Below are 57,671 nucleotides of genomic sequence, written 5' to 3'. Positions count from 1 at the left end.
TGGTGCTCGTCGGCATTGGCAGCCTGCGCGATCGCGGCCTCGGGGTCGACCATGCCGTTCTTCCACAGCGAGATCGTGCTCTGCACGCCGCGGATCAGCTTCTTGTCGGTGGTGCCCAGTTGCTCCTGGATCAGGCCGAAGCAGTCGTCCGAATCCATGATCGAGAACTGCGGCTTCAGGCCCACGTGCTCGGCTTCCATGCGCAGGATCTGCACGCCCAGCGAGTGGAAGGTGCAGACCGTCAGCTGCTTGAGCGGAATGCGCTTGCCCTCGCGCGTGGTCTTGCCCTCCATCAGCTTGGCGATGCGCTCCTGCATCTCCTTGGCCGCCTTGTTGGTAAATGTGACGGCGGCGATATGGCGCGGCTCGAAGCCCTTGTCCTCGATCAGATGCGCGATCTTCTGCGTGATCACCCGGGTCTTGCCGGAGCCCGCGCCGGCCAGCACCAGGCAAGGCCCGTCCAGGTAGCGGACGGCTTCGGATTGGGCGGGGTTCAGGCCATGGGTCATGCGGGCAGGTGTCGGGGGCGGCAGCGGAATCGCGGGAAAGAGCGGATTTGCCGGCATCCCGTCACCCGGGCCTGCGGCAAAGCTGCCGATGTTAACACGCTCGCCGCGGCGGGTCAGTCAGCGCAAGCCGCGAGGGTGGGCCAGGCCGTGTCACTGGCGTAACACTTCGTAAAGACCGGAGCCAATGACATAACGCGACACTCTAATCAGTGTGTCCCCCGGTCCGCCGGATCGCTCGGGCATGCACGAATCATCACATCGGAGCCAACAATGAAAACCCTGCAAACTTTGACCAAGGTGACCCTGATCGGCATGACGGTCGCGGCTTTTGCCGGTTGCGCGGACATGACCCCGAAACAACGTAACACCGCCATCGGCGCCGGTGCCGGCGCGGTCGGCGGCGCCGTCCTGACCGACGGCAGCGCGCTGGGTACGCTGGGCGGCGCGGCCGTGGGCGGCGTCATCGGCAACGTTGTCACCGACGACAAGAAGAAGTAAGCAGCCCCGGCGCGCAGCGGCGGGTACGGGCCCTTGCCGTGGTTTGACAAAGGCCGGGGCCTCCCGTACATTGCGCGCATCCAACCGGGAGAGCGCGCATCGCCTGCGCCGCCGAAGGGGTATCACCCGAAAACTCTCAGGCACCACGGACCGGTCGGATCGGCATGCAACATGCACACGATGCATGCCGCACTCTGGAGAGCGGCACCCGTCATTCGTGGCGAGCGTGCCCACCGAAGGGGCGCGCGAGGATTGGGTCCACGGGATCCGCCTCGTAATCTCTCAGGTATCGAGGACAGAGGGGTCATCCGCCGCAGCGGATTGCTCGCCATATTGGCGTAGCGATCGTTGCGGCGGATGGCCCTTTTTTGTTTTCGCCAACCGAGACTGCCCCCGAGGATTCCATGACGCTCCAGGCCACGCCCCTCAACGCTATCCACCGCGCCCTCGGCGCCCGCATGGTCGACTTCGGCGGCTGGGACATGCCGGTCAACTACGGCTCGCAGATCGAGGAGCACCATGCCGTGCGCAACGATGCCGGCATGTTCGACGTCTCGCACATGTGCGTGGTCGATCTCGCCGGCGCCAATACCCGCAGCTTCCTGCGCGGCCTGCTGGCCAACAACGTCGACAAGCTGCAGTCCCCCGGCAAGGCGCTCTATTCCTGCATGCTGGACGAGAACGGCGGCGTCATCGACGACCTGATCGTCTATTTCTTCGCCGAGGACCGTTTCCGCCTGGTGGTCAACGCCGGCACCGCGGTCGGCGATATCGACTGGATCCGCGCCCGCAACGACGCCACCGGCAGCGGCGTGACCATCACCCCGCGCCGCACGGACGTCGCGCCCGAGGGCGTGCAGCCGCTGGCGATCGTCGCGGTGCAGGGACCCAACGCCCGCGCCAAGGTGTGGAGCACCTTCCCGTCGACCCAGCCTTCCGACGCACTCAAGCCGTTCAATGCCGTGGTCGTGCAGGATCCCGCCCTCGGCGAAGTGATGGTGGCGCGCACCGGCTACACCGGCGTGGACGGCTTCGAGCTGGTGGTGCCGGCCGCAAGCGTCGCCGGCCTGTGGGAAAAACTGAATGCCGCGGGCGTGCGCCCGGCCGGCCTGGGCACACGCGACACGCTGCGCCTGGAAGCCGGCATGAATTTGTACGGCCAGGACATGGACATCAAGGTCTCGCCGCTGGACGCGGGCCTGGCGTGGACCGTCGACCTGCAGAGCGAGCGCGATTTCACCGGCAAGGCGGCACTGACCGCGGCGGGTTCGCGCCAGCAGTTCCTCGGCCTGATCCTGCGGGACAAGGGCGGCGTGCTGCGCGCCCACCAGAAAGTCATCACCCCCGCCGGTGACGGTGAAATCACCAGCGGCACCTTCAGCCCCTCGCTGTCGCAATCGATCGCCTTCGCGCGACTACCGCAGGGCGTGAACGTGGGCGACACCGTGCAGGTGGAGATCCGCGACCGCAAACTCAACGCGACTGTGGTTAAACTGCCGTTTGTGCGTCATGGCAAGGCACTCGTGAGCTAAGGGGACAGCCCCGCTCACCCAACGGTCGCCCTCGCCTGCCGGCAGCGTTGCCGGGCAGGCATCACCCAACAAGAAACAGATCTGAATCCGGAGAACCTTCATGAATTTCCCCGCTGACCTCAAGTACACCGAGTCGCATGAGTGGGTGCGCGTCGAAGCCGACGGCACGCTCACCATCGGCATTACCGACCACGCACAGGACGCGCTGGGCGACATCGTCTTCCTGGAGCTGCCCGAAGTGGGCAAGTCGGTCGGTGCCGGCGACGCGCTGGCCGTGGTCGAGTCGGTGAAGGCCGCTTCCGACATCTACGCGCCCGTGGCCGGCGAAGTGATCGCCGTCAACGAGGCCGCCACCGCGGCGCCGGAAAGCGTCAACGCCAACGCCTTCGACGCGTGGCTGTTCAAGCTCAAGCCGGCCAATGGCGACGACGTCAACGGCCTGATGTCGGCCGACGCCTACAAGGCCAGCGTCGGCGCCTGATCGCCCGCCGGTCCCCCTCCGGGACCGGCACACCGCATTCGCGGCGCCGCGGCACGGCTGACCACCTGCCGCCGCGCCCTCCACGAGGTTCTTGCCCATGAACGCCCCGCTGCCCATGAACGCCGCCCAAGCAAACCGGCCCACGCTGGCCGAACTGGAGGCGCGCGACGCCTTCGCCGCCCGCCATATCGGCCCCGATAGCCCCGAACAGCACCACATGCTGAAGGTGCTCGGCTACGAGAGCCGCGCCGCGCTGATCGACGCCGTCATCCCCGCCGCCATCCGCCGACGCGACGGCATGCCGATGGGCGAGTTCACCGAGCCGCTGAGCGAAGAGGCCGCGCTGGCGAAGCTGCGCGCGCTGGCGGGCAAGAACAAGGTGCTGAAGAGCTTCATCGGCCAGGGCTACTTCAACACCATCACACCCGGCGTCATCCTGCGCAATATCTTCGAAAACCCCGCCTGGTACACCGCCTACACGCCCTACCAGCCGGAAATCTCGCAAGGCCGCCTGGAAGCGATGCTGAACTTCCAGCAGATGGTGACCGACCTGACCGGGCTGGACATCGCCAACGCGTCGATGCTGGACGAAGGCACCGCCGCCGCCGAAGCGATGACGCTGCTGCAGCGCGTGAACAAGCACGACTCCAATATCTTCTTCGTCGCCGACGACGTGCTGCCGCAGACGCTGGAAGTGGTACGCACGCGCGCGCTGCCGCTGGGCATCGAAGTCAAGGTCGGCCCCGCCGCCGACGCCGCTGCCGCGAGCGCGTTCGGCGTGCTGCTGCAGTACCCGGGCGTGAACGGCGACATCAATGACTATCGCGCCATCGCCGACGCGGTGCACGCCGCCGGCGGCCTGGTGGTGGCCGCCGCCGATCTGCTGGCGCTGACGCTGATTGCCGCGCCGGGCGAATGGGGTGCCGACGTGGCCGTGGGCAACTCGCAGCGCTTCGGCGTGCCGCTGGGCTTTGGCGGCCCGCACGCCGGCTACATGGCGGTGAAGGATGCGTTCAAGCGCTCGATGCCGGGCCGCCTGGTGGGCGTGACCGTCGACGCGCAGGGCAACAAGGCGTATCGCCTGGCGCTGCAGACGCGCGAGCAGCATATCCGCCGCGAGAAGGCCACCTCCAACATCTGTACCGCGCAGGTGCTGCTGGCGGTGATGGCATCGATGTACGCCGTGTATCACGGCCCGCAGGGCCTGAAGCGCATCGCGCAGCGCGTGCATCGCCTGGCCGCGACGCTTGCCGCCGGCCTGGAGCAGCTTGGCTTTGTCCGCACCAACGCGACCTTCTTCGACACGCTGACGCTGGAAACCGGCTTCAACACCGAGGCGATCCATGCCGCCGCCACCGCGCGCGGCATCAACCTGCGCCATGCCGGCGCCACGCGCGTCGGTATCTCGCTGGACGAGACCGCCACGCGCGACGACGTGGTGGCGCTGTGGGAAATCTTCACGCAGGGCAAGCCGCTGCCGGCGGGCCTCGATTTCGACAAGCTCGAAGCCGCCACCCATGACGCCTTCCCGGCCGAACTGGCGCGCGCCAGCGAGTACCTGACCCACCCGGTGTTCAACACGCACCACGCCGAGCACGAGATGCTGCGCTACCTGCGCATGCTTGCCGACAAGGACCTGGCGCTGGACCGCACCATGATCCCGCTGGGCTCGTGCACGATGAAGCTGAACGCCACCAGCGAGATGATCCCGGTGACCTGGCCCGAGTTCAGCCAGATCCACCCGTTCGCGCCGCTGGACCAGACCGTGGGCTACCGCGAGATGATCGACCAGCTCGAGGCCATGCTATGCGCCGCCACCGGCTACGCCGCGGTCAGCCTGCAGCCCAACGCCGGCTCGCAAGGCGAGTACGCGGGCCTGCTGATCATCCATGCGTATCACGCCAGCCGCGGCGAAAGCCATCGCGACATCTGCCTGATCCCGTCGTCGGCGCACGGCACCAACCCGGCGTCGGCGCAGATGGCCGGCATGAAGGTGGTGGTGGTAGCCTGCGACGAGAACGGCAACGTCGACCTGGAAGACCTGGCGAAGAAGGCCGAGCAGCACAGCAAGAACCTGGCTGCGATCATGATCACCTACCCGTCCACGCACGGCGTGTTCGAGCAGGGCGTGCAGCAGATCTGCGAGATCGTGCACCAGCACGGCGGCCAGGTCTATGTCGACGGCGCCAACATGAACGCGATGGTCGGCACCGCCGCGCCGGGCCAGTTCGGCGGCGACGTGTCGCACCTGAACCTGCACAAAACTTTCTGCATCCCGCATGGCGGCGGTGGCCCGGGCGTTGGCCCGGTTGCGGTCGGCGCGCATCTGGCGGATTTCCTGCCCAACCAGGACAGCGTCGGCTACCGCCGCGACGACCGCGGCATCGGCGGCGTGTCGGCGGCACCGTTCGGCTCGGCCAGCATCCTGCCGATCTCGTGGATGTATATCGCGATGATGGGTTCGGCCGGCCTGACCGCCGCCACCGAGAACGCCATCCTGGCGGCTAACTACGTGGCCAAGCGCCTGGCACCCTACTACCCGGTGCTGTACACCGGCCAGCACGACCTGGTCGCGCACGAGTGCATCCTGGACGTGCGTCCGCTGCAGAAGGAAACCGGCATCAGCAACGAAGACGTGGCCAAGCGCCTGATGGACTACGGCTTCCACGCGCCGACCATGAGCTTCCCGGTGCCGGGCACGCTGATGATCGAGCCGACCGAATCCGAAGCGCTGCATGAGCTGGACCGCTTCATCGACGCGATGATCGCGATCCGCCAGGAAATCGGCCGCGTCGCCGACGGTACGTTCGACCGCGAGGACAACCCGCTCAAGCACGCGCCGCACACTGCCGCGGTGGTGACCGCCAACGAGTGGACCCACAAGTACACGCGCGAGGAAGCCGCCTATCCGGTGGCGTCGCTGCGCACGCAGAAGTACTGGCCGCCGGTCGGCCGTGCCGACAACGTGTATGGCGACCGCAACCTGTTCTGCAGCTGCGTGCCGGTCAGCGACTACGTGGTCGACTGACGCACCCCCGGGCCGTGCCATCGCCTCGGCGGTGGCACGGCCGTCGCACTATGCTCAAGATGAAGGGCCCGCCGGCGGCGGTGTCCGTTGCCGTACTTCGACCGCCTGAAAAAGAGCCTCTGCAAGACCATCCCGTTGCTGGAGACATTCCGTGGCAGTCAGCGTCTTCGATCTGTTCAAGGTGGGCATCGGCCCGTCGAGCTCGCATACCGTGGGCCCGATGCGCGCGGCCCTGATGTTCGCGCAGGGGCTTGAGCGCGACGGCCTGCTGCCGCAGGTGGCCAGCGTGCGGGTCGAGCTGTACGGCTCGCTCGGCGCCACCGGCAAGGGGCACGGCACCGACAAGGGCGTGATCCTCGGCCTGATGGGCGAGTCGCCCGACACCATCGATCCCGATTCCATCGACACCCGACTCGCCGCGTTGCGCAAGTCGCGCGAGCTGTCGCTGCTGGGCCGCCATATCGTGCCCTTTGTCGAGAAGGAGCACATCGCGTTCTACCGCCGCGAGGCCCTGGCCGAGCATCCCAACGGCATGAAGTTCCATGCCTTCGACAGCGGCGGCGCGAGCCTGCGCGAAGCGCGCTACCTGTCGGTGGGCGGCGGCTTCGTGGTCACCGCGGGTGCGCCCAACACCCAGGTGCTCAACGCCGCGCAGCAGCTGCCGCACCCGTTCCGCAGCGGCAAGGACATGCTGCAGATGGCGCGGGACAGCGGCAAGAGCATTGCGCGGCTGATGCTGGAAAACGAACTGACTTGGCGCAGCGAGCAGGAAGTCGTCGACGGCCTGCTGCATATCTGGGACGTGATGCAGGCCTGCGTCGCGCGCGGCTGCCGCACCGATGGCGAACTGCCGGGGCCGTTCAAGGTCAAGCGGCGCGCGCCCGAGTTGTTCCGCAGCCTGACCGAGCGCGCCGAACGCACGCTGTCGGATCCGCTCTCGGTGATGGACTGGGTCAACCTGTACGCCATCGCGGTCAATGAAGAAAACGCGGCGGGCGGTCGCGTGGTGACCGCGCCGACCAACGGCGCGGCCGGCATCATTCCTGCCGTGCTGCACTACTACGACCGCTTCGTGCCGGGCGCGAACCAGCAGGGCGTGGTCGACTTCCTGCTGACTGCGGGCGCGATCGGTCTGCTGTACAAGCTCAACGCATCGATCTCCGGTGCCGAAGTCGGCTGCCAGGGCGAGGTCGGCGTGGCCTGCTCGATGGCGGCCGGCGCGCTTGCCGCGGTACTCGGCGGCAGCCCGGCGCAGGTGGAGAACGCGGCCGAGATCGGCATGGAGCACAACCTCGGCCTGACCTGCGACCCGGTCGGCGGGCTGGTGCAGATTCCGTGCATCGAGCGCAATGCGATGGCGTCGGTCAAGGCGGTCAACGCGGCGCGCATGGCGCTGCGCGGCGACGGCACGCACTATGTATCGCTCGATTCGGTGATCAAGACCATGCGCGAGACCGGCGCCGACATGAAGACGAAATACAAGGAGACGGCGCGCGGCGGGCTGGCGGTGAATATCGTGGAGTGCTAGCGCCGGTGCGGCGTATCATGGCGGCGTTCCCCGGCCAAACAACAAGAGGACGGCCATGCAGACCTTCCACCAGCTGTTCGACGAGACCTCGTCCACCTTCACCTACCTGCTGATCGACGCCGCTACCGGGGACGCGCTGCTGATCGATCCGGTCGACCACCAGTTCGAGCGCGACCTGAAGCTGCTGCAGGAAACCGGCGCGCGCCTGGCTTGGGTGATCGAGACCCACGCCCATGCCGACCACATCACCTCGGCCGGCCACCTGGCCCTGCAGACCGGCGCGCATACCGCGGCGCCGTCCGGCTGCGACATCAAGCCCGCGCACAAGCAGCTGATCGACGGCGACACCGTCGCCTTCGGCAAGCAGGTGCTGCGCGCCATCCATACGCCCGGGCACACCGCCGGCAGCATGAGCTACCTGTGGGAAGAGGCCGGCGCCGACGGCATCGTGCGCCGCATCTTCACCGGCGACGCGCTGCTGATCGACGGCTGCGGCCGCACCGATTTCCAGTCCGGCGACGCCGGCACGCTGTACGACAGCCTGACCCGCAAGCTGTTCGCGCTGCCCGACGACACGCTGGTCTATCCGGCCCACGACTACAAGGGCCGCACCGTGTCCACCATCGGCCATGAACGCGCGCACAACAGCCGCGTCGCCGGCCGCACGCGCGAGCAGTTCATCGAGATGATGCGCAACCTGAACCTGCCGCGCCCCAGGCTGATCGATGTCGCGGTGCCGGCCAACCAGCGCCTGGGCCTGCGCGACGGCGAAAGCGTGCCGCACGGCGCCTGAATTCCCTCCCCAACCTCAGGAGTCCCTGCATGTCCACCTATACCGCTGAAGTCCTGTGGCAACGCGACGGACAGGATTTCGCCGGCAACCGCTACAGCCGCCGGCACGTGCTGCGCTTCGACGGCGGCGCCGAAGTCCCGGGCTCGTCGTCGCCGCATGTGGTGCCGCTGCCGATGTCCGACGCCAGCGCGGTCGACCCGGAAGAGATGTTCATCGCCTCGCTGTCGAGCTGCCACATGCTGTGGTTCCTGTCGCTCGCAGCCAGGCAGCGCCTGGTGGTCGACCGCTACCTGGACGCGGCCACCGGTGTGATGGAAAAGAACGCCGACGGACGCATGGCGATGACCGTGGTGACGCTGCGCCCGCAAGTCACGTTTGGCGGCGAGGCCGAGCCCACGCGCGACCAGCTCGACGCCCTGCACCACGCCGCGCACGAGGCCTGCTTTATCGCCAACTCGGTCAGGACCGAGGTGCGCTGCGAGCCGGTGTACGCCGGCGCCTGACCGCCCCAGGCACACGGCCATGCCTGCCAGCGTGCTGCCCGGCGCAACCGCACCGTCGGCGCTGCCACGGACGGCGCGGGCGCGCCTGTGGCGCTGGCTGGCCGCGGCGCTGGCGGGGCTAGGCGCGATCGCCATGCTGCAGGATCACTTCCTTTATTTCCCCGAACGCGCTTCGGTCGACGACATGGTTTCGCCCGGGCTGCGCGCGTGGCCGGGTCCGGACGACTTCCGCGGACTGGTGGCCGAGCCGCGCGGGCCGGTGCGCGCCACCGCGATGGTGTTCCACGGCAACGCCGGACATGCCGGGCATCGCGACTACTACGCCAGCGCGCTGGCGCCGCTGGGCGTGCGCGTGATCCTGGCCGAGTACCCGGGATACGGGCCGCGCCCGGGCACCCTGGGCGAACGCAGCTTCGTCGCCGACGCGGAACAGTCGATTGCGCTGGCGCGGCGCCAGTTCGACGGCCCTCTGCTGCTGATCGGCGAATCGCTGGGAGCTGGCGTAGCGGCGGCGGCGGCCGCGCGCCAGCGCGACAGCGTTGCCGGCGTGCTGCTGATCACGCCGTGGGACAAGCTGGCGCACCTGGCCTCGCATCACTATCCCTGGCTGCCGGCCAGCTGGGTGCTGCGCGACCGCTACGACAGCGTCGCCAGCCTGGCCGGCTTTGGCCGCCCGGTGATGGTGGCGGTGGCGCAACGCGACACCATCGTGCCGGCGCGTTTCGGCGAGGCGCTCTATGCGTCGCTGGGCGAACCCCGGCGGCTGGCGGTGATCGACGGCGCCGGCCACAACGACTGGACCGGGCATGTCGACCTGGCCTGGTGGCAGCAGGCCACCGCGTTCCTGCTGGCGCCGCCACCCACCACAAACAAATAACATCGCGCCGCCAAAACACTGATTTGACTTAGCCCTGCTGGCCGCAAATACTGGCCTTCAGAGAACACGGAACGGCTTGCCGCGCGCGCACCGGGCGGCGCGTGCAGCATTGCGTGGCCGACAACTGCGGGGGAACACGATCATGAAGCAACGCCAGCATCGCAAGCCGTATCTCGCCCTCGGCGCGCTGGCCGCGGCCCTCGCGCTGGCGCCGTTCCAGGCCACGGCGCAGAGCAAGCCCGTCGCCTATCCGGCCAAGGGCCAGAGCCAGCAGCAGCAGGCCAGCGACGACGGCGCGTGCTACAGCTGGGCCAAGCAGCAGACCGGCGTTGATCCTGCCCAGGCCGCCAACGCGCCGCCGCCGGCCCAGGCGCAAAGCGGCCAGCGCGTGCGGGGTGCGGCAGGCGGCGCTGCTGCCGGGGCCGTGGCTGGCGCGATTGCGGGCGACGCCGGCAAGGGTGCGGCAATCGGCGCTGCAACGGGTACGGTCGCCGGCGGCATGGCGCACCGCCAGTCACGCCGCCAGGCGAATGCCGCCAACCAGCAGGCGGCGGCCAATACCAGCCAGGCGATGGGCTCGTACTACCAGGCCTGGGGCGCCTGCATGCAGGGACGAGGCTACAGCGTCCAGTAAGGCAGCGGCGCGTTCAACGGGCGCGCCCACTCAGGCAGCCCACTGGTCACACGCCTTGCGCACCGTCTCGCGCTGGCTGCGCGCCTCCGCGTCGACCTGGCGCAGCCACTCGGCATCACCGTCGCGGCGCGCGGCCAGGGCGCGGATATTGGCCAGCGCCTCGAGCGAGCCGAGCGCCTCGGCATGCGGCACCAGCGCGTCGCAGATCGACAGGATATGGTCCGCGATCGGCATGCGGGTCAGTTCGTTGGGGTGCACGTATTCGCCTTCCAGCCCGAAGCGGCAGGCCTGGAAGCGGTTGAAGGTGTACACCAGGTAGTCGTCTTCCTGCGGCATGAACGGGCGCGACAGCAACAGGTAGCGCGCCAGCATCTGGATATAGGCGGCGATATCGCAGGCGCGCTGCACCGTCAGCGGCGTGTCCATCACGCGGACCTCGATGGTGCCGAATTCCGGCTTAGGCCGGATATCCCAGTAGAAGTCCTTCATGCTCTCGATCACGCCGGTATTGCGCATCTTCTCGAAGTACGCGGTGAAGGCATCCCACGTCAGCAGGAACGGCGCGCGCCCGCTCATCGGAAAGGCCGCGACCGAATTCAGCCGTGCCGAGGCAAAGCCGGTATCGACACCCTGCACATACGGCGACGACGCCGCCAGCGCGACGAAGTGCGGCACATAGCGGCCGATGGCGTGCAGCAGGAACAGCGATTCGTCGGCGCTGGGGCAGCCGATATGCACGTGCTGGCCGAACACGGTGAACTGCTTGGCCAGGTAGCCGTAGAGCTCGGAGATGTACTGGTAGCGCGGCGAATCGGAGATGGTGCGGTCGGACCATTGCTGGAACGGATGCGTGCCGCCGCCGGCAATGCCCAGGTTCAGCGAGTGCGACGCCGCCACCATCAGGTCGCGCATCACGGTCAGTTCTTCCAGCGCCTGCTGGTAGCTGTGGCAGATGCCCGTGCTGATCTCGATCATCGACGGGCTGATCTCGGGCTTGATGTCGCCGGCATGCTGGGCGCCCTTGAGCGCGCGCAGCAGGTCGGGCGCGAACGGCGCCAGGTCATAGTCGTGCCGGTTGACCAGTTGCAGCTCCAGCTCGACGCCGAACGTCAGCGCCTCGGATTGCTTGAACGGCTCGAGCGACATCAGCGCCCTCCTCCATTGGCCCGGATATCGACGCGGACTTCGCCTGCGTAGCGCAGCGCCCACGCCGCGATCACCGGGCCGAAAAGTTGTTCGATGGCCAGCGCGCACAGGATGATCGCCGCCAGCGGCTGCCCGGTGCCCGGGTAGAGGCGCGCGACGTCATGCATCAGCAGGTATGCCAGGCCCGACATCGGCGCCAGCGCCATTCCCAGCGCCATGCACTGGCGCAGGCTCAGTCCCGAGAACGACCCCAGCGACACCACGCCGGCGAGCTTGGCGACGTGGCGCAGCACCACCAGCGCGATGGCGTAGACGCCGCCCACGGCCCAGTCCTGCGCCGTCAGCGGCAGGCCCAGCGACACCACCATGACGATGATCAGCAGGCTGCCGGCGCTGCCGAAATGCGGCGGCCACACGTGCGGCTGGTTGTCCTGGTGCTTGAATACCACGCCGGCCAGCATCAGCGTCAGCGGCATCGACAATTTTAGTACCCGGGTCAGCGCCAGCGTGAACAGCACCAGGCCCACCAGCACCAGGAAGCTGTAGTGATCGTCGGCCGACATGCGGTCGTAGATGGCATGGCCGAGCTTTCCCACCACCCAGGCCAGCAGGCACGAACCCACCAGCAGGTACAGCGGATGCAGCAGCGCCGCGCCCAGGTTGCCGTATTCCGAATGCAGCCAGCCGGTGGCGACCTGCACGATGGCGGCGGCATAGATGCTGTTGAGCGCGGCCATGGCCAGCAGACGCTCGGTGACCTGCCCGTCGGCGCGCAGCTCGTTCTTGAGCTGCAGCACGATGGTGGGCGAGGTGCTGACCGCGATGCCCCCGGCAAGTATGGCCACGCCGGGCGAGGCGCCGATCCACTGCAGCACTGCCGCCACCAGGCCCCAGGTCAGCAGGCTTTCAAAGGCACTGGTCAGCAGCAGCCAGCGGTTGGCGCGCAGCCAGGTCAGCGAAAGCCGGTGGCCGAGTTCGAACAAGGCCAGTGCCAGCGCCATATCGATCAGGATACGGGTCTGGTTGATCATGTTCTCGTCGACGATGCTGCGGCCCAGCATGCCTGCGCACAACCCCGCCGCGGCATAGCCGACGATGCGCGGGCAGCGCAGCCAGCGCCGGCTCAGCTCGCCCGCCAGGCCAGCGCCGACCAGGGCCAGTCCGACCCAGAAGAGGCCGCCGGGCGCGAGCGGGAGGCTAGGAAAAAGTTGGCTCAGTCCATTCATGGCGACATGGTAATGTAAGCACTTCACAATCCATGTCAGTGATTGTCCGACACCGCACCAAACGCGCGTCTTATTTCGGTCATCTTCACGTAAAAAACGCCATCTACGGATGGCGTTTTTTACATACCTTACATCTTCAGCCGATTCGCGGGCCGCGAGAGACGTTTCAGACGCCCCACATCTTCCACACCGGGCGGGTGGCCTTCAACGCCGCCTCGACCTGGCCGTGCAGCGTGCGCGTTGTGCCCTGCGCCGCACCCCGGGCACGCGCCTGGTCGAAGTAGCCCAGCGCGGCTTCACGCTGGCCCTGTCCGAGTGCGGACTGCACCGCGCGCAGGTACACCTCGGCATCCCAGTCGTCACGCGCGGCGAAGGCCGCGACGAAGTCCGCCAGCGCGGCGTCGTGGCGGCCCGCGGCGTTGTGCACCAGGCCGCGCTGCACGCGCGGGCCGGCCTGGTCCTGCGGATCGCCCTCGGTCAGCGCCACCGCCTGCTCGAACAGCGGCAGCGCGCGCTCGGGCTCGCCCAGGTCGCGCCAGACCTGGCCGAAACGGTTGTACAGCCAGGCGTCTTCCACCAGCAGCGCGCGGCGCTGCTGCGCCTCGATCTCGGCCAGCGCGTCGGTGCGGTCGTGCTCGTCCATGCCGGCCATGCGGGCCTGCAGCAGCGCGGCATAGTAGGCACGCGCATGCGCCATCGGATGCGCGGCCTCGCTGCGGGCTTCAACCGGCAGCGCGTCCAGGCGCGCATCCATGTGCGCCATCGCGGCGCGCGCGGCCTCGGTCGGCTCGGCGCCGCCGAGCGCCTTCCAGGCGGCGATCATGCGGCTGAAGGCCCAGGTCACGTCGGCCGGGTTGCGCTCGAGCGGATAGCGGTTGAGCACCTCGCCCGCCAGTTCCGCCACCTTCTGGTGCTGGCCCGCGTCGGCGTGGCAATCGAGCAGGTCGATCCAGTGCTCGATGAACTCGCTCGCGGCCATGCCCTGGCGGTGCAGCGCGATGCGCTCGTCGGCATGCGCGGCGTCGGCCGGCAGGCTGCGCGCCAGCAGCCGGCACAGCAGCGAATAGAGATGGGGGTCGGCATTGCCGCCATGGCCGGCGGCGTCGCCCTGGCCCGTGGCAAAGTACTGGTCGAAGCGCGCCACGCCCGCGCGCCCGGCCTGCACCAGCAGCGGTCGCAGCGCGGCCTCGGCGGCGGGCACGTCGTCGATGAATTCGCCCAGCGCCATCGCGGCGCGGTAGTAGCCGGCGCCGTCGTCGGACTGGTCGGTCAGCGTGAAGCGCAGCCACGGCTCGGGTTCGGCGGAGGCGGAGGGAGTGCCGTCGCCGCGCTGCGCCAGCTGGTGGCGCCAGGCCAGCTCGCGTACCTGGCTCTGCGGGTCGGGCACCTGGCGCAGGTAGACGCCGAGGTCTTCGAGCGCGCCTTGCAGGTCACCGACGCCATGGCGCAGCGGCGCGCGCAGCCGGCGCGCCTCGGGGTGGTCGGCGTGCTCGGCCAGCACGCGCGCGGCCTGGTCGGCGGCGACGGCATCGCCGGCCGCGGCATCGAGCTCCAGCAGATGCGGGTTGTCCAGCGCGATCCGGCCCAGGCAGACGCGCATCAACGGCTCCGCCGGCACGCCGGCAGCCTCGGTGCGGGCGATGTAGTCCGTTACCAGCGGCGCGATATCGTCGGCACCCAGGTCGGGGTTGCGCACCATCAGGTCGTACCAGTAGCGCGCGGCGCCGGCCATGTCGCCCAGCCGCAGCGCCGCCAGGCCGGCGTGAAAATGCGCGGCCCATTCGCCGGTCAGCAGGCCGCTGCGCTGCGCGGCCTCGTGCAGCCAGGGGCGGGCCTCGGCATCGCGGCCCAGGCTCATCAGCATGGCGCCGTAGCGGTGCGCGATCACCCCGCGCGAGACCCAGCGGTGCGGCGGCTGCAGCGGCAGCGTGTCGAGCCGCGCCAGCGCCTCGTCCAGCACCGCCAGCGCGGCGCCGGCATCGCCGTTGTCAAAGTGCAGCCGCGCCCGCAGCGTGACGAAATCCACCACCTCGGGGCGCGCCAGCGACAGCTGGTCGGCGATCTGCAGCGCTTCGGCGAAGCGCCCCTGGTTGGCTAGCCCGATGGCGTGGTCGTAGCTGGCTTCCTGCTCGGACACGTACTGCTCCTATGGATGAAAAAAGTGCGAGTGCGGGATTATGCGCCAATGGCGGGATAGGGACCTTGTCTCGCCCGTCGCCGGCACCCGGGAAAAGAAAAACGCCGCCCGCAGGCAGCGCTCTTCCCATGCGCCAGATGTGGCGGCAGCTTACTTGCCGCCAACCGTCTCCAGCACCGTCCACTTGCCGCCCACCACCTTGTAGACCGTGATACCGCCGTCCTTCAGGTCGCCGCGCGCGTCATACGCCAGCGTCTTGGTGGTCACGCCCTGCATATTGGTTGCAGCCAGCACCGGCAGATAGCGCGCCGGGTCGGTCGAGCCTGCCTTGACCATGGCCGTCATCATCGCGGTAGCGCCGTCGTAGGCGTACGGCGAATAGGTCTGGACCTTGGAGCCGAAGCGCTTCTCGTACTTCTTCTCGTACGCGGCGCCGCCGGGCATCTGGTCCAGCGGCAGGCCGGCCAGCGACACCACGGTGCCTTCGGCAGCGGGGCCGGCCAGCTTCAGGAAGTTGTCGGTCTTGGACATTTCGCCCGACACCAGCGGGGCCTTCATGCCCAGTTCCTTGACCTGCTTGGCCATCGGCGCGGACTGCGTCTCGGCGCCGCCGTAGAAGATGATGTCCGGGTTGCTGCGCTTGATGTTGGTCAGCACCGCCTTGAAGTCCACCGCCTTGTCGTTGGTGAACTCGCGGCGCACGATCTTGCCGCCGGCGGCCTTGGCGGCCTTCTCGAACTCGTCGGCCAGGCCCTGGCCGTAGGCGGTGCGGTCATCGACGATGGCGATGTTCTTCGCGCCCAGCTTCTTCACCACGAACGCGCCGATCACCGAACCCTGCTGGGTGTCGGAGGTCATCATGCGGAAGGTGGTCTTGAAGCCCTGCTTGGTGTATTCCGGCGCGGTCGCCATGGCGATCTGCGGAATGCCGGCGCGGTTGTAGACCATCGACGCCGGGATCGTGGTGCCGGAGTTGAAGTGGCCCAGCATGCCCTGGATGCCGTTATCCACCAGCTTCTGCGCGACCACCGAGCCGGTCTTGGGATCGGCCTGGTCGTCTTCGGAAACCAGCACGAACTTGACTTCCTTGCCGCCGATCTTGGGCTTGGTGGCGTTCATGTCCTCGATCGCGAGGACGATGCCGTTCTGCATGTCCTTGCCGTACTGCGCCTGGCCGCCGGTCATCGGGCCGGCGTAGCCCAGCTTGATTTCCTGCGCCTGCGCGAACGCGGCGGAGGCGGCGGTCAGGCCAGCCAGGGTCAGGGCAACGGTCATTGCCGTCTTGTGGAAAGTCGAGCTCATCAGATCTCCTTGGGTCCCAAATGGTGCCGATGTGGTGCCGATGTGGTGTCGTTACCGGCAGTTGTATTGCGGCGCGGCCTGGCAGTGCCGCGCCGTGCTTTCTCTGCGCGGCGGGGCGGGATCGCCGCCATCGCCGCGCGCTTCGACATGACGCCGTCCGAGGGTTGCCTCAGCCGATCGTCATCAAACTGGCATTGCCGCCCGCGGCCGCGGTGTTGACCGAGAGCGAGCGCTCGATCAGCAGGCGGTCGAGCGCAATGTTCCGTTCACCCTGCGCCAGGCCCTGCACGCCGATGATCGGACCAGGACGCGCCGCGACCTGCTCGCACACCGTGCGCAGCTGGTCCGAATCGCCATGGTGCAGCACCGCATCGATTGCCGTGTCCGCCGCGGTCCAGTCGGCCACCATGCGGACGCGCGATTGTACGCCCTTAGGCAGGCGCGCAAACAGCCCCCGGGCGACAGGGTTTTCCGGCCATACCGCCTCGGCGCCCACCGTCAGCACGGCGCCCAGCTGCAGGGCCAGGTCGGCCTCTTGCGCGGCCAGGCAGAGCACCCGCTCGCGCGCCAGCAGCGTGTAGGTGTTGCGCTCGCCAGTGGGCCCGGCCAGCGTCACCGCGAGGCCCGAGGCCGAGGCCTCGGCGAAGCGCTCGCACGCGGCCGCCACCTCGGGCTGCTCGCGGCGCGCCCACTCGCGGAAGGCCTCGGTGGCGCGCACGGCTTCGTCGTCCGGCCCCACGGTCTGGGCGCCGCCGGCGCCGGCATTGACGTCGGCCGCGCGCACGCTACGCGCCACCGCGTCCTGCGGACAGACCGACAGCAGCCGGTGCAGGTAGAGCGGGCCGCCGGCCTTGGGACCGGTGCCCGACAGCGCCTCGCCGCCGAACGGCTGCACCCCCACCACCGCGCCGACGATATTGCGGTTCACATACAGGTTGCCCACCTGCGCCCGGCTGACGATGAACGAGATGGTCTCGTCGATGCGGGTATGGATGCCCAGCGTCAGGCCATAGCCGGTGCCGTTGATCTGGCTGACCATGGTATCCAGCGCCGCGCGCGGGAAGCGCACCACGTGCAGCACCGGGCCGAAGACCTCGCGCTTGAGTTCCTCGATGCTGTCCAGCTCGATCAGCGTCGGCGGCACGAAGGTGCCATGGCGGCAGCTGGGGCCCTGCGGCGCGTTGGGATCGGCCTGGTGGACGCGGCGGCCCTTGGCGCGCATCGCATCGATATGGCGCACGATGCCGGCGCGCGCCTCTTCGTCGATCACCGGGCCGACGTCGGTCGACAGGCGATCCGGGTTGGCCATGGTCAGTTCCTGCATCGCGCCCTTGAGCATTTCCAGCACGCGCTCGGCCACGTCCTCCTGCAGGCACAGCACGCGCAGCGCCGAACAGCGCTGGCCGGCCGAGTCGAAGGCGGAGTTGACCACGTCGCCGACCACCTGCTCGGCCAGCGCCGAGGAGTCGACGATCATCGCGTTCTGGCCGCCGGTTTCGGCAATCAGCGGAATCGGGCGGCCGGCGGCGTCCAGGCGCCCGGCGACATTGCGCTGCAGGATGCGCGCGACCTCGGTCGAGCCGGTGAACATCACGCCCTTGACGCGGGCATCGCCCACCAGCGCGGCGCCGACGGTCTCGCCGCGGCCCGGCAGCAGCTGCACCGCGCCGGCCGGCACGCCGGCCTCGCGCAGCAGCCTCACCGCGGCGGCGGCGATCAGCGGGGTCTGCTCGGCCGGTTTGGCCAGCACCGGGTTGCCCGCCGCCAGCGCGGCAGCCACCTGGCCGGTGAAGATCGCCAGCGGGAAGTTCCACGGGCTGATGCAGACCACCGGGCCGAGCGGGCGATGGGTCTCGTTGTCGAAGCCGCGGCGCACCTCGGCGGCGTAGTAGCGCAGGAAGTCCACCGCCTCGCGCACTTCGGCGATGGCATTGGAGAAGGTCTTGCCGGCCTCGCGCATGATGATGCCCATCAGCGACTGCATCTGGGCTTCCATCAGGTCGGCGGCGCGCTCCAGCGCGGCGGCGCGCACGTCCGGCGGCGTCGCCTGCCAGATCGGCGCGGCATTGACCGCGGCCTGCAGCGCGGCGTCGACCTCGGCCTTGCCGGCTTCGATGACATGGCCGACCACGTCGCGGTGATCGGCCGGATTCAGTACCGGCGTGGTGATGGCATCGGCGGCGCGCGCCACTTCGGCGCCCAGCATCGGCTCGGCCACCAGACGCTCGCCGGTGCCGGCCAGCAGCGCCGACGACAGCGACGCCAGCCGATGCTCGTTGGCCAGGTCGATGCCGGCCGAGTTGGGCCGGCTCTTGCCATACAGCGTGCGCGGCGACGGAATGCGCGGGTGCGGCAGGCCGAGCACGCCTTCGTCGCGATGCATGGCCTCGACCACGGCCACCGGATCGGCAACCAGTTCATCCAGCGAGATGGTGTCGTCGGCAATGCGGTTGACGAACGAGGTGTTGGCGCCGTTCTCCAGCAGCCGGCGCACCAGGTAGGCCAGCAGCGTTTCATGCGTGCCGACCGGCGCGTAGATGCGGCAGGGCCGGTTGTACTTGCCGTCGGCGGTGGGGCCCACCACCTGGTCGTAGAGCGGCTCGCCCATGCCGTGCAGGCACTGGAACTCATACTGGCCGGGGTAGTAGCTGTGCCCGGCGATCTGGTAGATGGCCGACAGCGTGTGCGCGTTGTGGGTGGCGAACTGCGGGTAGATCGCGTCCGGCACCGACAGCAGCTTGCGCGCGCAGGCGATGTACGACACATCGGTGTAGACCTTGCGCGTATAGACCGGATAGCCTTCCAGCCCTTCCACCTGGGCACGCTTGATCTCGCTGTCCCAATAGGCGCCCTTGACCAGGCGGATCATCAGGCGGTGGCGGCTGCGGCGAGCCAGGTCGATCAGGTAGTCGATCACGAACGGGCAGCGCTTCTGGTAGCCCTGCACCACGAAGCCGATGCCGTTCCAGCCGGCCAGCTCGGGCTCGAAGCACAGGCGCTCGAGCAGGTCCAGCGAGATCTCGAGGCGGTCGGCCTCCTCGGCGTCGATATTGATGCCGATGTCGTACTGGCGCGCCAGCAGCGTCAGCGACTTCAGGCGCTCGTACAGTTCGCCCACCACGCGCTCGTGCTGCGCGCGGCTGTAGCGGGGGTGCAGCGCCGACAGCTTGATCGAGATGCCCGGGCCTTCATAAATGCCGCGGCCGCGCGAGGCCTGGCCGATGGCGTGGATGGCCTGCTCGTACGAGGCCAGGTAGCGCGCGGCATCGGCCTCGGTCATGGCCGCTTCGCCCAGCATGTCGTAGGAATAGCGGAAGCCCTCGGCCTCGTAGCGGCGCGCATTGGCGAGCGCCTCGGAAATGGTCTCGCCGGTGACGAACTGCTCGCCCATCAGGCGCATCGCCATGTCCACGCCCTTGCGGATCAGCGGCTCGCCGCCCTTGCCGATGATGCGCGTCAGCGCCTTGGTCAGCCCCGATTCGGTATGGGTGGCGACCAGCTTGCCGGTCAGCAGCAGGCCCCAGGTGGCGGCGTTGACGAACAGCGACGGGCTCTGGCCCAGGTGCGACTGCCAGTTGGCGCCGCTGATCTTGTCGCGGATCAGCGCATCGCGCGTGGCCTTGTCGGGAATGCGCAGCAGTGCCTCGGCCAGGCACATCAGCGCCACGCCTTCCTGCGACGACAGCGAGAATTCCTGGATCAGCCCCTGCACCAGGCCCTCGCGCCCGGTCCCGACCTTCTGCTCGCGCAAGCGCGTCGCCAGGGCCTTGGCCATCTTGATGGCGGCCTCGGCCTGCTGCTGCGGCAGGCGCGCCTGCTCCAGCAGCACCGGCACGCAATCGGTTTCCGGGCGGCGATAGGCGGAGGTGATGGCGGCGCGCAGCACCGACTGCGGTTGAATGCTCTGCGCAAATTCCAGGAACGGCTGCGGTGCGCCGTCGCCATGGAGCGCATCCGCGCCGTCGCTGCCCTCGCCCTCGGCCCCGGCCGCGCCGGCTTCGTACGGCAGGTGGCCGCGCTCGATCTGCTCGAGGTAGCAGAAGATGGCCTGCTTGATCAGCCAGTGCGGGGTGCGGTCGATGGATTGGGCAACGCGCTTGAGGCGGTCGCGCGAGGCGTCATCGAGCTTGACGCCAAGGGTGGTGGTGGCCATTGCGGGCAATTCTCCGAAAGACTGGAGCCGCCGCCGGTGCTACCTCGTCCGAGCCGACAGGCAGGGGCGCGCGACCGGCCGCAGCCTGTGAGCTGGCGCGATCTTACTCCCGAAAATCACCAAGGTGCAACCTAGTGCAACCCTATCGAAAACCCTAATGCAGAGGTTGCACTTCTGCTCCACATGCCGGCGCGACTAGATCCGCAACGGGTCGATTTCCAACTGCCAGCGCACCCCCTTCACCTCCGTGCCAACCTCTGCGAAAGTCTGTACCCACTCGGCCACAAACCGTTGCAGTACAGGGCGCACGCTGGCTTCGACCAGCATCTGGGCACGCTCGCGGTTGAACACCCGCACCATCGACATCGGCACCGGATCATGCAGTTGCACCTCCGGCGCCAGGGTGCAGCGTTCGGCATGCCGGCGCGCGGCTTCCAGGAACTGCAGCGCCCGCTCCAGCTGCCCGTGTTCCGCGGTGACCAGCACCTGGAAGCAAAACGGGGGCAACCCGGCCTGGCGCCGCTCGCGCAACTGGCTGGCCGCGAATCCATCATAGTCATGGCGCGTCAGGGCCTGCAATGCCGGGGTATCGGGATAGCGGGTCTGGATCAGCACCTGGCCCGGCAGGCCGGCCCGCCCTGCCCGCCCGGCCACCTGCATCAGCGACGCAAACAGGTGCTCGGCGGCACGGAAGTCGTGGCTGAACATGGCCGCGTCGGGATGGACGATGCCGACCAGGGTCACGCGCTGGAAGTCGTGCCCCTTGGCCACCATCTGGGTGCCGACCAGGATGTCGACTTCACCGGCATGGACCTCGTCGAACATGGCCTGTGCGCTGCCCTTGCGGCGCGTGGAATCGGCATCGATGCGGGCGATGCGGGCCTGCGGGAAGCGCGCCGCCAAGGCCTCTTCGATGCGCTGCGTGCCACGCCCCAGCGGCGCGATATCGACATTGCCGCAATCCGGGCAGTGGTGCGGCACGGGCGCCTCGAGGCCGCAGTGGTGGCAGCGCAGGCGCCGTTCGGGCCGGTGCAGCACCAGGTACGCCGAGCAGCGCGGGCAACCCGACAGCCAGCCGCAGCTGTCGCAGGCGATCACCGGCGCATAGCCGCGGCGGTTCAGGAACAGCAGGCTCTGCTCGCCGCGCGCCAGGCGTGCGTCGATGGCCTCCAGCAACGGCACCGACAGGCCCTCGAACAGGGCGCGCTGGCGCTGGCGCTCATGGTTCAGGTCGACCAGCCGCACCGCCGGCAGCGCCGCATCGGCCTGGGCACGCTCGCGCAGCACCAGCTTGCGGTAGGTGCCCTGCCCGGCCCGCCACCAGGTTTCCATCGACGGCGTGGCCGAACCCAGCACCACCGCGATGCCGCGCTGCTTGGCGCGCCACACTGCCAGGTCGCGCGCGGAGTAGCGCAGCCCTTCCTGCTGCTTGTAGGAGGTGTCGTGCTCCTCGTCGACCACGATCAGCGCCAGCGCCGGCAGCGAGGCCATCACCGCCATGCGCGTGCCCAGCACGATGCGGGCCTCGCCGCGGTGCGCCGCCAGCCACTGCAGGCTGCGCTCCTGGTCGGCCAGGCCGCTGTGCAGCACCGCCAGCGGCAACTGCGGGAAGCGCGCGGCAATGCGGCTTTGCAGCTGCGGGGTCAGGTTGATTTCCGGCACCAGCATCAGCACCTGGGCCCGCGGGTCGCGCCCCAGCACCGACTGCATCGCATGCAGGTAGACCTCGGTCTTGCCGCTGCCAGTCACGCCGTGCAGCAGGAACGGGGCAAAGCCTTCGGCGTCGGCGATCGCCTGCACCGCGGCGCGCTGCTCGTCATGCAGCGGCGGCGCGGCCGACGGCGGCTGGGTGGGGTCGGTCGTCAACAAGGTGCGCGCGGTGCGGCTGGCCTCGACCAAGCCTGCGGCCTGCCATTCGGCCAGCCGCGACGGTGCCGCGGCACAAAGGGCACGCGCTTCCGCCAGGGGCAGCGGCTCGCCCGTGGCGGCGCGGTCGGACAGCGCCTGGGCCAGGGCCCGCACGCTGCGGGCGCGGGGCGGCACGGCCGCCAGCAAGGCCTCGGCCTGGTCCGGCAGCACGCGGTATTCATCGGTGCGGGCGCGCTGCGCCAGGCTGGGCCAGCTTTCAACCTCGCGCAGGGCGGGCGGCAAGGCCGGCAGCATCACTTCGCCTAGCCGGCGCTGATAGTAGCGCGCGGCAAAGGCTGTCAGCCCGATCCAGTCCGGCTGCAGCGGCGGCAGCCAGTCCAGCCGTTGCGCCACGGGGCGCAACTTGTCCACAGGCACTTCCGAGTCTTGCGCAAATTCGAGCGCGACGCCGACCATGCTGCGGCGGCCGAACGGCACCACCACCAGGTCCCCGGGCGCGATGTCGGCGATGGCGAGGTAGTCGAAGCAGTCGTCCGCGGGCGTGTCGAGCGCAACCCGTATCACCGGCGGCGACGACAACGCCACCCGTGCGGCGGCTGGCGCCGTGGACTCGGGAAGGAGGGTGCCGCTATCGGGCAGCATGCACGGCTTGAAGGTGCATCGCCGGGGGGCAAGGCTGGGTCCACTGACAGCCTGCCCGGCCATGGCGGAGGGTTGGTGTGCGGCGCAGCATCAACTTAAAGTAAAACTTCAAATGTGGCCCTAAGTCGATGATAGATGACTGGTTTTCCACTAATTCCACGGCCCCTGTGGATAACTTTGTTGAAAAGTCGCTTTGCCTGGCCCGGAAGCCCCGAGAAACAAGGGATCCACTGGCATCGACCCCTACTTTGCAAATCTTCCAAAGCCTTAAAAATCAAGGGCTTGCAAACATCCCCCAGATAGGTTAGGGAATAACCCTGTCCTGCACTGCGGCAAACCTATCGGTGTGCATAAGTCAAGTGCCGCCAATCAACCCAGCACACCTTTTTGGTGACTCTTGGCGAAAAAGTTAACTTGACACGGTACGCCCGCGCGGCTCGCGCAGCACTGGGTACGGGCCCGGCCGGGACGTTGCAGCGCGGGGCGGCGCCGCATCGCCCTGCCGGGCTGCATACCGCGACCGTCACTTTACTGCTGTGCGCAGCTGGCGGCTGTGCCGGTGCACCTCGTCGACCAGCACGGAAACACTCTCCGGGGGCGTGAACTGCGAAATCCCGTGGCCGAGGTTGAAGACATGGCCGTCGCTGCCGCCGCCGGCGGCATAGCTGTCCAGCACGCCACGCACCTGCTCGCGGATCGCGGCCTCGGGCGCAAACAGGACGGTCGGGTCGATATTGCCCTGTAGTGCCACGCGGCCGCCGGTGCGCCGGCGCGCTTCGGCCAGGTTGACGGTCCAGTCCAGCCCGATGGCATCGGCGCCGGTGTCGGACAGCGCTTCCAGCCACAGGCCGCCGCCCTTGGTAAAGACGATCGCCGGCACTTGCTGTCCGGCGTGCTCGCGCTTCAGGCCGGCCAGCACGCGGCGCATGTACGCCAGCGAGAACGCCTGGTACATGCCGTCGGCGAGCGCCCCGCCCCAGGTGTCGAAAATCATCACCGCCTGCGCGCCCGCCTCGATCTGAGCGTTCAGGTACGCCGTGACCGCCTGCGCATTGATGTCGAGGATGCGGTGCATCAGGTCGGGACGGCCGTACATCATCGCCTTGACCGTGCGGAAGTCGTCCGAGCCGCCGCCTTCGACCATGTAGCAGGCCAGCGTCCAGGGGCTGCCTGAGAAGCCGATCAACGGCACGCGCTGGCGGCCGTCCTGCACCAGCGCGCGGCGGATCTCGCGCACGGCGTCGAACACGTATTGCAGCGATGCCATGTCGGGCACGGCCAGCTTCTGCACGTCGGCTTCGGTGCGCAGCGGATGCGCGAAGCGCGGTCCCTCGCCCTGGGCGAACGACAGGCCCAGGCCCATTGCATCCGGCACCGTCAGGATGTCAGAGAACAGGATGGCCGCGTCGAGCGGATAGCGGTCCAGCGGCTGCAGTGTCACTTCGGTGGCATAGGCCGGGTTCTTGGCCAGCCCGAGGAAGCTGCCGGCGCGCGCGCGCGTGGCGTTGTACTCGGGCAGGTAGCGGCCTGCCTGGCGCATCAGCCACAGCGGCGTGTATTCGGTCGGCTGGCGGCGCAGCGCGCGCAGGAAGGTATCGTTCTGCAGTGCGGTCATGGTCATCCTCGTAAGACCGCCATTCTAAGGGATGGCCGCACGCGGATGCCGCTCAGACGTCGTCGATCATCCCCGCGAACGCCGACGCGGCGCGACGCATCCATTCCCGCGCGCGCTCGGCCTCCGGCTGCAGCCGGGCGAAGCCGTGGGTCATGCCGCTGGCCTCGATGGTGATGACCGGGGCGTCGTGGCGCACCAGGAAGTCGGCATAGGCCAGGCCGTCGTCGCGCAGCACATCGTGCGCCGCCACCATCAGCACGGTGGCCGGCGGCCGCACCGGCGGCGCGGCCATCAGGTGCACGCGCGGATCGGCGTGGGCAGCGCCCTGCGCCAGGGCCTCGGCACCGATGAACTGGGTCCAGAACCACGCCATCTCGTCACGCGTCAGGCCGGGGCCATCGGCGAAGGCGCGATAGCTTTCGGTGCTGAGCACCGGCGCCGCGACCGGATAGATCAGCAGCTGGGCGTCGACCCGCACCGCCTCGCCGGCATTGAGCCGCTGCGCGGCCTGCGCCGCGAGGTGGCCGCCGGCGCTGTCGCCGGCCACCGCCAGGAAATCGGGCGCCAGCCCCAGCGACTGACGCTGGCCGGCCAGCCACACCACGGCTTCGGCGGCATCGTCGCAAGGCGCCGGGAAGGCGTGCTCGGGGGCCAGCCGGTAATCGACACTGGCCACGGCGCACCCGGTATCGGCCGCGAGCAAGGCCGCGACGGTGTGGTGCGTCTGCGTCGAACCAACCACCCAGCCGCCGCCGTGGAAGTACACCAGCAGCCGTGGCGCGGCCACGCCGGCCGGACGGAACAATCGTGCGCCCAGCGTGCGTCCGGCCAGCGCCACTTCGAGCGGCTGCACCACAACGCCCTCCGGATCCGGCCGCAACGAGGCGGCGGCGATCTCGGCGAAGCGGGCGCGCTGCGCCGGGACGTCGGCCGGCGCCGGCTCCGTGGCATAGCGTTCGGCCAGGCGGCGGTAATAGGCGAGCAGTTGCGGATCGATGGCCATGGTCGGCGGCAAAGGGGTAATCAGTAGGGATAAAAGAAACGGCGGGAATCAGGCCCCGCCGAGCTGGCGCGTCAGCTCGATCTTGCTGCAACAGTCCTGCACCGCCAGCAGCCCGGCATCGGTGGCACGACGCACCGCCTGGTCGTTGATGATGCCAAGCTGGAGCCAGACCCCACGCGCGCCGATGGCGATGGCCTCGTCGACCACACCGGGTGTGTCCTCGGCGCGGCGGAAGATATCGACCCATTCGATCGGGGCGCCTGCCGCCGCGGCGGCGTCGGCGGCCTCGCGCAGCGTCGCGTGGCAGGTCTGACCCAAGATGCGTTCGCCGGCATGGCGCGGATTGACCGGCACGATGCGGAAGCCGTGGCCCTGCAGGAATTCGGCGACCTCATGGCTGGGCCGCTCCGCACGGTCGGACAAGCCGACTACGGCTACGGTCTTCATCGCCAGCATGGCTTGTATGGCTTGCTGCATCTCGGGCGGCATTGCGTCTCCGGGCTGTGGAGGTGAGTGACCAGATGACCGCCGGGCTGCATCGCAACGGGGACGCAACTCCGGCGGCCATTGAATCGTAACCGCAATTGTCACGCAGGATTTGGTGCGGAAACGAACACAGAAATCACGGATATAAAGATAATCCCGCAACACATGGCGGCGCAAAACGTGACGGCAAGGCGCGAAAATATGCCGATCACGCCGGATTTTAGGCGCTCCGGCTTTCAACTTCTTTCAAACCGATACATTTTGTTACTGCCATGCCCGGGAGTTTCCCCCACAATGCATTGACACACCCGCTGGGCGGGCGTGGCGCCCCGGTAAAAATGGCCGTGCAGACTAAAGGGGCGTGCTGAAGAAAGCCTTTTTGTAGCGTTTCCGGCAGTAACCCGATTTTCCGATCCAGCGTAAAGCTTGCTGGACCGGAGCACCAGGAAGACCGTTGCAGCGCGTGGCCTTTGCGGCCTGTGAGCGGATATTTGGATATCCGGTGCGCCTTGCTTGTCGACCTGGACCGAACCCGTTCCTTCGAATTGACCCCTCGAAGGGATTTTCCCGTCCGCGCGGAGCCTCCCCGGCCCGCGCGCTTTTTTTTGTCCAGGCGCGGCCAAAGCATATCGCCGCGCTTACAAAAAAGGCAGCCTCGCGGCTGCCTTTTTTAAATGTCGCATCGAAAAAACAACAACGCGACAGTCCTGCTCGATGCTTATTTCTTCCGACGCAGACGGGCAATTGCTGCCAGTTGCGCCGCGGCCACGGCGAGTTCGCTCTGGGCGCGTGCCAGGTCGAGATCGCTGCTCTGGTTCTGCATCAGCTCTTCGGCCGCGCGCTTGGCTTCCTGGGCCTTGGCTTCGTCCAGGTCGCCACCGCGGATCGCGGTGTCGGCCAGCACGGTGACGTGCTTGGGCTGCACTTCGAGAATGCCGCCGGCAACGAACACGAACTCTTCGCTGCCGTCTTCCTTCTCGATGCGCACCGCACCCGGCTGGATGCGCGTGATCAGCGGCGTGTGGCCCGGCAGGATGCCCAGCTCACCCGACTCGCCCGGCAGCGCCACGAACTTCGCCTGGCCGGAGAAGATCGACGCTTCCGCGCTGACGACGTCTACAAGAATGGTTGCCATATCTGATCCTTTCTCCACTCACTTCGCTTCCGACGGCAAAACGCTTTACGCGATTTACCGTCGCCCCCGCGAACGCGGGGGCCCAGTGACTTTGGAACGACGTTCAAAGACGCTGGGTTCCCGCTTTCGCGGGAACGACAAGCAAGGCTTACTGGAGCTTCTTGGCCTTCTCGAAGGCCTCGTCGATCGAGCCGACCATGTAGAACGCCTGCTCGGGCAGGTGATCGCACTCGCCGTCGACCAGCATCTTGAAGCCGCGGATGGTTTCCTTCAGCGGCACGTACTTGCCCGGCGAACCCGTGAACACTTCTGCCACGTGGAACGGCTGCGACAGGAAACGCTGGATCTTACGGGCGCGGTTCACTGCCAGCTTGTCTTCCGGCGACAGTTCGTCCATGCCCAGAATCGCGATGATGTCGCGCAGTTCCTTGTAGCGCTGCAGGGTCTGCTGCACGCGGCGGGCGACTTCGTAGTGCTCGGTGCCGACCACTTGCGGGTCCAGCTGGCGCGAGGTCGAGTCGAGCGGATCGACGGCCGGGTAGATACCCAGCGCGGCGATGTCACGCGACAGCACCACGGTCGAGTCCAGGTGCAGGAAGGTCGTTGCCGGCGACGGGTCGGTCAAGTCATCGGCAGGCACGTACACGGCCTGGATCGACGTAATCGAGCCGGTCTTGGTCGAGGTGATGCGCTCCTGCAGCTTGCCCATTTCCTCGGCCAGCGTCGGCTGGTAGCCCACTGCGGAAGGCATACGGCCCAGCAGTGCCGACACTTCGGTACCGGCCAGGGTGTAGCGGTAGATGTTGTCGACGAAGAACAGGATGTCGCGGCCTTCGTCGCGGAAGCGCTCGGCCATGGTCAGGCCGGTCAGCGCCACGCGCAGACGGTTGCCCGGCGGCTCGTTCATCTGGCCGAACACCATGGCCACCTTGTCGAGCACGTTCGAGTCCTTCATTTCGTGGTAGAAGTCGTTCCCTTCACGGGTACGCTCGCCCACGCCGGCGAACACCGACAGACCGCTGTGCTGCTTGGCGATGTTGTTGATGAGCTCCATCATGTTGACGGTCTTGCCCACGCCGGCACCACCGAACAGGCCCACCTTGCCGCCCTTGGCGAACGGGCAGACCAGGTCGATCACCTTGATGCCGGTTTCGAGCAGGTCAACGGAAGGCGACAGTTCGTCGAACTTCGGTGCCTTCTGGTGAATCGCACGCAGTTCGTCCGAAGCGATCGGGCCGGCTTCGTCGATCGGGCGACCCAGCACGTCCATGATGCGGCCCAGGGTGCCGTGGCCAACCGGCACCGAAATCGGGGCGCCGGTGCTCTTCACCGACATGCCGCGGCGCAGGCCGTCCGACGAGCCCAGGGCAATGGTACGCACCACGCCGTCGCCCAGCTGTTGCTGGACTTCGAAGGTCAGGCCCTTCTCGGCGAACGAGGCATCGCCGGATTCTTCCAGCACGAGCGCGTCGTACACCTTCGGCATTGCGTCGCGGGGGAACTCGATGTCCACCACGGCGCCAATACACTGCACAATATTTCCGATACTCATTTCGTATCTCCGATAGCTTGAATTCGTGACGCCTTAGACCGCAGCTGCGCCGCTGACGATTTCCGACAGTTCCTTGGTAATCGCGGCCTGACGGGTCTTGTTGTAGACCAGTTGCAGTTCGCCGATCACGTTCTTGGCGTTGTCGGACGCAGCCTTCATGGCCACCATGCGCGCCGATTGCTCGGACGCCATGTTCTCGGCCACGGCCTGGTACACCAGCGCCTCGACGTAGCGGACCAGCAGCTCTTCCACGACGGTCTGGGCGTCAGGCTCGTAGATGTAGTCCCACGAGTAGGCGCGCTTTTCTTCTTCGGTCTGCGACAGCTTGTCGGCGGCGAGCGGCAGCAGCTGCTCAACCATCGGTTCCTGCTTCATCGTGTTGATGAACTTGGTGTACGCCACGTACACCGCGTCGACTTCACCATTGGTGAAGGCGTCGAGCTGGACCTTGATCGCGCCGATCAGCTTTTCCAGATGCGGGGTGTCACCGAGGTGCACCACGTGCGAAACCACCTTGGCGCCGATACGGCCCAGGAACTGCATGCCCTTGGTGCCGATGGCGGTGGCTTGCACATCCACGCCACGGCCTTGCAGGGCCTTCAGCTCATTGGTCACCGAGCGCAACACGTTCGTGTTCAGGCCGCCGCACAGCCCCTTGTCGGTCGTGACCACGATCATGCCGACGCGCTTGACTTCGCGCTCCTGCATGAACGGGTGCTTGAACTCGGGGTTGGCCGTAGCCAGGTGCGCAGCAATGTTGCGCACCTTCTCGGCATAGGGACGGGCGTTGCGCATCCGCTCCTGCGCCTTGCGCATCTTGGACGCGGCGACCATCTCCATCGCCTTGGTGATCTTGCGCGTGTTCTGCACGCTCTTGATCTTGGTTCGAATCTCTTTCGTTCCGGCCATATCTTCCTCTCCATCCGAACCATCGCCGCGCCGGCGTGAGCCAGGCGCGGCGACGATGTCGTGGAATTACGCGGTTAGAACGCGGCGGACTTCTTGAAATCCTCGACAGCGGCACGCAGGGCGGCTTCATCTTCCTTCGAGAGCTGCTTGGTCTCTTCGATGCGGTTGATGAGGTCGGCGTACTTGGTCTTCAGGTGGTCGTGCAGGCCCTTCTCGAACGGCAGGATGTCCTTCACTTCCACGTTGTCGAGGAAGCCGTTGTTGGCGGCGAACAGCGAAGCCGACAGCTGCCACACTTGCAGCGGCTGGTATTGCGGCTGCTTCAGCAGTTCGGTCACGCGGCGGCCGCGCTCGAGCTGCTTGCGGGTGGCATCGTCCAGGTCCGAGGCGAACTGCGCGAAGGCAGCCAGTTCACGGTACTGGGCCAGGTCGGTACGGATACCGCCGGACAGGTTCTTCACCACCTTGGTCTGCGCAGCACCACCGACGCGCGACACAGAGATACCGGCGTTGATGGCGGGGCGGATACCGGCGTTGAACAGGTCGGTTTCCAGGAAGATCTGGCCGTCCGTGATCGAGATCACGTTGGTCGGCACGAACGCGGACACGTCGCCGGCCTGCGTTTCGATCACCGGCAGCGCGGTCAGCGAACCGGTCTTGCCCTTGACGGCGCCGTTGGTGAACTTCTCGACGTAGTCGGCGTTCACGCGGGCGGCACGCTCCAGCAGGCGCGAGTGCAGGTAGAACACGTCGCCCGGGTAGGCTTCGCGGCCCGGCGGGCGGCGCAGCAGCAGCGACACCTGGCGATAGGCCCAGGCTTGCTTGGTCAGGTCGTCATAGACGATCAGCGCGTCTTCGCCGCGGTCGCGGAAGTACTCGCCCATGGTGCAGCCGGCGTAGGCGGCCAGGTACTGCATGGCGGCCGAGTCCGAAGCGGCGGCGGCGACGACGACGGTGTATTCCATCGCGCCGTGCTCTTCCAGCTTGCGCACCACGTTGGCGATCGTCGAAGCCTTCTGGCCGATTGCCACGTACACGCAGAAGACGCCCTTGCCCTTCTGGTTGATGATGGCGTCGACAGCGACGGCGGTCTTGCCGGTCTGGCGGTCGCCAATGATCAGCTCGCGCTGGCCACGGCCGATCGGCACCATCGCGTCGATCGACTTCAGGCCGGTCTGCACCGGCTGGCTCACCGACTGACGCGCGATCACGCCCGGGGCGACCTTCTCGATCACGTCCGTTTCCTTGGCGTTGATCGGGCCCTTGCCATCGATCGGCTGGCCCAGCGTGTTGACCACGCGGCCCAGCAGTTCCTTGCCCACCGGCACTTCCAGAATGCGGCCGGTGCACTTGACCGTGTCGCCTTCGGAAATGTGTTCGTACTCACCCAGCACCACGGCGCCGACCGAGTCGCGCTCGAGGTTCAGCGCGAGGCCGAAGGTGTTGCCGGGGAATTCCAGCATCTCGCCCTGCATCACGCCAGACAGGCCATGCACGCGGCAGATACCATCGGTCACGGAGATCACCGTGCCGGTGTTGCGCACTTCAGCTTCGGCGCCAAGGCCCGAGATGCGGGTCTTGATCAGCTCGCTGATTTCTGAGGGGTTCAGTTGCATCACAATGCTCCTAATTCTTCAATCCGCCGGACGGCCGCTCAGGCGGCGGTCAGCGCGGTTTGCATGGCTGCCAGGCGCGCACGCACGGAGGTGTCGAGCACTTCGTCGCCAACCTTGACGCTGACGCCGCCGATCAGGGACGGGTCCACCGCCACCTGCGCGTACAGCTTGCGGCCGAACTTGCGTTCGAGGGCGGCGACGAGGTCGTTCAGCTGACCATCTTCCAGCGGGAAGGCGCTGGTGATTTCAACGTCGGACGACCCTTCGCGGGCATTCTTGAGCGCATGGAACTGTTCGGCGATGTCGGGCATCACCGTCAGGCGGTTGTTGTCCACCAACAGTTGCACGAAGCGGCGCGCTTCGTTGCTGACCGGGGACTTCAGCACCGACACGAACAGTTCGGCCAGCTTGGCGCCGGGAACGTTCGGATCGTCGGCGACCGCCTTCATGTCGGGATTGGCGGCAACCTGCCCCATTTCCGACACCAGCTCGGACCATGCACCCAGGTTGCCTGCGCTCGATTCACTGGCGACGCGGAACAGCGCCTCAGCGTAGGGACGGGCAATGGTTGCGGTTTCAGCCATGATTAGAGCTCAGCCTTGAGTTGATTGAGCAGGTCGTTGTGGACCTGCGCGTTCACTTCACGCTTGAGGATCTGCTCGGCACCCTTGACGGCCAGCACGGCAACCTGGTCGCGCAGTTCTTCGCGCGCGCGGGTAACCTGCTGTTCGGCTTCGGCCTTGGCCTGGGCAATGATGCGTGCGGCTTCTGCCTGGGCGTTCTGCTTGATCTCGTCGGCCGTCAGCTGGGCGCGCTTCTCGGCGTCAGCGACACGTTGAGCGCCTTCGGTGCGGGCTTCGGCCATGGCCTGGTCCACACGCTTGTTGGCGAGTTCAAGCTCGGCCTTGCCCTTCTCGGCAGCGGCGAGGCCATCGGCGATCTTCTTTGCGCGTTCGTCGAGCGCCTTCACCAGCGGCGGCCAAATGAATTTGGCAACAACCCACCACAGGATGAAGAACACGACCATCTGCGCAAAAAACGTTGCGTTCAGATTCATGGTGTGTTCCTTTCGGTAATCAAACTACAGATAAATGCACAAAAGGCGGCCAGGCTGGTGGCCCGCGCCGCCCGTCAGCATCATGCAGACCGAAAAGAATTACTGGATGACAGCCAGCAGCGGGTTGGCAAACGCGAACAGCATTGCAACACCCACGCCGATCAGGAATGCCGCGTCGATCAGGCCGGCCAGCAGGAACATCTTGGTTTGCAGCGGGTTCATCAGCTCAGGCTGACGTGCGCAGGCTTCGATGTACTTGCCACCCATCAGTGCGATACCCAGGCAGGCGCCGATAGCGCCCAGGCCGATGATGATGCCGATACCGATGGCGGTCAGACCCTGGATGTTGGCGAGAAATGCTTGCATGATGACTCCTTTAATTTAGAGAGACTTAGAACCAAAAAACCAAAAACCAAAAAACCTAAAACCTTGAACCTGCGCTGACCGATGACGATCAGTGGTGATCGTGAGCCTGGCCGATGTACACCAGCGTCAGCATCATGAAAATGAACGCTTGCAGCAGCACGATCAGGATGTGGAAGATCGCCCAGACTGCGCCGGCAATGACGTGGCCGACAAAGCCCAGCGCCGACAGGTCGGCACCGAACGTCCAGATGGAGCCCAGCAGCGCGATCAGCAGGAACACCAGTTCGCCGGCGTACATGTTGCCGAACAACCGCATGCCCAGCGACACGGCCTTGGCCAGGAATTCGATGATATTCAGGACCAGGTTGAACGGGGCCAGGTACCACTTGGCGCCGAACGGGGCCGAGAACAGCTCGTGCATGAAGCCGCCCGCGCCCTTGATCTTGAAGCTGTAGTAGATCATCAGCACCAGCACGGCGCACGACATGCCCAGCGTGCCGTTCAGGTCGGCCGTGGCCACCGCGCGGTGGTGGGGGATATGGATGTGGAAGATCTCGAGGACCTTGTTCAGGCCGGTGACCCAGTCGACCGGGATCAGGTCGATGGCGTTCATCATGGTGATCCAGCAGAACACCATCAGCGCCAGCGGGGCGATCCACGAACGGTCGCCATGGATGATGCCCTTGGCCTGGTCGTCGACCATCTCGACGATCATCTCGACGAAGGCCTGGAAGCGGCCCGGCACGCCCGCGGTGACGCGGCGCGCGGCGGCATACAGGAACAGCACGGCGATGGCGCCGCACAGCACCGACCAGAACACCGTGTCATAGTTGATCACGGAGAAATCGACCACCGACGCCTGCTTGCCGCCGACCGAGTTCAAGTTCTGCAAGTGTTCGGCGATATAGCCGGAGGGTGTCAGCACGTGTTCCGCGCTTTGGGTAGCTTCTGCCATTGTCGAATCGAACGGTATATTGCGAAATCTTCGGGCCGCGCGCGGCTGTTCTGTGCAGCGCCCGGTACGCGTCTTGCATCACCTGCGGCGGATTCGCCGGTCACCGCGATGCAAGCGGGTTTCCAACCTTGGCCGTGTCCGGTGTCAGCGCCATGAAATCCGCCGCAACCGTCACGGAAACTCTTGATATTCCGTCTTGGTGCCACCACTTGCAAAGGAAGCACCGTTTTCAAGCAGCGGTCCTAGCGCAACGCCAGGGCCACTACCCAGTATGTCTTCAGCGCCAGCAGGAACGTGACCAGCATCGGCACCCAGCGCAGATCGCGGTACAGCACCACGACCAGCACCAGCAGCGCCACCGTGGCAAAGACCTTGATCGCCTCGCCCAACACCAGTCCGCCTACCGAAGCGCGATCGCGCGCCAGCCACAGGCGGAAGGCGAAGAACCCGCTCGGCACGAAGCACGCCATGCCGCCGAACAGCGCCGACCATCCATATGGTCCCGGCTCCTTCGCAAACAGCGCCCAGCACAGTGCCGACAGCAGGGAAACCGCCACCTGCGCCAGGACAACCTTGCCCGGGGTCATGCGCGAAGGACGCAGCGCGCGCTCGCCAAACAGCGTCACCGCCTCGGCATGCGACAGCGGATCGACAGCCTCTTCCTCACGGTCCGCGCCTTCTCTCCAGTCGTCCCAGTCATCTTCCTGACGGGACCCGGCGCCTCGTTGCTGACGGTCTCGCACCACCACCTGCCTGCCTTATCCGGGCCGGAACTTTTCGGCCCGACCAGAATTCAAACCGCACGATTTTAAGGGGAACTACTGATTCGCGTCAATCTGCTTACATTTACCTTGCAGTGCGTTGCGCACAACGGTTGCCATCACGATTGCATGATGGCTGCGCAAAAATTGCGCGGCAATGATGTTTGACGTAATTGGATTGCGCAGTGAACCCTGCGCATGATGGGGGATTACCGGTCGGACACAAGGTATACCGCGGATCGTCCCGACCAGTGCTGCGTGCGCGCAACAGTCGCCGCAGCAATGGCCGTTAATCGCGCAGTAAATCAGGCAGCCTGCTGCCCTTCGCGCGATTCGCGCAGGCGCGTCAGCACCCCTTCGAGCGCATCGTTGTTGCTGAAGTGGATCGTCAGCTGGCCCTTGCCGCGTGGCGACAGCTTGATCTGCACCGCCAGCCCGAGCGCATCCGACAGCTCCTCTTCCAGCCGCGCCACGTCGCGCACGTTATTGGCGCCTTTCTGCTTGAGCGACTTCAGGTCGAACGGCTTGAGCGTCGACGCCACCAGCTTCTCGGTCTCGCGCACCGACAGCCGCTTGTTGACGATCTGGTTGGCCAGCGTGATCTGGTTGGCACCGTCCAACGCCAGCAGCGCGCGCGCGTGGCCCATGTCGAGGTCGCCGGCCATCAGCATGGTCTGCACCGGCGCAGCCAGGTTCAGCAGGCGCAGCAGGTTGGACACCGCGCTGCGCGAGCGGCCCACCGACTCGGCCGCCTGCTCGTGCGTGAAACTGAACTCGCGGATCAGGCGCATGATGCCCTGCGCTTCTTCCAGCGGATTCAGGTCTTCGCGCTGGATGTTCTCGATCAGCGCCATCGCCGCCGCGGCTTCGTCGGCCACATCCTTGACCAGCACCGGCACCTTGTCCAGCCCGGCCAGTTTAGAGGCGCGGAAGCGCCGCTCGCCGGCAATGATCTCGTAGCGGTCGGGTTCGGCCACGCGTCGCACCAGGATCGGCTGCATCAGCCCCTGCGCGCGGATGCTCGCGGCCAGCTCTTGCAGCGCGCCCTCGTCCATGCGCGTGCGCGGCTGGTACTTGCCCGGCTGCAGCTGGTTCAGGTTCAGCACGGTGGGCGCGCCCTCCTGCTTGACCGACTCGACGATTTCAGCGGGCCCGCCCAACAGCGCTTCCAGGCCGCGGCCCAGGCCCTTCTTCTTTGCAGTGCTCATGCTCTTGCCCTCTCCTTCAGCCCAGCTGCCGGACCCGCGCGATCATCTCGGCGCCGAAGTCCAGGTACGCCTTGGCGCCCTTCGATGACGGATCGAACGCCACGCCCGGCATGCCATAGGACGGTGCCTCGGCCAGCCGCACATTGCGCGGGATCAGGGTCTTGAAGACCTTTTCCCCGAAGTGCGATTCCAGTTGCGCCGACACTTGCTGCTGCAGCGTCACGCGCGGGTCGAACATCACGCGCAGCAGGCCGATCACCTGCAGGTCGCGGTTCAGGTTGGCGTGCACCTGCTTGATGGTATTGACGAGGTCCGACAGCCCTTCCAGCGCAAAATACTCGCACTGCATCGGCACGATCACCCCATGCGCCGCGCACAGGCCGTTCAGCGTCAGCAGTGACAGCGACGGCGGGCAATCGATCAGCACGAAGTCATAGTCGCCGTCGACCTCCGCGATGGCCTGGCGCAGCCGACGCTCGCGCTGGTCCAGTTCGACCAGCTCCACTTCCGCACCGGCGAGTTCGCGGTTGGCCGGCAGCACGTCGTACTTGCCGGTTTCAGAGCGCTGGCGCGCCTGCGCGATGCCGGCCAGGCCGACCAGCACCTGGTACACGCTGGTTTCCAGCGCCTGCTTGTCGATGCCGGAGCCCATCGAGGCATTGCCCTGCGGGTCCAGGTCGACCAGCAGCACGCGCTGGCCCTGCGCCGCCAGGCCAGCGGCAAGGTTCACCGTGGTGGTGGTCTTGCCTACCCCGCCCTTCTGGTTTGCGATCACGAATACCTTGGCCATAAGCTCCTGCGGCTCCTGCTTCAAATCATCCGGCCAGCACGCGGCTGGCAGTTCGCGGCGCGCTTGCGCGGCACCGCGGCGTAGGTCATGCGGGGGTGCCCGCGCGGCGCGAGAGTACCACCAGGTGGCGCTCCGCCTCCAGCCCGGGCACGGTCAGCCGCGGCACGGCGTCGACCTGCCATTGCGCCATCAGTCCGGCGGCTTCCATGCGGTCCAGCTCGGCCTGCGGATACACCCCCTTCATCGCGATCAGCTTGCCGCGCGGCGCGAGCAGCTGGCCCGACAGGCTGACAAAATCCGTCAGCTCGGCAAACGCGCGCGAGGTGATCACGGCAAAACCGTCGGCATCGTCCAGCTTCTCCACCGGGCCCCAATGCGCGGCGGCATTGGACAAGCCCAGTTGGGCGCGGCACTGGGTCAGGAAAGCGGTCTTCTTCTGCACGATGTCGACCATCAGCACCGATACATCCGGACAGGCGATGGCCAGCGGCAGGCCCGGCATGCCGCCACCCGAGCCCACATCGAGCACCCTGCCCCGCGCCGGTGTATCGACTTCGGCGGCACGGGCGGCTTCGGCCAGCGCCGGGACCGCGGCAAGGGAATCCAGCAGGTGATGCGTAAGCATCTCGTCGGGATGGCGGATGGCGGTCAGGTTGTAGACGCCATTCCATTTGCGCAGCAGTGCCAGGTACGCGAAAAGCGTGTCGATCCGGGCCGGCGCCAAGGCCAGCCCGATCACGACCAGGCCCGCTTCAAGGCGACGACGCTGCGTGGCGTCGTCGGTCATGGTGGGTCGCGGTGCGGGCACTCTCAGGCAGCCTCTTCACCGTTGCCGGACGATGCGCCGGCATCCGCACGGCCGCGCCCCAGCCCCTTCTTCTTCAGGTGTACCAACAGCAGCGAGACCGCCGCCGGCGTCACACCCGAGATGCGCGATGCCTGGCCCAGCGTTTCCGGGCGATGCTGGTTCAGTTTCTGGCTGACTTCAAAACCCAGCCCGCGCACTTCGGTGTAATCCAACCCTTCCGGCAGGCGCGTCGATTCGTTGGCTTCCAGCTTGTCGACTTCGGCCGCCTGGCGGGCGATATAGCCGTGGTACTTGATGCCGATTTCGATCTGCTCGCGGATCTGCTCCGCCAGCATCGGCTCGGCATCCAGCGGGGTCTCGGGCGCATGGCGGCCGCCCTGCAGCGCCATCAGGGCTTCGTAGCTGACTTCCGGGCGACGCAGCAGGTCGGCCAGGCTGTACTCGCGCTCGATCGGCTTGCCCAGCAGCGGCACCGCCTCCTCGGCCGGCAGCATCGCCGGGTTCACCCAGGTGCTCTTCAGGCGTTCTGTTTCACGTGAAACAGCGTCGCGCTTGCGGTTGAACGCATCCCAGCGCGCATCGTCGACCACGCCCAGTTCGCGGCCAACCTCGGTCAGCCGCATGTCGGCGTTGTCTTCCCGCAGGCTCAGGCGGAATTCCGCCCGGCTGGTGAACATGCGATACGGCTCGGTCACGCCCCGCGTGATCAGATCGTCGACCAGTACTCCCAGGTAAGCCTGGTCGCGGCGCGGCGTCCACGCATCGCGCTCGCGCACGTAGCAACCGGCATTGATACCGGCCAGCAGGCCCTGCGCCGCGGCTTCTTCATAACCCGTCGTGCCGTTGATCTGGCCGGCGAAGAACAGGCCCCGGATCGCCTTGCTCTCCAGCGATGCCTTCAGGCCGCGCGGATCGAAGTAGTCGTACTCGATTGCATAGCCGGGACGCAGGATATGGGCGTTCTCCAGGCCACGGATCGAGTGCACGAGTTCCAGCTGCACGTCGAACGGCAGGCTGGTCGAGATCCCGTTGGGATAGAACTCGTTGGTGGTCAGGCCTTCTGGCTCCAGGAAGATCTGATGGCTTTCCTTGCTGGCAAAGCGATGAATCTTGTCCTCGATGCTGGGGCAGTAACGCGGCCCTACCCCCTCGATCACGCCGGTGTACATCGGCGAGCGGTCCAGCCCGCTGCGGATAATGTCGTGGGTACGGCTGTTGGTATGGGTGATCCAGCACGGCAGTTGCTGCGGGTGCTGTTCAGGCCGGCCCAGGAAGGAGAAAACCGGCACGGGATCGAGATCGCCGGGCTGCTCTTCCATCACCGAAAAATCGATGGTGCGCCCGTCGATGCGCGGCGGCGTGCCGGTCTTCAGGCGGCCTTGCGGCAGCTTCAGGTCCTTCAGGCGTGCCGACAGCGACACCGCAGCAGGGTCGCCGGCGCGGCCGCCGGTGTAGTTATCCAGGCCCACGTGGATCTTGCCGTCCAGGAAGGTACCGGCCGTCAGCACGACCGCGCGCGCACGGAAGGCGATGCCGACCTGCGTCATGGCGCCGACGACACGGTCGCCCTCCACCATCAGGTCGTCGACGGCCTGCTGGAACAGCATCAGGTTCGGCTGATTCTCCAGCCGCGTGCGGATCGCCTTGCGATACAACACCCGATCTGCCTGGGCGCGCGTGGCACGCACGGCCGGTCCCTTGCTGGAATTCAGGATACGGAACTGGATGCCAGCCTCGTCCGTAGCGGCGGCCATGGCGCCGCCCATGGCGTCCACTTCCTTGACCAGGTGCCCCTTGCCGATGCCCCCGATCGACGGGTTGCAGCTCATCTGCCCAAGCGTCTCGATGTTATGGGTCAGCAGCAGCGTCTGGCAGCCCATGCGGGCCGCGGCAAGGGCGGCTTCAGTGCCGGCATGGCCACCGCCGACGACGATGACATCGAATTCTTTCGGGTAAAGCATGGGACACCTCCTCCGGGAGGCTGGCGGGAAAATTCGGGAATGCGAAATTATAGCGGCATTCGAGTTAGCGCTTTCCGGCGGACACCATGTTTCACGTGAAACATGGCGCTTACGGTACGTCATCAGTCGTCTGAAAGCGACGTTGTGTTTCACGTGAAACAAAAAGGCCGGGCGCAAGGCCCGGCCAGATGTTTCACGTGGAACAAGCGCCTCAGAGTTGTGAACGGATATACGCCGCTACTTGCTCGGTCAGCTTGCCCAAGTCTCGCTGCAGCGAGACGAAGCCGGCATTACGCTCGCGAGTCAGCTCATCCATGTACAGCGGTCGCCGGATCTCGATCTGCAGGCTGTTGCGCCGCTCTGCCGGCCGCCCGATCTGCGCGATCAGCTGCACCCCCTTGTACGGATCGTTGCGTGCCACGGTGTAGCCCATGCCGCGCAGTTCCCGCTCGACCAGATCTACCAGCCCCGGCTCGCAGGTCGTGCCGTCGCGATCGCCCAGCACAAAGTCGGCCAGCGGATGCGGGCTGGCGATCTTCAGGCGTTCGTAGGCGTTGTTGGGCATGGAGTGCAGGTTCAGGTGCCAGAGCGCCCCAAAACCCGCGTAAGCACCCTCCACGGCCTCGGCCAGCGCCGCATGGTACGGACGATAGTAACGCTCGATGCGGGCCTGAACTTCTGCGACTGACAGCATGCGGTCGTAGATCGGCGTGGCCGCATCGATCCGGCTCCAGATCAGCCCGTAGCCCAGCTGCGTCTTCGGCCCCGGGGCCAGCCGCGTCGGCCACGTGCCATCGACCTGCGCCGGGTCGATGTCGTCGACCATACGGTTCGGGTCGATATAGACGCGCGGGAAGGTCGCCGCCAGCAGCGTGCCGCCCGCCGCGGGCACGGCCTGCCACAGCGCATCCACATGCGTATCCTCGCCGCCGCGCAGGCGCGCGGCGGGCACCGCGGCGCCAAAGTCAGCCGGGTACGCGGTCCCACTATGCGGCGAGTCGCACACCAGCGGCAGGGCCTCCCCTTCCGGCAGGCGCACGATCACCGGCGGCAGCGCGGCCGCGTGGTTGCTTGCTTCCGCCATAACTCAGTCCAGCTTGATCTCGGCGGCCTTGGCGACGCGAGCGTAGCGCGCCATGGCCTGCTGGATCTGTGCCTTGAACTGCTCCGGCGTAGTCGGCACCAGGGTGCCGCCGGACTCTTCCACCTTGCGCTTGAACTCAGGGTTCTGCATGGCCTTGTGGATCGCCTGGTTCAGCCTGGCGACGATGGCGGCCGGCGTATTGGCGGGCGCGACAATGCCGAACCAGCCGCCCTCACCCATGTCCTTGAAGCCCAGTTCGGCGTAGGTCGGCACGTTGGGCAGCTGCGCGGAGCGGGCAGCACCCAGCACCGCCAGCGCGCGCAGCCGGCCGGCCTTCACGTGCGGCAGCGTCGACGACAGGTTGTCGGTGATGGCGTTTACCTGCCCTGCCACGGCGTCGTTCAGCGCCAGCCCGGCGCCCTTGTAGGGCACGTGCAGCAGGTCGATCTTGGCCAGCATCATGAAGTTCTCGATGTTGACGTGGCCCAGCGAGCCGGCCCCCGGCGACGCGAAGCTGTACTTGCCGGGGTTGGCCTTGGCAAGGGCGATGAACTCTTGCATGGTCTTGGCCGGCACGCTCGGGTGCACCGCGAACACGCTGGGAATCGCCACCACGTTGGTAACCGGGGCAAAGTCCTTGATCGGGTCGTACTTGAGCTTGGGATAAACGGCAGGATTGGAGCCATGCGTGCTGACCGTGGCCATGCCGATGGTGTAGCCGTCCGGCGTGGCATTGGCGACCTGCTCCATGCCCAGCGAGCCTCCGGCGCCGCCCTTGTTTTCCACGACGATCGACTGCCCCAGCTCGCGGCCGGCAAACTCGGCCACCAGGCGCGCCGACAGGTCGGTGGAGCCGCCGGCGGCAAAAGGCACGATCAGCCGGATCGGACGGGTCGGGTAGTTGGCCTGCGCCAGCGCGCTACCGGCAAAGACCAGCGTGGCGGTGGCGGCGGTGCCGGTAAGCAGCAACTGGCGGCGGGACATCCGGGCTCGGATCATGGGGTTTCTCCTGTTGGTGTTTTGTGCATGAACCGGGCGAGTGTCAGCCGTTTACCAGCCGGGCGCAAACGACTATATTGCACCTTTGCATTACCAAAGATCATCCTTGCGCCGGTGGCGGGAAACCGCCCTGCCCCGCTCTCCGCCCCTCCCTCCGCCATGCGGTTGCATTCCCCTTCGATGTCCGAGCTGCACGCCTTTGCCACCGCGGCGCGGCTGGGCAGTTTTACGCGCGCGGCGGAGGAACTGTGCGTGACGCAGGGAGCGATCAGCCGCGCCATCGCCCGGCTGGAAGCGCATTTCGGCCAGCCGCTGCTGCAACGCAATGCGCACCGGCTGGGACTGACCGACGCCGGCCGGCAGCTGCTCGATGCCGTGGCCGAGCCGCTCGCCGCCATCGAACACGCCAGCGCCGCCTTGCGCGCCGGCGACCGCCGGCACCATCTGACCCTGTCGGTGGTGCCCACCCTCGCCAGCGTCTGGCTGGTGCCGCGGCTGCCGGATTTCCACCGTCGCCACCCGGAAATCCGGCTCGACTTCGTCCCCTACCAGCGCGACGAAGACTTGTCCGGCCCCTCGCCCGACGCCGCCATCCTGGCCGGTGAAGCCGGCAAGTGGCCTGGCCTGCAGGCCGACTACGTGGTCGGCCGGGAAATGGTGCCGGTCTGCCACCCGGACCGCGCGCGCGCCCGTCGCGAGGCCGGCCGCTGGCGATCTCCCGCCGAGCTGCTGGACGAGCCCCTGCTGTACCACACCACCGCGCCGGCGAACTGGCAAAACTGGCTGCAGGCCGCCGGCGTACCCAACGCTGCGCCCCGGTTATCCACAGCGTTCGACCAGGTCTCGATCCTGATCCAGGCGGTGCGTGCCGACATGGGCGTGGCCGTGCTGCAGCGCTGCCTGGTGCGCGAGGAAATTGCGGCGGGACGCGTGGTGGCGCCGTTTGACCTGCCGATTACGCTGCAACGCGGCTATTTTCTGTGCGCGCCCAGGGAGCGGCGCGATCATGCAGCGTTGAATTGCTTTCGCGCATGGCTGCTGGAAACTGCAAGCGCGGATACGGCCAGGGAGAACGCCAAATTATTCAGCGTATGACTAGATCGACGGCTGGCAGTAACGTCATCATCCATCACACGAATGTTGATCGCCGCGATATCAGCACTATGGATGTTTTATTCGGATTGATTTGCGGCTTCATCCATCCCGAGAATGGAAACAGGCATGGATGCCTATCGTCCCGAGCTGCAAGGTAAAAGCCCCCGTGAAATCTGGTTATCCCCAAAGTTATTCACAAGAGCAATAACAAAGGGCCCGCCAATGCGGGCCCCCATTCCTGCGGCGAACACAACGGCTCTTAAGCCGCTTTCTTTGCCAGTCCAAGGTAGGTTTCAATCACCTTCGGGTTCGCCGCCAGTTCGTCGGCCGGACCTTCCATCGCCATGTCGCCGGTCTCGATGACGTAACCGTAGTCCGCCACCTGCAGCGCCGCGCGCGCGTTCTGCTCGATCAGCAGCGTGGCCACGCCGGTCTGGCGCAGGTTGCTGATGATGTGGAAGATTTCCTTGACGATCAGCGGGGCCAGGCCAAGACTGGGCTCGTCCAGCATCAGCAACTGCGGCTTGGCCATCAGCGCGCGGCCCACCGCCAGCATCTGGCGCTCGCCGCCGGAGAGCGTGCCGGCGTCCTGGCGTGCGCGCTCGCGCAGGCGCGGGAACAGGTCGTAGACCACGTCCATCTGGTCCAGGTAATGCTTGTCGCCGGCGCGCTTGCGGCGGAAGGCGCCCAGCTGCAGGTTGTCCTCCACCGTCATCGAGGCGAACAGCTCGCGCTTTTCCGGCACCAGGCACATGCCGCGCGCGACCCGCCCTTCCACCGGGATGCCTGCCATGTCGTGGCCCAGGTAGCTGACCGTGCCGCTGGACGACCCCGTCACCGGCAGCGCGCCCATGATGGCATTGAGCATGGTCGACTTGCCGGCGCCATTGGGGCCGATCACGGTGACGATGCGGCCGGCCTCGACCTTCAGGTTGGCGCCGTGCACTGCTTCCACCTTGCCGTAGCGGATGTGGAGGTCCTTCACTTCCAGAATCAGGCTCATGTCGCTATCTCTGTCGCTCCGTTACTCCACGCCGCCCAGGTAGGCTTCCAGCACCGCGGGGTTCTTCTGCACCTCGTCGGGCACGCCCTCGGCGATGCGCGAGCCGAATTCCATCACCACCAGCCGATCGGTGAGGTTCATCACGAAGTCCATGTCGTGCTCGACCAGCAGCACGCTCATGCCTTCGCCACGCAGCTTGCGCAGCAGTTCGGCCAGCGCCTGCTTCTCCTTGTAGCGCAGGCCCGCGGCAGGTTCGTCGAGCAGCAGCAGGGCCGGGTCGCAGCACAACGCGCGCGCGATTTCCAGGATGCGCTGCTGCCCCAGCGCCAGGCTGCCGGCTTCCATGTACATGCAGTCGGCCAGGCCGACGCGCTCCAGCTGGCGCTTGGCCTCGAACAGCAGCTTTTCTTCCTCAGCCTTGTTCATGCGCAGGATCGCCGCGCAGACGCCGCCCTGCGCGCGGAAGTCGCCGCGCAGATGGGCGCCGATGGCGACGTTCTCGAGCACCGTCATGGTCGGCAGCAGGTGCACATGCTGGAAGGTGCGGCCGATGCCGCGCTTGACGATCTCTCGCGACGGCAGGCCCGAGATCACTTCGCCGCGGTAGCGCACCTCGCCGCCGGACACCGGCAGCACGCCGGTCACCAGGTTGAAAGTGGTGGACTTGCCCGCGCCGTTGGGGCCGATCAGGCCGATGATTTCGCCGGCGCGCACCTGGAAGCTGACATCGTTGACCGCGACCAGCCCGCCGAACTGCTTGCGCGCGGCACGCACGTCCAGGATCAGCTCGCCCGTCTCGGGCTTTTGGCGCACCGCCAGCCCCGCGGCCTGACCCGGCGCCAGCACTGGCGGTCCGGCCGGCACCAGGCGCCGCAGGAACGGCCAGATGCCATCGCGCGCGTACTGCAGCAGCAGCACCAGCAGCACGCCGAAGACGATGATCTCGAAGTTGCCATTGGCGCCGAGCAGCTTGGGCAGCACGCCCTGCAGCACGTCTTTCAGGATGGTCAGGATGCCCGCACCCAATACTGCGCCCCACACGTGGCCAACGCCGCCGACCACGGCCATGAACAGGTATTCGATGCCATAGTTCAGGCCGAACGGCGTCGGGTTCACCGCGCGCTGCAGGTGTGCGTACAGGAAGCCCGACACGCATGCCAGGATCGCCGCGACCACGAAGATCACCACCTTCATCCACGCGGTGTTCACGCCCATGGCCTCGGCCATCACGCCGCCGCCCTTGAGCGCGCGGATGGCGCGACCCGGACGCGAGTTCAGCAGGTTCTGCATCGCCAGCACCGCCAGCAGCACCACCGCCCAGATCAGGTAGAACATCGAACGCCCGGACTGCAGTTCGATGCCGAAGAACGACAGCACCGGGATACCGTTCAGCCCGTCATACTTGCCCAGGAACTCCAGGTTGCCGAACAGGAAGAACAGCGACAGGCCCCAGGCGATGGTCGCCAGCGGCAGGTAGTGCCCGGACATGCGCATCGTGATCAACCCGATCACATAGGCCGACGCCATCGTGATCACCAGCCCCACCAGCAACCCGAACCACGGCGACAGCCCGAACTGCGTGGTCAGGTACGCGGTGCTGTAGGCGCCCAGTCCCACGAACGCCGCCTGCCCGAACGAGGTCATGCCGCCCACGCCGGTGAGCAGCACCAACCCGATCGCGACGATGCTGTAGAGCCCGATGTAGTTGCCCAGCGTGATCCAGAACTCCGGCGTCGGCAGCACCGGCAGCAGCGCCAGCACCACGATCAGCACCAGCACCAGCACCCGGTTGCGGTTCAGCCGCGCGCGGCTGCCGGCTTCGGCACCGGCCACGCCGGCCTGCTTGTCGGTCAGCATGGTCATGGCTTATTCCTCCTCCTCGACATGCTTGCTCGTCAGCGAGCGCCACAGCAGCACCGGAATGATCAGTGTGAAGACGATGACCTCCTTGAACGCGCTGGCCCAGAAGGACGAATACGATTCCAGCAGGCCCACCAGCAGCGCGCCGAGCGCCGCCACCGGATAGCTCACCAGCCCACCGACGATGGCGCCGACAAAGCCCTTCAGCCCCACCAGGAAGCCCGACTCGTAGTACACCGTGGTCAGCGGCGCGATCAGGATGCCGCACAGCGCCCCCATCGCCGCCGCCAGCGTGAACGACAGGCGCCCCGCCTGCGTGGTGCCGATGCCGACCAGGCGCGCGCCCAGCCGGTTCACCGCGGTCGCACGCAGTGCCTTGCCCTGCAGCGTGCGTTCGAAATAAAAGTACAGCGCGCCGATCAGCAGGGCCGACACCGCCACCACCCACAGGCTCTGCCCGGAGATGCTGAGCGCGCCGACCTCGAAGCGCGCATCCGAGAACGGATTGGTGCGCGAGCCCTCGGCGCCGAACATCACCAGACCCAGGCCGACCAGCGCGAAGTGCACGCCCACCGATACGATCAGCAACACCAGCGTGCTGGCCTCGGCCAGCGGCTGGTAGGCCAGCCGGTACAGCATCGGCCCGAGCGGGATGATGATCAGCAGCGTCAGCGCGACCTGCGCCAGCATCGGCAGCGGCTGCGCGCCATATTGCTGCACCACCCAGTGCACCGCCAGCGGGAACACCAGGTACTTGCCGGCCAGCACCGCCAGCCTCTGGCCAAGCGTGCGCCGCAGCTCGGCGCTGCGCAGCACGGTGACGGTCTCGTAGAGAAAGGTCAGCACGCCCATCGCCACCAGCAGCCAGCTGGTTTGCGGTGCGTGCCCGGCCTGCATTGCCGCCAGCGTCAGTGCGCCATAGGCAACGAATTCGCCCTGCGGAATGAAGATGACGCGGGTCACCGAGAACACCAGCACCAGAGCCAGCGCCAGCAACGCGTAGATCGCGCCCGAGGTGATGCCGTCCTGCGCCAGGATGGCGGCGATTGATAAGTCCATTGTCTCCCCGTCTTGTTGGAAAACCTGCCTGCATCGAACGGGGTCAGCGGGGCGCCGACGGGCGGACAGGGTGGTGCGCTTCGGGTTACGAAATAGTAAACGGGTTGCGCAATGCGGAAATACAGAGCAACCCTAGGTTGCGCGCGCAGTCACCCGGCCGGCACCAGAACAAAGGGCGCATGGTCAGCCATGCGCCCTGCTTCACTGCGACTCCGGCAGGCCGTGCCGGCCGGCGCCAGACGCCGGGGTCAGCCGCTTATTTCAGCAACTTCCACTTGCCGTCGACGATCTGCACCATCACGCGCGCGCGCTGGTCGAAGCCGAGGTGATCGGTGGCGCTCATGTTCATGATGCCGTGCGACACCGGCAGGTTTTTGGTCTGCTCCATGGCATCGCGCAGTGCCTTGCGGAACTCCTTGGTGCCCGGCTGGCCCTTCTTCAGCGCTTCCGGGATGGCGTGCTGCAGGATCAGGCCCGCATCCCAGGCATGGCCGCCGAAGGTCGAAACCTGTCCGCCGAAGGCCTTCTCATAGGCGGTCTTGTAGGTCAGCGCCGGCTTCTTCACCGGATTGCTGTCGGGCAGCTGCTCGGCCACCAGCAGCGGGCCGGCCGGCAGGAAGGTGCCTTCGCAGTCCTTGCCGCACACGCGCAGGAAGTCGGCATTGGCGACGCCGTGGGTCTGGTAGATCTTGCCCTTGTAGCCGCGCTCCTTGAGCGTCTTGGCCGGCAGCGCCGCGGGCGTGCCCGAGCCGGCGATCAGCACCGCGTCGGCATTGGCGCCCATCATCTTCAGCACCTGCCCGGTGACCGAGGTATCGGTGCGGGCGAAGCGCTCGTTGGCAACCACCTTGATCTTGCGCAGCTCGGCGACCTTGGCGAATTCCTGCGCCCAGCTGTCGCCATAGGCATCCGCGAAGCCGATGAACGCCACCGTCTTCACGTTGTTGTTGCTCATGTGCTCGGCAATGGCGGTGGCCATGTGCGAGTCGTTCTGCGGGGTCTTGAAGACCCACGCGCGCTTGGCGTCCATCGGCTCGATGATGCGGGCCGAGGCCGCCATGGTGATCATCGGGGTCTCGTTCTCGGCCACCACGTCGACCATCGCCAGCGAATTGGGCGTGACGGTCGAACCGACCATCACGTCGACCTTGTCTTCGCTGATCAGCTTGCGCGTGTTCTTGACCGCCGTGGTCGTGTCCGAGGCATCGTCCAGCACGATGTACTCGATCTTCTTGCCCGCGATCTCCTTGGGCATCAGCGTGAAGGTGTTCTTTTCCGGAATGCCCAGCGATGCCGCCGGACCGGTGGCCGACACCGTCACCCCGACCTTGACCTGCGCCTGGGCGGCCCCGGCAACCAGGCTGGCCGCAGCGATTGCCAGCAGGCTGGCGCGCTTGAAATCCATCTTGTCTCCTTCGGTTCCTGAAACGGAAAGGCATCCGTCCGGCGTCCGCCGGCGGATGCCCCTTTTTTTGGACCCCTCGGGTCAACGCAGGCACATCGCCGGCACCTGCGCTACAACCAGGAGCGACACCGGGCCGCTCCCCATTTCCCGTCCACGCCACTCCCCCGGAAAGGCGCTTCGGCGATTCACCGACCGTGCGGTCGGGAATGCGGATCGAGTCTATCACAGCGCCCTGGCGCGAACAGCGAGGATTAACCCGCATCGCGCGCCCAGCCTGGCTTTGCCGTCAGCGGATGAAGGCGTCCCAGGCGGTCTTCAGGATCAGCGCGCTGACCACCACGATGAATACCTTGCGCACGAAGGCGCTGCCATGGCGCAGCGCCAGCTTGCTGCCCACCTGGCTGCCGGCGACGTTGGCCACCGCCATCACCAGGCCCAGCTGCCACCAGATATGGCCCTTGCTGGCGAGCAGCAGCAGTGCCGCCAGGTTGGTGGCCAGGTTGACCAGCTTGGTCGACGCCGCCGCGTGCAGGAAGTCATAGCCAAACACCCGCACGAACACGATCATCAGGAAGCTGCCGGTGCCCGGCCCGAACACGCCGTCATAGAAGCCCAGCACGGCACCGGCCAACAGCGCCGCGCCGCGTTCGCCCCAGCCGCTCAGCGTGGGCGCGTGCTCGGCACCCAGGTCCTTCTTGGCAACGGTGTAGACCAGCAGCGCCACCAGCACGAACGGCAGCGCCTTGCGCAGCGGCTCGGCCGGGATCATGGTCAGCGCCCAGGCACCGGCCATCGAGCACGCAAAGGCCGCCACCACGGCCGGCGCGGTCGCGCCCCAGTAAATGCGCACGCTGCGGCCGTAGCGCAGCGCCGCGCTGGCGGTGCCGGCGATCGAACCGACCTTGTTGGTGCCAAGCAGCGTGGCCGGGGCGAGGTTGGGATAGGCCGAAAACAGCGCCGGGATCTGGACCAGCCCGCCGCCGCCGGCGACCGCGTCGATCAGGCCGGCGAGAAAGGCGGCGACCGCCAGGAATGCGAATTCCGTCATTGCAGAAAAGCGAAAAGGGAAAAGGAAAAAGGGAAAAGCAGGAAAGCCGGGACAGCGGCGCCGGCGCACGGCCGGGCGCGGCGGATCAGCCCAGTACCTTGGCCGTCGGCACCAGGCTGCGGTGCCACATGCCGTTGACATGCAGGCAGAAGCCCGGCGGCGCGCCGCCGTGACCGGCCACCAGGCCGGGGGCCAGCAGTGCATGGCGGATGCCGTGGGCGCGGCCCCAGTCGGCCAGCGTGGCGCAGCAGGCGTCCAGGCAGGCACGGCGGGTGGCCCCGTCAAGTTCAGGCCGTACCCACCACTCGCTGGCGCAGGCCGCGAAGCCCGCAAGCTCGAGGCTGGGCAGCAAGGCCGACGGCAGGCAGGCCAGCAGGCCGCAGCCGTCCGGTGCGTCGCAAGCCAGCAGGCAGATGCCGCGCCCTGACTGGGCCAGCAGTTCGCCCAGCATCAGTTGCCGCGCGCGTGCGGCGGGCACGGGCAACGGCGCAATGTGGTCCAGCCACGCCGATACCAGCGCAGCGTCGGCGCCCTGTCCCAGGCGTACCTGGACCTGCGGCGCGATGGCGCCGCCATGGTCTGGCGTGGCTGGGGTGGGATCAGGGGGAACGGTGGCGGACATGGGCGGGCAGCGAAGCGCGCCCGCATTGTCGCATGCGTGAGGCTGCCAGGTGATGCCGATGCGGCATGAGCGCCCCAAAACGGGGCGAAGGCGTCACAACACGGGCGGAAAGCCCAAATGAAAAAAGCGTTGCCGAGGATCACCCGGCAACGCCCTTTATTTATAACGCTGCTACCCGACACCGGGTGCGCGCCTGTCGTCTCCTCGCTTCCGCCTCCATTTAACCTGCGAAAACCGTATATGGAATGTAACGAAGCGGTGCATCGAGGACAAGCTAGAAAAAACCCTAGCCCCAGAATCGGGCATGTCGACCCACGATCACTCCTTGCGCCCGGCGTGTCCGCCGAAGCGCGCCAGCAATTCGCCCATGATGCCACGCCGGAATGTCAGCACGCAGATCACGAAGATCACGCCGGTCACCATCGTCACCGACTCGCCCAGCGTGCCGAACCACGAGATCCCGGTCACCGACGCCAGGAAGTTGCCGATGTCGCCCAGCTTGTTCTCGAGCGCGACGATCACAAAGGCGCCGACGATCGGGCCCGACAATGTGCCCAGGCCACCGACCAGCGTCATCAGGATCACCGAGCCCGACATCGACCAGTGCACGTCGGTCAGGGTCTCGAAGCCCAGCACCAGCGCCTTGATCGATCCCGCCAGCCCCGACAGCGCCGCCGACAGCACGAACGCGGTCAGCTTGAAGCGGTCGACGTCATAGCCCAGCGACACCGCGCGCGGCTCGTTCTCCTTGATCGCCTTCAGGATCTGGCCGAACGGCGAATGCACCGTGCGCACGATCAGCGCGAAGGCCGCGACGATGATGGCCAGCGCCACGTAGTACAGCGTCAGGTCATCCGACAGCGACAGCACGCCGAACAGCTTGCCGCGCGGAATGCCCTGCAGCCCGTCCTCGCCGCCGGTGAACGGCGCCTGCAGGCAGATGAAGAACAGCATCTGCGCCAGCGCCAGCGTGATCATCGAGAAGTAGATGCCCTGGCGCCGGATCGCCAGCGAGCCCACCACGTAGCCGATCAGCGCGCCCGTGCCGGTGCCCAGGATCAGGCCGATCTCGGGCGTCACGCCCCACACCTTCATGGCATGGCCGGCAGCGTAGCCGGCGCCGCCGAAGAAGGCCGCATGGCCGAACGACAGCAGTCCGGTGTAGCCGATCAGCAGGTTGAAGGCGCACGCAAACAGCGCGAAGCACAGCACCTTGAGCACGAACACCGGATACGCCCCGGCCAGCGGCGCCGCCAGCAGTGCCAGCAGCAGCAATCCGTACAACAGTTTCTTCTGCACGCCTTGTCCCTTTCCTGCCTTGCCTGCATTGGCCGCCACGGTGGCTGGCGTCGATGATGTCGAGGGTGCGCTCATCACTTCTCCTTGCCGAACAGCCCGGCCGGGCGCAGCAGCAGCACGATCACCATGATGAAGAACACCACGGTCGACGATGCTTCCGGATAGAACACTTTGGTCAGGCCTTCGATCACGCCAAGCCCGAGGCCGGTCAGGATCGAGCCCATGATCGAACCCATGCCGCCGATCACCACCACCGCGAACACGATGATGATCAGGTTCTGCCCCATCAGGGGCGAGATCTGGATCACCGGTGCGGCCAGCACGCCGGCAAACGCGGCCAGCGCCACGCCGAAGCCGTAGGTCAGCGTCACCATCAGCGGCACGTTGACGCCGAAGGCCTCGACCATCTTGGGGTTCTCGGTGCCGGCGCGCAGGTAGGCGCCCAGCTTGGTCTTCTCGATCACGTACCAGGTGGCGAAGCACACCACCAGCGACGCCACCACGACCCAGGCGCGATAGTTCGGCAGGATCATGAAGCCGAGGTCAGTCGCGCCCTGCAGCACGTCCGGCGTCGAGTACGGCAGCCCCGACACGCCGTAGGCCGAGCGGAAGATGCCTTCGATCACCAGCGTGATGCCCAGCGTCAGCAGCAGGCCGTAGATGTGGTCGAGCTTGTAGATCCAGCGCAGCATGGTCTTCTCGATCACCACGCCCAGCGCGGCAACGACCAGCGGCGACAGCAGCAGCATGAGCCAGTAGTTCAGCCCGGCGTACTCCATGCCCATCCAGGCCAGCACCGCGCCGAGCATGAAGAGCGCGCCGTGCGCGAAGTTGATGACGTTGAGCAGGCCGAAGATCACCGCCAGGCCCAGGCTCAGCATCGCATAGAAGGCGCCGTTGACCAGCCCCAGCAAGAGCTGGGAAAGCATGGCCGGCAAAGGGATTCCGAAGATGTCCATGGGCATCGATTCTGGTTGTTGGCAGACACCAAGCGGAGCCAACGGTTTTGGGTGCGCCAAAGCCGCCGAGCTAGCCTGCGCAAGGTGTTCTCCCTCTCCCCTCACGGGGAGAGGGTTGGGGTGAGGGGCGGCTTAGCGAGGATCCACATCAAGCGAAGCCTTCGGTGTGTTCCGGCATGGCGGCCCTGGCAAGGCCAACGGTGTCAGCCCACCCGGCCTCAGCCTTTGACGCTCAAGCCCTCACCCCTGCCCCTCTCCCGCTCGCGGGAGAGGGGAACAAAACTGCCGACTCGTTAACCGCCCAAGCCGGCCTTCCTACTTACTTCTTCAACATGGCGCACTTCGACTCGGCCACCGTGGTGAAGGCCTGGTCGCCCGGGATGGTCGCGACCACCTTCAGGTAATCCCACGGCTTCTTCGATTCGGCCGCGGTCTTCACCTGCATCAGGTACATGTCGTGGATGCCACGGCCGTCCTGGCGGATATAGCCCTTGGTGTAGAAGTCGTTGATCTTCATCTTCTTGAGTTCCGCCATGACCTTGTCCGGATCGTCGGTCTTGGCGGCTTCGACGGCCTTCAGGTAGGTGCTGGCCGCCGAGTAATCCGCGGCCTGCAGGCTGCTCGGCATCTTCTTCATCTTGCCGAAGAAGCGGTTGGCGAACTTGCGGGTGTCGTCGTTCATGTCCCAGTACCAGCTGTCGGTCATCAGCAGGCCTTCGGTGTTCTTCAGGCCGAGGCTGTGCACATCGTTGATGAACATCAGCAGGCCGGCGATCTTCATCGACTTGGTGATGCCGAATTCCTTGGCCGCCTTGATCGCGTTGATGGTGTCGCCGCCGGCGTTGGCCAGGCCCAGGATCTGCGCCTTGGACGACTGCGCCTGCAGCAGGAACGACGAGAAGTCAGACGCCGACAGCGGATGGCGCACCTGCCCCGCCACCGTGCCGCCGTTGGCCTTGACCACCGCGGCGGTGTCGCTTTCGAGCGAGTGGCCGAAGGCGTAGTCGGCGGTCAGGAAGAACCACGACTTGCCGCCCTGCTTGACCACCGCGCTGCCCGTGCCCTTGGCCAGCGCGACCGTGTCATAGGCATAGTGCACCGTGTACGGCGAGCACTCTTCGTTGGTCAGGCGCGCGGTGCCGGCGCCGATGTTGATGTAGACGCGCTTCTTCTCGGAAGCGACCTTGTTCATCGCCAGCGCGGTGCCCGAGTTGGTGCCGCCCAGCAGCATGTCCAGGCCTTGCTGGTCCATCCATTCGCGCGCCTTCGAGGCGGCGATGTCGGCCTTGTTCTGGTGGTCGGCCGAGACGATCTCGATGGGCTTGCCCAGCACCTTGCCGCCGCGGTCCTCGATCGCCATCTTGATGGCTTCGAGGCCGCCGGGGCCGTCGATATCGGCATACAGGCCCGACATGTCGGTGATATAGCCGATCTTGACGGTGTCGCCCGATACCTGTGCGGCAGCGCCGAAGGACACCGCACCCATGGCAATGGCCGCCATCGCGGCCGCGAGCCGAGTCTTTTTCATTTCCCTGTCTCCTGATTTGCGGCGGCGTGCGCGCCACCCGTTCCTGCCAACAAGCAACCATCGATCCGCATTGCGCGGATCAGACCCCGAGCAATTCATGCAGCACCGGCATCTTGGCCTGCAGCTCGCTGGCCGCGAAGCGTTCGACGATGGTGCCGTGCTCCATCACGTAGAAGCGGTCCGCCAGCGGCGCGGCAAAGCGGAAGTTCTGCTCCACCATCACCACCGTGTACCCCTTCTGCTTGAGCATCCGGATCATGCGCGCCAGCGCCTGCACGATCACCGGTGCCAGCCCTTCCGAGATCTCGTCGAGCAGCAGCAGGTTGGCGCCGGTGCGCAGGATGCGCCCGACCGCCAGCATCTGCTGCTCGCCGCCCGACAGGCGCGTGCCCTGGCTCTGGCGGCGCTCCTTCAGGTTCGGGAACATCTCGTAGATCTCGGCCTCGCTCATGCCGGAGTCCTTGCCTTTCAGCTGCGGCGGCAGCATCAGGTTCTCTTCGCATGAGAGGCTGGAGAAGATGGCGCGCTCTTCCGGGCAATAGCCGATGCCGTAGTGCGCGATCTTGTGCGTGGGCAGGCCGATGGTCTCGTGGCCATTGACCCGGATCGAGCCCTTGCGCGCCCCGGTCAGGCCCATGATCGCGCGCAGCGTGGTGGTGCGCCCGGCGCCGTTGCGGCCCAGCAGCGTGACCACCTCGCCCGGGTTCACGGTCAGGTCGACGCCGTGCAGGATGTGCGATTCGCCGTACCAGGCGTGCAGGCCCTTGATTTCCAGGGCGGGAGTATTGGCTGTGCTCATGGTGTCGTCCCCGGCCTCAGTGCGCGCCCTGCAGTTCCGCGTCGGCGGTGCCCATGTAGGCCTCCATCACCCGCGGGTCCTTCGACACTTCCGCATACGGGCCTTCGGCCAGCACCGCGCCACGCTGCAGCACCGTGATCTTGTCGGCGATCGACGAGACCACGCTCATGTTGTGCTCCACCATCAGGATGGTGCGCCCCGCCGAGACCTGCTTGATCAGCTGCGTGACGCGGTCCACGTCCTCGTGGCCCATGCCCTGCGTGGGTTCGTCGAGCAGCATCAGCTCGGGCTCCATCGCCAGCGTGGTGGCGATCTCCAGCGCGCGCTTGCGCCCGTACGGCAGGTTCACCGTGAGCGTATCCGCGAACTCGGTCAGGCCGACCTGCTCGAGCAACTCCATGGCGCGGTCGTTGAGCACGTCGAGCGAACGCTCGCTGCGCCAGAACTGGTACGCCGTGCCCAGTTGCCGCTGCAGGCCGATGCGCACGTTCTCCATCACTGTCAGGTGCGGGAACACCGCCGAGATCTGGAACGAGCGGATCACGCCGCGCCGCGCAATCTGCGCCGGCTTTTCCCGGGTGATGTCGATGCCGTTGAATAGGATGGTGCCGGTGGTCGGCTCCAGGAACTTGGTGAGCAGGTTGAAGCAAGTGGTCTTGCCCGCGCCGTTGGGGCCGATCAACGCATGGATCGAGCCGCGACGCACCCGCAGGTTGACGTCGCTCACCGCCGTGAACCCCTTGAACTCCTTGGTGAGGTTCCGCGTTTCCAGGATGGTTTCCTGCTGGTTCATGTCTCCTGCCCGCCCTCTTGCTGTACTGCCGGGGTGATGCCCGGCACTGACAATGGTCCGAACCGGCCTTGTAGGCCCTTACTGCCGCTTGTTCCGTCAGGCTCGCCGTGGTTACCGGCCATGCCCGCGGGTTTTATCTGTGCGGGGCGGCTCCCGCGCGGGTTGCAGCGGCGGCATGGTATGTGCGGCCGAAGCACCCTGTGAGGCGTCTATTGTGTGCGCCTGTTGCATCGCAAAACATCGGGGTTTGCACTATGAAACATGAACCAAGTGTCAGTTTTTTGGCGCCCGAATAAGCGGCGCACAAGACACACGACCACCGCCCCGCCGGCGATCATGCGACGTGGCGCTTCAAGCGCTTGTGGCTGCGGTCACCGGCACCGGACTGGCTTGCGCCAGCGCTTGCGCCGGGCTTGCCACTTCGGTGGCCAGGTCGCGCTGCGTGCGGTCTTCGCGGATCATGTCACTGGCGCGCTCGGCGATCATGATGGTCGGCGAGTTGGTGTTGCCCGAGGTGATCAGCGGCATCACCGAGGCATCGACCACGCGCAGCCCCTGCACGCCCAGCACGCGCAGCCGATGGTCGACCACCGCCATGGGATCGTCGGCGCGGCCCATCTTGCAGGTGCCCACGGGATGAAAGATGGTGGTGCCGATATTGCCGGCGGCCTCGGCCAGTTCTTCGTCACTCTGGAAGGCTGGCCCCGGCAGCCATTCCTCGGGCCGGTACGGCGCCAGCGCCGGCGACGCGACGATGCGGCGCGTAAGCCTGATCGAATCGGCGGCCACCTTGCGGTCCTCGTCGGTCGACAGGTAGTTGGGCGCGATCACCGGGGCCTGGCGGAAGTCAGCGCTGCCGGCATGCACGCTGCCGCGCGAGGTCGGGCGAAGGTTGCAGGCGCTGGCGGTAAAGGCGTTGAAGGCGTGGAGCGGATCGCCAAATTTGTCCAGCGACAATGGCTGCACGTGGTATTCGATGTTCGGTCGCGACTGCGCCGGATCCGAGCGCGCGAACGCACCCAGCTGCGATGGCGCCATGCTCATCGGCCCGCTCTGGTTGAAGGCGTACTGCACGCCGATGCAGAACTTGCCCCACAGGCTGGCGGCGCGTGTGTTCAGCGTGCGCACGCCGTCGACCTTGACCACGCTGCGCAACTGCAGGTGGTCCTGCAGGTTCTCGCCAACGCCGGGCAGTGCGTGGCGCACCGGAATGCCCAGCGCCTGCAGCCGTTCAGGCTGGCCGATGCCGGACAACTCCAGCAACTGCGGCGTGTTGACCGCGCCCGCGGCGAGAATCACCTCGAGCGTGGCCGCCGCCGCGTGCGCGCGGCCGCCGCCCAGATAGTTGACGCCGGTGCAGCGGCGCCCGTCGAAGCTCAGCCCGCTCACCTGCGCGCCGGTGACAATGGTCAGGTTGGGCCGCTCCGAGGCCCGCCGCAGGAACGCCTTGGCGGTGTTCCAGCGGATGCCGCGGCGCTGGTTCACTTCGAAGTAGCCGACGCCGAAATTGTCGCCGCGGTTGAAATCGTCGGTGCGCGGGATGCCCGCTTGCTCGGCGGCGTCGGCAAAGCGCTCCAGGATGTCCCAGCGCAGCCGCTGCCCCTCCACGCGCCATTCGCCGCCGGCGCCGTGGAATTCGCTCGGCCCTCGGTGATGGTCTTCGCTGCGCTTGAACAGCGGCAGCACGTTGTCCCAGCGCCAGCCGTCGTCGCCGGTCAGCCGCGCCCACTCGTCATAGTCCTCGCGCTGGCCGCGCATGTAGATCATGCCGTTGATCGACGAGCAGCCGCCCAGCACGCGACCGCGCGGATAACCCAGCGAGCGCCCGTTCAGCCCCGCTTCGGCTTCGGTGCGATAGAGCCAGTCGGTGCGCGGATTGCCGATGCAGTAGAGATAGCCCACCGGAATGTGGATCCAGTGGTAATCGTCCTTGCCGCCGGCTTCCAGCAGCAGCACGCTGACGTCCGGGTCCTGCGTCAGCCGGTTCGCCAGGACACAGCCGGCCGAACCGGCCCCCACGATGATGTAGTCGAATGTCTCCATGGCGCTTGTTATGGTGATGGTCGGGTTTATTTCGCCACCGGCATGGTGAACTCCGCGCCCTTGGCGATCGAATCGGGCCAGCGCTGCATCACGCTCTTGTAGCGCGTGTAGAAGCGCACGCCCTCTTCGCCATAGGCATGGTGGTCGCCGAACAGCGAGCGCTTCCAGCCGCCGAACGAATGCCACGCCATCGGCACCGGGATCGGCACGTTGATGCCGACCATGCCCACCTGGATCTGCCGCGCGAACGCGCGCGCGATGCCGCCGTCGCTGGTGTAGCACGACACGCCGTTGCCGTACTCGTGCGCGTTGATCAGCGCCACCGCCTCGGCAAAGTCATGCACCCGCACCACCGACAGCACCGGGCCGAAGATCTCTTCCTTGTAGATCGTCATCTCCGGCGTCACATGGTCGAACAGCGTGCCGCCGACATAGAAGCCGTTCTCGTGCCCGTCGACGCGGTGGCCGCGGCCATCGGTCACCAGGGTTGCGCCTTCCGCCACACCCTTGGCGATATAGCCTTCGACCTTGGCCTTGTGCGCGCCGGTCACCAGCGGTCCCATCTCGGCATCGGCCTCCATGCCGTTGCGGATCTTCAGCGCACGCGCGCGTTCGGCCAGGCGCGGCACCAGCTGGTCGGCCACCTCGCCGACCGCCACCGCCACCGAGATCGCCATGCAGCGCTCGCCGGCCGAGCCATAGGCCGCGCCGATCAGCGCGTCGACGGCCTGGTCCAGGTCCGCATCGGGCATCACTACCAGGTGGTTCTTGGCGCCGCCCAGGGCCTGCACGCGCTTGCCGTGCCGGGTCCCTTCCGTATAGATGTACTCGGCAATCGGGGTCGAGCCGACGAACGACAGCGCCTGCACGTCCGGATGCGCAAGCAGCGCGTCGACCGCCTCCTTGTCGCCCTGCACCACGTTGAACACGCCGTCGGGCAGGCCGGCCTGGCGCAGCAAATCCGCAATCAGCAGGCTCGGCGACGGGTCGCGCTC

General features: G+C 66.8%; 48 protein-coding genes and 2 riboswitches (1 of these 50 running past the window's edge). Of the genes, 10 read left to right on the top strand and 38 right to left on the bottom strand.

What is annotated here, in order from left to right:
* Positions 1-509, bottom strand: the 5' portion of a protein-coding gene (locus AC3FMM_RS25285; RefSeq protein ID WP_326348017.1) for a UvrD-helicase domain-containing protein. It extends 1,588 nt beyond the left edge of the window; only the first 509 of its 2,097 coding nucleotides appear in the window; the start codon lies at positions 507-509; its stop codon lies beyond the left edge, outside the window.
* A gap of 270 nt (positions 510-779) precedes the next feature.
* Between AC3FMM_RS25285 and AC3FMM_RS25280 the strand changes: the two genes are divergently transcribed.
* The 9 genes from AC3FMM_RS25280 to AC3FMM_RS25240 all read left to right on the top strand — a co-directional run bounded on the left by AC3FMM_RS25280 (position 780) and on the right by AC3FMM_RS25240 (position 10,383).
* Positions 780-1,007, top strand: a complete 228-nt coding sequence (locus AC3FMM_RS25280; protein WP_012354259.1) for a YMGG-like glycine zipper-containing protein — start codon at positions 780-782, stop codon at positions 1,005-1,007.
* A 75-nt stretch (positions 1,008-1,082) separates the two neighbouring features.
* Positions 1,083-1,170, top strand: a riboswitch (glycine riboswitch).
* A 21-nt stretch (positions 1,171-1,191) separates the two neighbouring features.
* A riboswitch (glycine riboswitch) is annotated at positions 1,192-1,316 on the top strand.
* A gap of 95 nt (positions 1,317-1,411) precedes the next feature.
* Positions 1,412-2,539, top strand: coding sequence for a glycine cleavage system aminomethyltransferase GcvT (gene gcvT, locus AC3FMM_RS25275; protein WP_488687634.1), 1,128 nt, complete (start codon positions 1,412-1,414; stop codon positions 2,537-2,539).
* Positions 2,540-2,639: 100 nt separating this feature from the next.
* Positions 2,640-3,020 (top strand): glycine cleavage system protein GcvH, encoded by a 381-nt coding sequence (gene gcvH, locus AC3FMM_RS25270; protein WP_018006183.1) that lies wholly within the window; start codon positions 2,640-2,642, stop codon positions 3,018-3,020.
* Between the two features lie 97 nt (positions 3,021-3,117).
* A complete protein-coding gene (gene gcvP, locus AC3FMM_RS25265; protein WP_473703974.1) occupies positions 3,118-6,048 on the top strand; it encodes an aminomethyl-transferring glycine dehydrogenase in 2,931 nt (976 codons plus the stop codon).
* A gap of 151 nt (positions 6,049-6,199) precedes the next feature.
* Positions 6,200-7,576: an L-serine ammonia-lyase gene (locus tag AC3FMM_RS25260; RefSeq protein ID WP_115711314.1), complete on the top strand. Its 1,377-nt coding sequence runs from the start codon at positions 6,200-6,202 to the stop codon at positions 7,574-7,576.
* A gap of 55 nt (positions 7,577-7,631) precedes the next feature.
* Complete coding sequence (locus AC3FMM_RS25255; RefSeq protein ID WP_116311897.1) at positions 7,632-8,369, top strand: MBL fold metallo-hydrolase; 738 nt, start codon at positions 7,632-7,634, stop codon at positions 8,367-8,369.
* 29 nt (positions 8,370-8,398) lie between these two features.
* Positions 8,399-8,872, top strand: a complete 474-nt coding sequence (locus AC3FMM_RS25250) for an OsmC family protein (protein WP_115711318.1) — start codon at positions 8,399-8,401, stop codon at positions 8,870-8,872.
* Between the two features lie 19 nt (positions 8,873-8,891).
* Positions 8,892-9,749 (top strand): alpha/beta hydrolase, encoded by an 858-nt coding sequence (locus tag AC3FMM_RS25245; protein WP_116311898.1) that lies wholly within the window; start codon positions 8,892-8,894, stop codon positions 9,747-9,749.
* Positions 9,750-9,891: 142 nt separating this feature from the next.
* Complete coding sequence (locus tag AC3FMM_RS25240; RefSeq protein WP_115678914.1) at positions 9,892-10,383, top strand: glycine zipper family protein; 492 nt, start codon at positions 9,892-9,894, stop codon at positions 10,381-10,383.
* Positions 10,384-10,413: 30 nt separating this feature from the next.
* On the opposite strand, the gene AC3FMM_RS25235 is transcribed toward AC3FMM_RS25240, so the two are convergent.
* The 24 genes from AC3FMM_RS25235 to AC3FMM_RS25120 form a co-directional block, all read right to left on the bottom strand.
* Positions 10,414-11,529 (bottom strand): YbdK family carboxylate-amine ligase, encoded by a 1,116-nt coding sequence (locus AC3FMM_RS25235; RefSeq protein WP_115678915.1) that lies wholly within the window; start codon positions 11,527-11,529, stop codon positions 10,414-10,416.
* The gene (locus tag AC3FMM_RS25230; protein ID WP_115711322.1) at positions 11,529-12,755 is read right to left on the bottom strand and encodes a cation:proton antiporter; all 1,227 of its coding nucleotides are present in this window, start codon (positions 12,753-12,755) and stop codon (positions 11,529-11,531) included. Before AC3FMM_RS25230 ends, AC3FMM_RS25235 begins: the two co-directional genes overlap by 1 nt.
* A gap of 166 nt (positions 12,756-12,921) precedes the next feature.
* The gene (locus AC3FMM_RS25225) at positions 12,922-14,892 is read right to left on the bottom strand and encodes a tetratricopeptide repeat protein (protein ID WP_488687633.1); all 1,971 of its coding nucleotides are present in this window, start codon (positions 14,890-14,892) and stop codon (positions 12,922-12,924) included.
* A gap of 150 nt (positions 14,893-15,042) precedes the next feature.
* On the bottom strand, positions 15,043-16,194 hold the full coding sequence (locus tag AC3FMM_RS25220) for a branched-chain amino acid ABC transporter substrate-binding protein (protein WP_115705390.1): 1,152 nt from the start codon (positions 16,192-16,194) through the stop codon (positions 15,043-15,045).
* Positions 16,195-16,363: 169 nt separating this feature from the next.
* Entirely contained in the window at positions 16,364-20,347 is a 3,984-nt protein-coding gene (gene putA / locus AC3FMM_RS25215) for a trifunctional transcriptional regulator/proline dehydrogenase/L-glutamate gamma-semialdehyde dehydrogenase (RefSeq protein WP_488687632.1), read from the bottom strand.
* A 195-nt stretch (positions 20,348-20,542) separates the two neighbouring features.
* Entirely contained in the window at positions 20,543-22,858 is a 2,316-nt protein-coding gene (locus tag AC3FMM_RS25210; protein WP_488687631.1) for a primosomal protein N', read from the bottom strand.
* 523 nt (positions 22,859-23,381) lie between these two features.
* Complete coding sequence (hemE, locus tag AC3FMM_RS25205) at positions 23,382-24,479, bottom strand: uroporphyrinogen decarboxylase (protein WP_488687630.1); 1,098 nt, start codon at positions 24,477-24,479, stop codon at positions 23,382-23,384.
* A gap of 46 nt (positions 24,480-24,525) precedes the next feature.
* On the bottom strand, positions 24,526-25,476 hold the full coding sequence (locus tag AC3FMM_RS25200; protein ID WP_326348005.1) for an alpha/beta hydrolase: 951 nt from the start codon (positions 25,474-25,476) through the stop codon (positions 24,526-24,528).
* A 48-nt stretch (positions 25,477-25,524) separates the two neighbouring features.
* Positions 25,525-25,965 (bottom strand): CoA-binding protein, encoded by a 441-nt coding sequence (locus AC3FMM_RS25195; RefSeq protein WP_115711331.1) that lies wholly within the window; start codon positions 25,963-25,965, stop codon positions 25,525-25,527.
* Between the two features lie 715 nt (positions 25,966-26,680).
* Entirely contained in the window at positions 26,681-27,097 is a 417-nt protein-coding gene (locus tag AC3FMM_RS25190) for a F0F1 ATP synthase subunit epsilon (protein ID WP_010811262.1), read from the bottom strand.
* 148 nt (positions 27,098-27,245) lie between these two features.
* Positions 27,246-28,649 (bottom strand): F0F1 ATP synthase subunit beta, encoded by a 1,404-nt coding sequence (atpD, locus tag AC3FMM_RS25185; protein WP_115678922.1) that lies wholly within the window; start codon positions 28,647-28,649, stop codon positions 27,246-27,248.
* Between the two features lie 33 nt (positions 28,650-28,682).
* A complete protein-coding gene (atpG, locus tag AC3FMM_RS25180; RefSeq protein ID WP_092316767.1) occupies positions 28,683-29,558 on the bottom strand; it encodes a F0F1 ATP synthase subunit gamma in 876 nt (291 codons plus the stop codon).
* Positions 29,559-29,632: 74 nt separating this feature from the next.
* On the bottom strand, positions 29,633-31,174 hold the full coding sequence (gene atpA, locus AC3FMM_RS25175; protein WP_018006200.1) for a F0F1 ATP synthase subunit alpha: 1,542 nt from the start codon (positions 31,172-31,174) through the stop codon (positions 29,633-29,635).
* A gap of 38 nt (positions 31,175-31,212) precedes the next feature.
* Positions 31,213-31,758 carry a F0F1 ATP synthase subunit delta gene (locus AC3FMM_RS25170; protein WP_488687629.1) on the bottom strand — a complete coding sequence of 182 codons (546 nt, stop codon included), beginning with the start codon at positions 31,756-31,758 and terminating at the stop codon, positions 31,213-31,215.
* A 2-nt stretch (positions 31,759-31,760) separates the two neighbouring features.
* Entirely contained in the window at positions 31,761-32,231 is a 471-nt protein-coding gene (locus tag AC3FMM_RS25165; RefSeq protein WP_062795846.1) for a F0F1 ATP synthase subunit B, read from the bottom strand.
* A 99-nt stretch (positions 32,232-32,330) separates the two neighbouring features.
* Positions 32,331-32,597, bottom strand: a complete 267-nt coding sequence (gene atpE / locus AC3FMM_RS25160) for a F0F1 ATP synthase subunit C (RefSeq protein ID WP_011299478.1) — start codon at positions 32,595-32,597, stop codon at positions 32,331-32,333.
* Positions 32,598-32,685: 88 nt separating this feature from the next.
* A complete protein-coding gene (gene atpB / locus AC3FMM_RS25155; RefSeq protein ID WP_115711335.1) occupies positions 32,686-33,552 on the bottom strand; it encodes a F0F1 ATP synthase subunit A in 867 nt (288 codons plus the stop codon).
* Positions 33,553-33,794: 242 nt separating this feature from the next.
* Positions 33,795-34,301, bottom strand: coding sequence for an ATP synthase subunit I (locus AC3FMM_RS25150; RefSeq protein ID WP_326348003.1), 507 nt, complete (start codon positions 34,299-34,301; stop codon positions 33,795-33,797).
* Between the two features lie 317 nt (positions 34,302-34,618).
* Complete coding sequence (locus AC3FMM_RS25145) at positions 34,619-35,521, bottom strand: ParB/RepB/Spo0J family partition protein (protein ID WP_115711339.1); 903 nt, start codon at positions 35,519-35,521, stop codon at positions 34,619-34,621.
* Positions 35,522-35,537: 16 nt separating this feature from the next.
* The gene (locus AC3FMM_RS25140; protein ID WP_062795850.1) at positions 35,538-36,311 is read right to left on the bottom strand and encodes a ParA family protein; all 774 of its coding nucleotides are present in this window, start codon (positions 36,309-36,311) and stop codon (positions 35,538-35,540) included.
* Between the two features lie 85 nt (positions 36,312-36,396).
* Positions 36,397-37,098 (bottom strand): 16S rRNA (guanine(527)-N(7))-methyltransferase RsmG, encoded by a 702-nt coding sequence (rsmG, locus tag AC3FMM_RS25135; protein ID WP_488687628.1) that lies wholly within the window; start codon positions 37,096-37,098, stop codon positions 36,397-36,399.
* 23 nt (positions 37,099-37,121) lie between these two features.
* The gene (gene mnmG / locus AC3FMM_RS25130; protein WP_116311905.1) at positions 37,122-39,080 is read right to left on the bottom strand and encodes a tRNA uridine-5-carboxymethylaminomethyl(34) synthesis enzyme MnmG; all 1,959 of its coding nucleotides are present in this window, start codon (positions 39,078-39,080) and stop codon (positions 37,122-37,124) included.
* A gap of 211 nt (positions 39,081-39,291) precedes the next feature.
* Entirely contained in the window at positions 39,292-40,164 is an 873-nt protein-coding gene (locus AC3FMM_RS25125) for an N-formylglutamate amidohydrolase (protein WP_326348000.1), read from the bottom strand.
* A gap of 3 nt (positions 40,165-40,167) precedes the next feature.
* Entirely contained in the window at positions 40,168-41,163 is a 996-nt protein-coding gene (locus tag AC3FMM_RS25120; protein WP_326347999.1) for a tripartite tricarboxylate transporter substrate binding protein BugE, read from the bottom strand.
* 159 nt (positions 41,164-41,322) lie between these two features.
* Between AC3FMM_RS25120 and AC3FMM_RS25115 the strand changes: the two genes are divergently transcribed.
* Positions 41,323-42,258, top strand: coding sequence for a LysR substrate-binding domain-containing protein (locus AC3FMM_RS25115; protein WP_116311908.1), 936 nt, complete (start codon positions 41,323-41,325; stop codon positions 42,256-42,258).
* Between the two features lie 259 nt (positions 42,259-42,517).
* Here AC3FMM_RS25115 and AC3FMM_RS25110 read toward each other — a convergent pair whose 3' ends face one another.
* The 13 genes from AC3FMM_RS25110 to mmsA form a co-directional block, all read right to left on the bottom strand.
* On the bottom strand, positions 42,518-43,261 hold the full coding sequence (locus tag AC3FMM_RS25110; RefSeq protein WP_326347997.1) for an ABC transporter ATP-binding protein: 744 nt from the start codon (positions 43,259-43,261) through the stop codon (positions 42,518-42,520).
* A gap of 21 nt (positions 43,262-43,282) precedes the next feature.
* Positions 43,283-45,124 (bottom strand): branched-chain amino acid ABC transporter ATP-binding protein/permease, encoded by a 1,842-nt coding sequence (locus tag AC3FMM_RS25105; protein WP_326347995.1) that lies wholly within the window; start codon positions 45,122-45,124, stop codon positions 43,283-43,285.
* 3 nt (positions 45,125-45,127) lie between these two features.
* Positions 45,128-46,180, bottom strand: a complete 1,053-nt coding sequence (locus AC3FMM_RS25100; protein ID WP_092316787.1) for a branched-chain amino acid ABC transporter permease — start codon at positions 46,178-46,180, stop codon at positions 45,128-45,130.
* Positions 46,181-46,436: 256 nt separating this feature from the next.
* Positions 46,437-47,585 (bottom strand): ABC transporter substrate-binding protein, encoded by a 1,149-nt coding sequence (locus AC3FMM_RS25095; RefSeq protein ID WP_115711352.1) that lies wholly within the window; start codon positions 47,583-47,585, stop codon positions 46,437-46,439.
* A gap of 286 nt (positions 47,586-47,871) precedes the next feature.
* Complete coding sequence (locus tag AC3FMM_RS25090) at positions 47,872-48,633, bottom strand: sulfite exporter TauE/SafE family protein (protein ID WP_115678933.1); 762 nt, start codon at positions 48,631-48,633, stop codon at positions 47,872-47,874.
* 85 nt (positions 48,634-48,718) lie between these two features.
* Positions 48,719-49,255, bottom strand: a complete 537-nt coding sequence (locus AC3FMM_RS25085) for a hypothetical protein (RefSeq protein WP_488687627.1) — start codon at positions 49,253-49,255, stop codon at positions 48,719-48,721.
* 318 nt (positions 49,256-49,573) lie between these two features.
* The gene (locus tag AC3FMM_RS25080; RefSeq protein ID WP_240987631.1) at positions 49,574-50,629 is read right to left on the bottom strand and encodes a branched-chain amino acid ABC transporter permease; all 1,056 of its coding nucleotides are present in this window, start codon (positions 50,627-50,629) and stop codon (positions 49,574-49,576) included.
* Positions 50,629-51,513 carry a branched-chain amino acid ABC transporter permease gene (locus AC3FMM_RS25075; RefSeq protein WP_115705447.1) on the bottom strand — a complete coding sequence of 295 codons (885 nt, stop codon included), beginning with the start codon at positions 51,511-51,513 and terminating at the stop codon, positions 50,629-50,631. Before AC3FMM_RS25075 ends, AC3FMM_RS25080 begins: the two co-directional genes overlap by 1 nt.
* 319 nt (positions 51,514-51,832) lie before the next feature.
* Positions 51,833-53,041, bottom strand: coding sequence for an ABC transporter substrate-binding protein (locus tag AC3FMM_RS25070; RefSeq protein ID WP_115678456.1), 1,209 nt, complete (start codon positions 53,039-53,041; stop codon positions 51,833-51,835).
* Positions 53,042-53,120: 79 nt separating this feature from the next.
* Positions 53,121-53,840 carry an ABC transporter ATP-binding protein gene (locus tag AC3FMM_RS25065; protein WP_115678935.1) on the bottom strand — a complete coding sequence of 240 codons (720 nt, stop codon included), beginning with the start codon at positions 53,838-53,840 and terminating at the stop codon, positions 53,121-53,123.
* Positions 53,841-53,856: 16 nt separating this feature from the next.
* On the bottom strand, positions 53,857-54,633 hold the full coding sequence (locus tag AC3FMM_RS25060; RefSeq protein WP_115711358.1) for an ABC transporter ATP-binding protein: 777 nt from the start codon (positions 54,631-54,633) through the stop codon (positions 53,857-53,859).
* 351 nt (positions 54,634-54,984) lie between these two features.
* Positions 54,985-56,676, bottom strand: coding sequence for a GMC family oxidoreductase (locus AC3FMM_RS25055; protein WP_414249154.1), 1,692 nt, complete (start codon positions 56,674-56,676; stop codon positions 54,985-54,987).
* Positions 56,677-56,702: 26 nt separating this feature from the next.
* Positions 56,703-57,671 (bottom strand): CoA-acylating methylmalonate-semialdehyde dehydrogenase (gene mmsA, locus AC3FMM_RS25050; RefSeq protein WP_488687626.1); only part of this gene is annotated, 969 nt, incomplete at its 5' end.

It is taken from the genome of Cupriavidus sp. 207A1 (assembly GCF_057798955.1).
This window is presented reverse-complemented; position numbering and strand designations above follow the sequence as displayed.

Coding starts and splice junctions, on each gene's coding strand:
- AC3FMM_RS25280 (WP_012354259.1), top strand. CDS start 780: ATGAAAACCCTGCAAACTTTGACCAAGGTGACCCTGATCGGCATGACG.
- gcvT (WP_488687634.1), top strand. CDS start 1,412: ATGACGCTCCAGGCCACGCCCCTCAACGCTATCCACCGCGCCCTCGGC.
- gcvH (WP_018006183.1), top strand. CDS start 2,640: ATGAATTTCCCCGCTGACCTCAAGTACACCGAGTCGCATGAGTGGGTG.
- gcvP (WP_473703974.1), top strand. CDS start 3,118: ATGAACGCCCCGCTGCCCATGAACGCCGCCCAAGCAAACCGGCCCACG.
- AC3FMM_RS25255 (WP_116311897.1), top strand. CDS start 7,632: ATGCAGACCTTCCACCAGCTGTTCGACGAGACCTCGTCCACCTTCACC.
- AC3FMM_RS25250 (WP_115711318.1), top strand. CDS start 8,399: ATGTCCACCTATACCGCTGAAGTCCTGTGGCAACGCGACGGACAGGAT.
- AC3FMM_RS25245 (WP_116311898.1), top strand. CDS start 8,892: ATGCCTGCCAGCGTGCTGCCCGGCGCAACCGCACCGTCGGCGCTGCCA.
- AC3FMM_RS25240 (WP_115678914.1), top strand. CDS start 9,892: ATGAAGCAACGCCAGCATCGCAAGCCGTATCTCGCCCTCGGCGCGCTG.
- AC3FMM_RS25235 (WP_115678915.1), bottom strand. CDS start 11,529: ATGTCGCTCGAGCCGTTCAAGCAATCCGAGGCGCTGACGTTCGGCGTC.
- AC3FMM_RS25230 (WP_115711322.1), bottom strand. CDS start 12,755: ATGAATGGACTGAGCCAACTTTTTCCTAGCCTCCCGCTCGCGCCCGGC.
- AC3FMM_RS25220 (WP_115705390.1), bottom strand. CDS start 16,194: ATGAGCTCGACTTTCCACAAGACGGCAATGACCGTTGCCCTGACCCTG.
- putA (WP_488687632.1), bottom strand. CDS start 20,347: ATGGCCACCACCACCCTTGGCGTCAAGCTCGATGACGCCTCGCGCGAC.
- AC3FMM_RS25210 (WP_488687631.1), bottom strand. CDS start 22,858: ATGCTGCCCGATAGCGGCACCCTCCTTCCCGAGTCCACGGCGCCAGCC.
- hemE (WP_488687630.1), bottom strand. CDS start 24,479: ATGACCATGACCGCACTGCAGAACGATACCTTCCTGCGCGCGCTGCGC.
- AC3FMM_RS25200 (WP_326348005.1), bottom strand. CDS start 25,476: ATGGCCATCGATCCGCAACTGCTCGCCTATTACCGCCGCCTGGCCGAA.
- AC3FMM_RS25195 (WP_115711331.1), bottom strand. CDS start 25,965: ATGCCGCCCGAGATGCAGCAAGCCATACAAGCCATGCTGGCGATGAAG.
- AC3FMM_RS25190 (WP_010811262.1), bottom strand. CDS start 27,097: ATGGCAACCATTCTTGTAGACGTCGTCAGCGCGGAAGCGTCGATCTTC.
- atpD (WP_115678922.1), bottom strand. CDS start 28,649: ATGAGTATCGGAAATATTGTGCAGTGTATTGGCGCCGTGGTGGACATC.
- atpG (WP_092316767.1), bottom strand. CDS start 29,558: ATGGCCGGAACGAAAGAGATTCGAACCAAGATCAAGAGCGTGCAGAAC.
- atpA (WP_018006200.1), bottom strand. CDS start 31,174: ATGCAACTGAACCCCTCAGAAATCAGCGAGCTGATCAAGACCCGCATC.
- AC3FMM_RS25170 (WP_488687629.1), bottom strand. CDS start 31,758: ATGGCTGAAACCGCAACCATTGCCCGTCCCTACGCTGAGGCGCTGTTC.
- AC3FMM_RS25165 (WP_062795846.1), bottom strand. CDS start 32,231: ATGAATCTGAACGCAACGTTTTTTGCGCAGATGGTCGTGTTCTTCATC.
- atpE (WP_011299478.1), bottom strand. CDS start 32,597: ATGCAAGCATTTCTCGCCAACATCCAGGGTCTGACCGCCATCGGTATC.
- atpB (WP_115711335.1), bottom strand. CDS start 33,552: ATGGCAGAAGCTACCCAAAGCGCGGAACACGTGCTGACACCCTCCGGC.
- AC3FMM_RS25145 (WP_115711339.1), bottom strand. CDS start 35,521: ATGAGCACTGCAAAGAAGAAGGGCCTGGGCCGCGGCCTGGAAGCGCTG.
- AC3FMM_RS25140 (WP_062795850.1), bottom strand. CDS start 36,311: ATGGCCAAGGTATTCGTGATCGCAAACCAGAAGGGCGGGGTAGGCAAG.
- rsmG (WP_488687628.1), bottom strand. CDS start 37,098: ATGACCGACGACGCCACGCAGCGTCGTCGCCTTGAAGCGGGCCTGGTC.
- mnmG (WP_116311905.1), bottom strand. CDS start 39,080: ATGCTTTACCCGAAAGAATTCGATGTCATCGTCGTCGGCGGTGGCCAT.
- AC3FMM_RS25125 (WP_326348000.1), bottom strand. CDS start 40,164: ATGGCGGAAGCAAGCAACCACGCGGCCGCGCTGCCGCCGGTGATCGTG.
- AC3FMM_RS25120 (WP_326347999.1), bottom strand. CDS start 41,163: ATGATCCGAGCCCGGATGTCCCGCCGCCAGTTGCTGCTTACCGGCACC.
- AC3FMM_RS25115 (WP_116311908.1), top strand. CDS start 41,323: ATGCGGTTGCATTCCCCTTCGATGTCCGAGCTGCACGCCTTTGCCACC.
- AC3FMM_RS25110 (WP_326347997.1), bottom strand. CDS start 43,261: ATGAGCCTGATTCTGGAAGTGAAGGACCTCCACATCCGCTACGGCAAG.
- AC3FMM_RS25105 (WP_326347995.1), bottom strand. CDS start 45,124: ATGACCATGCTGACCGACAAGCAGGCCGGCGTGGCCGGTGCCGAAGCC.
- AC3FMM_RS25100 (WP_092316787.1), bottom strand. CDS start 46,180: ATGGACTTATCAATCGCCGCCATCCTGGCGCAGGACGGCATCACCTCG.
- AC3FMM_RS25095 (WP_115711352.1), bottom strand. CDS start 47,585: ATGGATTTCAAGCGCGCCAGCCTGCTGGCAATCGCTGCGGCCAGCCTG.
- AC3FMM_RS25090 (WP_115678933.1), bottom strand. CDS start 48,633: ATGACGGAATTCGCATTCCTGGCGGTCGCCGCCTTTCTCGCCGGCCTG.
- AC3FMM_RS25085 (WP_488687627.1), bottom strand. CDS start 49,255: ATGTCCGCCACCGTTCCCCCTGATCCCACCCCAGCCACGCCAGACCAT.
- AC3FMM_RS25080 (WP_240987631.1), bottom strand. CDS start 50,629: ATGAGCGCACCCTCGACATCATCGACGCCAGCCACCGTGGCGGCCAAT.
- AC3FMM_RS25075 (WP_115705447.1), bottom strand. CDS start 51,513: ATGGACATCTTCGGAATCCCTTTGCCGGCCATGCTTTCCCAGCTCTTG.
- AC3FMM_RS25070 (WP_115678456.1), bottom strand. CDS start 53,041: ATGAAAAAGACTCGGCTCGCGGCCGCGATGGCGGCCATTGCCATGGGT.
- AC3FMM_RS25065 (WP_115678935.1), bottom strand. CDS start 53,840: ATGAGCACAGCCAATACTCCCGCCCTGGAAATCAAGGGCCTGCACGCC.
- AC3FMM_RS25060 (WP_115711358.1), bottom strand. CDS start 54,633: ATGAACCAGCAGGAAACCATCCTGGAAACGCGGAACCTCACCAAGGAG.
- AC3FMM_RS25055 (WP_414249154.1), bottom strand. CDS start 56,676: ATGGAGACATTCGACTACATCATCGTGGGGGCCGGTTCGGCCGGCTGT.